Origin of the sequence: Treponema sp., assembly GCF_051883275.1 — a bacterium.
Lineage (GTDB): Bacteria > Spirochaetota > Spirochaetia > Treponematales > Treponemataceae > Treponema_D.
The window spans coordinates 115,344-173,014 of record NZ_JBJETK010000013.1; the positions used below are offsets into that span (position 1 = coordinate 115,344).

The 57,671-nt window shown below is 44.8% G+C and carries 51 protein-coding genes (1 of these 51 only partly in view); 22 read left to right on the forward strand and 29 right to left on the reverse strand.

Annotation, left to right across the window (positions count from 1 at the left end; translation table 11 throughout):
* The first annotated feature begins 103 nt into the window (after positions 1-103).
* Complete coding sequence (gene clpX, locus ACI4L0_RS01655; protein WP_439798429.1) at positions 104-1,366, forward strand: ATP-dependent Clp protease ATP-binding subunit ClpX; 1,263 nt, start codon at positions 104-106, stop codon at positions 1,364-1,366.
* 153 nt (positions 1,367-1,519) lie between these two features.
* Here the strand turns inward: clpX and ACI4L0_RS01660 are convergent, their stop codons facing one another.
* Positions 1,520-2,635, reverse strand: a complete 1,116-nt coding sequence (locus tag ACI4L0_RS01660) for a glycosyltransferase family 4 protein (RefSeq protein WP_439798430.1) — start codon at positions 2,633-2,635, stop codon at positions 1,520-1,522.
* Positions 2,636-2,683: 48 nt separating this feature from the next.
* On the opposite strand from ACI4L0_RS01660, the gene ACI4L0_RS01665 reads away from it, so the two are divergent.
* The 7 genes from ACI4L0_RS01665 to ACI4L0_RS01695 all read left to right on the forward strand — a co-directional run bounded on the left by ACI4L0_RS01665 (position 2,684) and on the right by ACI4L0_RS01695 (position 12,009).
* Positions 2,684-3,844, forward strand: a complete 1,161-nt coding sequence (locus tag ACI4L0_RS01665) for a DEAD/DEAH box helicase (protein WP_439798431.1) — start codon at positions 2,684-2,686, stop codon at positions 3,842-3,844.
* 79 nt (positions 3,845-3,923) lie between these two features.
* Entirely contained in the window at positions 3,924-6,878 is a 2,955-nt protein-coding gene (locus ACI4L0_RS01670; RefSeq protein WP_439798432.1) for a chromosome segregation SMC family protein, read from the forward strand.
* Positions 6,875-7,246: a hypothetical protein gene (locus ACI4L0_RS01675; RefSeq protein WP_439798433.1), complete on the forward strand. Its 372-nt coding sequence runs from the start codon at positions 6,875-6,877 to the stop codon at positions 7,244-7,246. Before ACI4L0_RS01670 ends, ACI4L0_RS01675 begins: the two co-directional genes overlap by 4 nt.
* Complete coding sequence (locus ACI4L0_RS01680) at positions 7,243-8,646, forward strand: hypothetical protein (protein ID WP_439798434.1); 1,404 nt, start codon at positions 7,243-7,245, stop codon at positions 8,644-8,646. Before ACI4L0_RS01675 ends, ACI4L0_RS01680 begins: the two co-directional genes overlap by 4 nt.
* Positions 8,647-8,672: 26 nt before the next feature.
* On the forward strand, positions 8,673-9,374 hold the full coding sequence (locus tag ACI4L0_RS01685; RefSeq protein ID WP_439798435.1) for an SIMPL domain-containing protein: 702 nt from the start codon (positions 8,673-8,675) through the stop codon (positions 9,372-9,374).
* Positions 9,375-9,463: 89 nt separating this feature from the next.
* Positions 9,464-10,801 carry a serine--tRNA ligase gene (gene serS, locus ACI4L0_RS01690; protein ID WP_439798436.1) on the forward strand — a complete coding sequence of 446 codons (1,338 nt, stop codon included), beginning with the start codon at positions 9,464-9,466 and terminating at the stop codon, positions 10,799-10,801.
* Positions 10,802-10,914: 113 nt separating this feature from the next.
* Entirely contained in the window at positions 10,915-12,009 is a 1,095-nt protein-coding gene (locus ACI4L0_RS01695; protein WP_439798437.1) for an AI-2E family transporter, read from the forward strand.
* Between the two features lie 18 nt (positions 12,010-12,027).
* Here the strand turns inward: ACI4L0_RS01695 and ACI4L0_RS01700 are convergent, their stop codons facing one another.
* Positions 12,028-13,032, reverse strand: a complete 1,005-nt coding sequence (locus ACI4L0_RS01700) for a hypothetical protein (RefSeq protein ID WP_439798438.1) — start codon at positions 13,030-13,032, stop codon at positions 12,028-12,030.
* Entirely contained in the window at positions 13,025-13,723 is a 699-nt protein-coding gene (locus tag ACI4L0_RS01705) for a hypothetical protein (protein ID WP_439798439.1), read from the reverse strand. Before ACI4L0_RS01705 ends, ACI4L0_RS01700 begins: the two co-directional genes overlap by 8 nt.
* A 170-nt stretch (positions 13,724-13,893) precedes the next feature.
* Between ACI4L0_RS01705 and ACI4L0_RS01710 the strand changes: the two genes are divergently transcribed.
* On the forward strand, positions 13,894-14,604 hold the full coding sequence (locus ACI4L0_RS01710; RefSeq protein ID WP_439798440.1) for a Bax inhibitor-1/YccA family protein: 711 nt from the start codon (positions 13,894-13,896) through the stop codon (positions 14,602-14,604).
* 63 nt (positions 14,605-14,667) lie between these two features.
* Here ACI4L0_RS01710 and ACI4L0_RS01715 read toward each other — a convergent pair whose 3' ends face one another.
* Entirely contained in the window at positions 14,668-17,130 is a 2,463-nt protein-coding gene (locus ACI4L0_RS01715; RefSeq protein ID WP_439798441.1) for a helicase C-terminal domain-containing protein, read from the reverse strand.
* A gap of 323 nt (positions 17,131-17,453) precedes the next feature.
* On the opposite strand from ACI4L0_RS01715, the gene ACI4L0_RS01720 reads away from it, so the two are divergent.
* Together ACI4L0_RS01720 and fumC are read left to right on the forward strand one after the other, a co-directional pair.
* A complete protein-coding gene (locus ACI4L0_RS01720) occupies positions 17,454-18,395 on the forward strand; it encodes an L-lactate dehydrogenase (RefSeq protein ID WP_439798442.1) in 942 nt (313 codons plus the stop codon).
* Position 18,396: 1 nt separating this feature from the next.
* The gene (gene fumC / locus ACI4L0_RS01725) at positions 18,397-19,782 is read left to right on the forward strand and encodes a class II fumarate hydratase (RefSeq protein ID WP_078933841.1); all 1,386 of its coding nucleotides are present in this window, start codon (positions 18,397-18,399) and stop codon (positions 19,780-19,782) included.
* Between the two features lie 690 nt (positions 19,783-20,472).
* On the opposite strand, the gene ACI4L0_RS01730 is transcribed toward fumC, so the two are convergent.
* The 18 genes from ACI4L0_RS01730 to cysK form a co-directional block, all read right to left on the reverse strand.
* Entirely contained in the window at positions 20,473-20,898 is a 426-nt protein-coding gene (locus ACI4L0_RS01730) for an RrF2 family transcriptional regulator (protein ID WP_439798443.1), read from the reverse strand.
* 92 nt (positions 20,899-20,990) lie between these two features.
* A complete protein-coding gene (locus ACI4L0_RS01735; protein ID WP_439798444.1) occupies positions 20,991-22,163 on the reverse strand; it encodes a MalY/PatB family protein in 1,173 nt (390 codons plus the stop codon).
* A 1-nt stretch (position 22,164) separates the two neighbouring features.
* On the reverse strand, positions 22,165-23,322 hold the full coding sequence (locus ACI4L0_RS01740) for a trans-sulfuration enzyme family protein (protein ID WP_439798445.1): 1,158 nt from the start codon (positions 23,320-23,322) through the stop codon (positions 22,165-22,167).
* A gap of 92 nt (positions 23,323-23,414) precedes the next feature.
* A complete protein-coding gene (locus ACI4L0_RS01745) occupies positions 23,415-24,179 on the reverse strand; it encodes an ABC transporter ATP-binding protein (protein ID WP_439798446.1) in 765 nt (254 codons plus the stop codon).
* Positions 24,173-25,135 (reverse strand): ABC transporter permease, encoded by a 963-nt coding sequence (locus ACI4L0_RS01750; RefSeq protein WP_439798447.1) that lies wholly within the window; start codon positions 25,133-25,135, stop codon positions 24,173-24,175. Before ACI4L0_RS01750 ends, ACI4L0_RS01745 begins: the two co-directional genes overlap by 7 nt.
* Positions 25,136-25,211: 76 nt before the next feature.
* Entirely contained in the window at positions 25,212-26,105 is an 894-nt protein-coding gene (locus ACI4L0_RS01755) for a serine O-acetyltransferase (RefSeq protein ID WP_439798448.1), read from the reverse strand.
* A 21-nt stretch (positions 26,106-26,126) separates the two neighbouring features.
* The gene (locus ACI4L0_RS01760; RefSeq protein WP_439798449.1) at positions 26,127-27,251 is read right to left on the reverse strand and encodes an ABC transporter substrate-binding protein; all 1,125 of its coding nucleotides are present in this window, start codon (positions 27,249-27,251) and stop codon (positions 26,127-26,129) included.
* Positions 27,252-27,325: 74 nt separating this feature from the next.
* Positions 27,326-28,615, reverse strand: a complete 1,290-nt coding sequence (locus ACI4L0_RS01765; protein WP_439798450.1) for a nitrogenase component 1 — start codon at positions 28,613-28,615, stop codon at positions 27,326-27,328.
* Positions 28,615-30,063, reverse strand: coding sequence for a nitrogenase component 1 (locus ACI4L0_RS01770; RefSeq protein WP_439798451.1), 1,449 nt, complete (start codon positions 30,061-30,063; stop codon positions 28,615-28,617). The genes ACI4L0_RS01765 and ACI4L0_RS01770 overlap by 1 nt, the downstream gene beginning before the upstream one ends.
* 95 nt (positions 30,064-30,158) lie before the next feature.
* The gene (locus ACI4L0_RS01775; protein WP_439798452.1) at positions 30,159-31,157 is read right to left on the reverse strand and encodes a PLP-dependent cysteine synthase family protein; all 999 of its coding nucleotides are present in this window, start codon (positions 31,155-31,157) and stop codon (positions 30,159-30,161) included.
* 78 nt (positions 31,158-31,235) lie between these two features.
* Positions 31,236-31,646, reverse strand: a complete 411-nt coding sequence (locus tag ACI4L0_RS01780) for a pyridoxamine 5'-phosphate oxidase family protein (RefSeq protein ID WP_439798453.1) — start codon at positions 31,644-31,646, stop codon at positions 31,236-31,238.
* 14 nt (positions 31,647-31,660) lie between these two features.
* Positions 31,661-32,089, reverse strand: a complete 429-nt coding sequence (locus ACI4L0_RS01785) for a NifB/NifX family molybdenum-iron cluster-binding protein (RefSeq protein WP_439798454.1) — start codon at positions 32,087-32,089, stop codon at positions 31,661-31,663.
* Between the two features lie 22 nt (positions 32,090-32,111).
* Positions 32,112-33,410 carry a nitrogenase component 1 gene (locus ACI4L0_RS01790; RefSeq protein WP_439798455.1) on the reverse strand — a complete coding sequence of 433 codons (1,299 nt, stop codon included), beginning with the start codon at positions 33,408-33,410 and terminating at the stop codon, positions 32,112-32,114.
* 1 nt (position 33,411) lies between these two features.
* A complete protein-coding gene (locus tag ACI4L0_RS01795) occupies positions 33,412-34,878 on the reverse strand; it encodes a nitrogenase component 1 (RefSeq protein ID WP_439798456.1) in 1,467 nt (488 codons plus the stop codon).
* Between the two features lie 89 nt (positions 34,879-34,967).
* Positions 34,968-35,816, reverse strand: a complete 849-nt coding sequence (gene nifH / locus ACI4L0_RS01800) for a nitrogenase iron protein (RefSeq protein WP_439798457.1) — start codon at positions 35,814-35,816, stop codon at positions 34,968-34,970.
* 54 nt (positions 35,817-35,870) lie between these two features.
* Positions 35,871-36,230 carry a NifB/NifX family molybdenum-iron cluster-binding protein gene (locus ACI4L0_RS01805; RefSeq protein ID WP_439798458.1) on the reverse strand — a complete coding sequence of 120 codons (360 nt, stop codon included), beginning with the start codon at positions 36,228-36,230 and terminating at the stop codon, positions 35,871-35,873.
* Positions 36,223-37,095 (reverse strand): radical SAM protein, encoded by an 873-nt coding sequence (locus tag ACI4L0_RS01810; RefSeq protein WP_439798459.1) that lies wholly within the window; start codon positions 37,093-37,095, stop codon positions 36,223-36,225. The genes ACI4L0_RS01805 and ACI4L0_RS01810 overlap by 8 nt, the downstream gene beginning before the upstream one ends.
* Before the next feature lie 250 nt (positions 37,096-37,345).
* Complete coding sequence (gene cysK, locus ACI4L0_RS01815) at positions 37,346-38,284, reverse strand: cysteine synthase A (protein WP_439798460.1); 939 nt, start codon at positions 38,282-38,284, stop codon at positions 37,346-37,348.
* A 327-nt stretch (positions 38,285-38,611) separates the two neighbouring features.
* Between cysK and ACI4L0_RS01820 the strand changes: the two genes are divergently transcribed.
* The 11 genes from ACI4L0_RS01820 to ACI4L0_RS01870 all read left to right on the forward strand — a co-directional run bounded on the left by ACI4L0_RS01820 (position 38,612) and on the right by ACI4L0_RS01870 (position 51,173).
* Positions 38,612-39,427: a CoB--CoM heterodisulfide reductase iron-sulfur subunit B family protein gene (locus tag ACI4L0_RS01820; RefSeq protein ID WP_273313826.1), complete on the forward strand. Its 816-nt coding sequence runs from the start codon at positions 38,612-38,614 to the stop codon at positions 39,425-39,427.
* On the forward strand, positions 39,420-39,815 hold the full coding sequence (locus ACI4L0_RS01825; RefSeq protein WP_439798461.1) for a 4Fe-4S dicluster domain-containing protein: 396 nt from the start codon (positions 39,420-39,422) through the stop codon (positions 39,813-39,815). Before ACI4L0_RS01820 ends, ACI4L0_RS01825 begins: the two co-directional genes overlap by 8 nt.
* Positions 39,816-39,824: 9 nt before the next feature.
* Positions 39,825-41,837, forward strand: a complete 2,013-nt coding sequence (locus tag ACI4L0_RS01830; RefSeq protein ID WP_439798462.1) for a 4Fe-4S binding protein — start codon at positions 39,825-39,827, stop codon at positions 41,835-41,837.
* A gap of 15 nt (positions 41,838-41,852) precedes the next feature.
* On the forward strand, positions 41,853-42,302 hold the full coding sequence (locus ACI4L0_RS01835) for a hydrogenase iron-sulfur subunit (RefSeq protein ID WP_078933805.1): 450 nt from the start codon (positions 41,853-41,855) through the stop codon (positions 42,300-42,302).
* Positions 42,284-43,270, forward strand: coding sequence for a 4Fe-4S dicluster domain-containing protein (locus ACI4L0_RS01840; protein WP_439798463.1), 987 nt, complete (start codon positions 42,284-42,286; stop codon positions 43,268-43,270). Before ACI4L0_RS01835 ends, ACI4L0_RS01840 begins: the two co-directional genes overlap by 19 nt.
* Positions 43,270-44,307: a 4Fe-4S dicluster domain-containing protein gene (locus ACI4L0_RS01845; protein ID WP_439798464.1), complete on the forward strand. Its 1,038-nt coding sequence runs from the start codon at positions 43,270-43,272 to the stop codon at positions 44,305-44,307. The genes ACI4L0_RS01840 and ACI4L0_RS01845 overlap by 1 nt, the downstream gene beginning before the upstream one ends.
* The gene (locus tag ACI4L0_RS01850) at positions 44,307-45,137 is read left to right on the forward strand and encodes an FAD/NAD(P)-binding protein (RefSeq protein ID WP_273313828.1); all 831 of its coding nucleotides are present in this window, start codon (positions 44,307-44,309) and stop codon (positions 45,135-45,137) included. The genes ACI4L0_RS01845 and ACI4L0_RS01850 overlap by 1 nt, the downstream gene beginning before the upstream one ends.
* Before the next feature lie 112 nt (positions 45,138-45,249).
* Entirely contained in the window at positions 45,250-45,930 is a 681-nt protein-coding gene (locus ACI4L0_RS01855) for a 4Fe-4S dicluster domain-containing protein (protein ID WP_273313829.1), read from the forward strand.
* Between the two features lie 11 nt (positions 45,931-45,941).
* Complete coding sequence (locus tag ACI4L0_RS01860) at positions 45,942-47,579, forward strand: FAD-dependent oxidoreductase (RefSeq protein ID WP_439797703.1); 1,638 nt, start codon at positions 45,942-45,944, stop codon at positions 47,577-47,579.
* A gap of 149 nt (positions 47,580-47,728) precedes the next feature.
* The gene (metG, locus tag ACI4L0_RS01865) at positions 47,729-50,056 is read left to right on the forward strand and encodes a methionine--tRNA ligase (protein WP_439798465.1); all 2,328 of its coding nucleotides are present in this window, start codon (positions 47,729-47,731) and stop codon (positions 50,054-50,056) included.
* 1 nt (position 50,057) lies between these two features.
* On the forward strand, positions 50,058-51,173 hold the full coding sequence (locus ACI4L0_RS01870; RefSeq protein ID WP_439798466.1) for a lipid II:glycine glycyltransferase FemX: 1,116 nt from the start codon (positions 50,058-50,060) through the stop codon (positions 51,171-51,173).
* Between the two features lie 41 nt (positions 51,174-51,214).
* Here ACI4L0_RS01870 and ACI4L0_RS01875 read toward each other — a convergent pair whose 3' ends face one another.
* From ACI4L0_RS01875 to ACI4L0_RS01905, 7 genes are all read right to left on the reverse strand, one after another.
* On the reverse strand, positions 51,215-53,182 hold the full coding sequence (locus ACI4L0_RS01875; RefSeq protein ID WP_439798467.1) for an alpha-amylase/4-alpha-glucanotransferase domain-containing protein: 1,968 nt from the start codon (positions 53,180-53,182) through the stop codon (positions 51,215-51,217).
* 9 nt (positions 53,183-53,191) lie between these two features.
* Positions 53,192-53,797, reverse strand: a complete 606-nt coding sequence (locus ACI4L0_RS01880; protein ID WP_439798468.1) for a 4Fe-4S binding protein — start codon at positions 53,795-53,797, stop codon at positions 53,192-53,194.
* A complete protein-coding gene (locus ACI4L0_RS01885) occupies positions 53,791-54,351 on the reverse strand; it encodes a hypothetical protein (RefSeq protein WP_439798469.1) in 561 nt (186 codons plus the stop codon). Before ACI4L0_RS01885 ends, ACI4L0_RS01880 begins: the two co-directional genes overlap by 7 nt.
* A 1-nt stretch (position 54,352) precedes the next feature.
* On the reverse strand, positions 54,353-54,967 hold the full coding sequence (locus tag ACI4L0_RS01890; RefSeq protein WP_439798470.1) for a hypothetical protein: 615 nt from the start codon (positions 54,965-54,967) through the stop codon (positions 54,353-54,355).
* Between the two features lie 81 nt (positions 54,968-55,048).
* The gene (locus ACI4L0_RS01895; protein ID WP_439798471.1) at positions 55,049-55,549 is read right to left on the reverse strand and encodes a hypothetical protein; all 501 of its coding nucleotides are present in this window, start codon (positions 55,547-55,549) and stop codon (positions 55,049-55,051) included.
* On the reverse strand, positions 55,550-56,626 hold the full coding sequence (locus ACI4L0_RS01900) for an RnfABCDGE type electron transport complex subunit D (protein ID WP_439798472.1): 1,077 nt from the start codon (positions 56,624-56,626) through the stop codon (positions 55,550-55,552).
* Positions 56,627-56,701: 75 nt separating this feature from the next.
* Positions 56,702-57,671: the 3' portion of a hypothetical protein gene (locus ACI4L0_RS01905; RefSeq protein WP_439798473.1), read on the reverse strand. The gene runs 356 nt beyond the window's last position; 970 of the gene's 1,326 nt are visible here — the last part of the coding sequence; the start codon falls outside the window, past its right edge; the stop codon is at positions 56,702-56,704.

Here is a 57,671-nt window from a genome sequence, read left to right on the forward strand (position 1 = left end):
ACTTCCGCTGAAAACTGCGCTGCGGAGTTGCTTGAAAAGTCAAATTTAAACTTGCTTATAAGTTTTGCTTTTGATTTTTCTCTGAGTTTATGGGAGTTCAATAATGGCCAGATTAGGCAAAAACAACCAGCCTGTATGTGCGTTTTGCGGGCGTCCTGCTGATGAGCACAGAAGAGTTATAAGCTCTCCTGATGATTCAATTTCTATCTGCGAGCATTGCGTTTCAACATGTCAGACGATTTTAAATAATGAAGCCCATACAATGGCTCCGATTGACATGAGCACTATCCCCTCCCCGAAGGATTTCAAGGCGTATCTTGACCAGTATGTGATCGGGCAGGACTATGCAAAAAAAGTTCTTTCTGTTGCCGTTTACAATCACTATAAGCAGCTTTCGATTTCAAAGGAACAGCAGCTTTCAATGGACGTGAAGATTGAAAAATCAAACATTCTTCTTCTCGGCCCGACCGGCTCTGGAAAAACGCTTCTTGCAAAAACCCTGGCGCAAAAGCTGAATGTTCCGTTTGCGATTGCAGATGCCACCACACTCACTGAAGCTGGATATGTAGGCGAAGATGTTGAGAATGTCCTGCTGAAGCTTATCAATGCGGCGGACGGAGATATAGCGGCGGCAGAGCGCGGAATTATTTTTATTGACGAAATAGACAAGATTGGCAGAAAAAGTGAAAACACTTCGATAACACGTGATGTTTCAGGTGAAGGTGTTCAGCAGGCTCTTTTAAAGATTCTTGAGGGAACTCACGCTTCTGTTCCACCTCAGGGCGGAAGAAAACATCCGAACCAGGAGATGCTTGACATCGACACCACAAATATTCTGTTCATCTGCGGCGGAGCATTTGTTGGCCTTGACAAAATAATTGAGCAGCGTCTTTCCACTGCATCAATCGGCTTTGGAGCAGAGGGAACACACAGAACAAATGAAGAGCGCATGGAGCTTTTGAATCAGGTTACAAGCGATGACCTTGTGAAATTCGGGCTTATTCCTGAGTTGATTGGAAGACTTCCTATGACCTGCGCTTTGAAGGAGCTTAACAAGGAGGATCTGAAGAGAATTCTTGTGGAGCCAAAAAATGCCATTACAAAGCAGTTCCAGGCTATTTTTGCAATCGACGATGTGGAGCTTTCGTTTGAAGATGATGTGATTGACCTGATTGCTGAAATGGCTATAAAAAACAAAACCGGCGCAAGAGGACTTCGTGCGATTGTAGAGAATATCCTTCTTGATCTTATGTATGAAGTGCCAAGCGTAAAGGGAAAAAAGAAGCTTGTCATCACAAAGGATATTGTCAACCGCAAAGTGCTTCCGTCTGCGGAATCCCTTTTGATTGAGCAGAAAACAGCCTGACAGATTAGCACCTCGGTTTTATCTGTCGAGGTGTGCTCAAAGGCATTTCAGATGGCATAAGCGCCGCACAATAAAATGAACACTGAATAGGATCAAGCTGTCTTATTCAGTGTTGCTTAGAATTCTGAACCATCCTTAAAAACTTGCCCTAGCCTATTTTGCCAGAATATCCTTTATTATATCCATTGTTTCAACAACGCATTTTTCCCATGAAAATCTTTTTGTCCATTCAAGTCCGCTTTCGATGATTTTTTTTCTGAATGTCTTGTCAGTCGTTATTTTTTCAATGCACGAAGCAAATTCCGCAGTATTATCGCTGTCAAAAAAGAGCGCATTGCTCCCGGCCACTTCAGGCAGCGCGCCGGCCTTTGCGCAGGCCACAGGAACTCCGGTTGCCATCGCCTCAAGAACAGAAAGCCCCGCTCCTTCATTTATAGACGGAAAAATACACGCATCAGAATTTCTGTAAAGCTCAGGAAAGCTTTCATGGGGAAAATATCCAGTTATAAAAATATCGCTCGCCGCAGAAGATTCAAAGGCCGCCCTGTGGACATCATCGCTGCAAGGACCGTCGCTTCCTGCGATAACCAGGCGGTGCGGAAGTCCAGTCTGCTTCTTGAACAGGGCAAAAGCCTCTATAAGCTCCCTGTGTTTTTTTTCAGGGCCCTGCATGCTGCTTGCATAAATTATGTACGGTTTTTTTATCGCGAACGGCTTTATGTCAGCGATTTCATTTTCAATTCCGAGAGGCTCCACTGGAAAAAAACTGCTGTGGTCTATTCCGTTGTGAACAATCTCAATGCGGCGGCATTTCAGCCCGGAACGCTCGATATTTTTTTTTACAAACATGCTCGGAACAACCACGCAGTCTATTTTTGACAGCCCGGTCTTTATATGCCTCTGGGCAAGCCAGCTTTCCTTTTTTAAGACCGCAGCCGGAATGTCATTTATGATTGCAACGGAGGGAACGCTGAATGAAGAAGGAACAAGCCTTGCTCCTGCGGGAAAAATAACAGCATCATATTTCATTTTTCGTATGAATCGGTCTGCTGAAAAATAATGCCAGAGCCTTGCATCCATGTTCTTTTTGCCGGCCGCGGAAAACGGAACATCCTTTTCCTTGTTGTACGTGTATCTGTCAATTTCCTCCCCGAACAATTCAAAAGAAAACTCCGGCTCATCGGGAAGATTTTTTATAAAGTACATGAGGTATGAGCCAAGGCCGGATTTTCCGTGCTCACAGCCAAATGTGTCGATTCCTATTTTCATATTTTTTCAGTATACCACAAAAATACAAAAATATGCTATATTTTATTCATGAGCAATTTTTCACAGTTAAACATCGACGAATCTATAATCAGAAAACTTGAGGAAAACGGAATAACCGAGCCGACTGAAGTGCAGAAAAAGGTGATTCCCCTCATAGCGGAAGGAAAAAATATTTTTTTTCAGAGTGAAACCGGAACAGGAAAAACTTTTGCCTACCTTCTGCCGCTGCTGACCAGGCTTAATTCGGAGGAAACAAATTCAGTCAGTCTTATGATAGCCTCCCCGACCTACGAGCTTGCATCGCAGATAAAGGTTCAGCTTCAGAAAGTGTGCGGAATAAAATGCGCTCTTCTTATAGGAGGCGCTCCCATTGCGCGGCAAATTGACCTTCTGAAGGAAAAGCCCCGTGTTGTCATAGGCGGACCTGCCAGGCTTCTTGAGCTTATTCATCTGAAAAAACTCAAGGCGGATAAAATCGAAATCCTGGTTCTTGATGAGGCGGACAGGCTTCTCAGCCCGGAAATGCGCGAGGATACAAAGAATCTCATGGAGCGACTTCCCAAGTCAGTGCAGATTATAGGAAATTCAGCCACAGTCAGCGCGCTCACACGTGATATTCTGCAGAAAGAGCGGAGCGGAACAGACGGCGCGCAGGAAAATCAGATTCTTTTTGTTTCCCTGCCGATGGAAGATGTACTTAGAAAGCGGATTTCCCACTGGGCTATTTTTGCGGAGCGGAGGGACAAGATAGATACGCTCAGGAGCTTTATAAATGCAGAAAAGCCTGGAAAGCTGCTTGTGTTCACTTCAAAGTCCGACCAGATTGAAAACATAGCGTCAAAGCTGCGCTTCAAGAAAATCGAGTGCGAAACCCTGTGCGGAAAAACAAACAAAGTCGACCGCAAATCCGCCATAGACCGTTTCAGGAGCGGAAAAATAAAAATTCTAATCACCACAGACCTTGCATCCCGCGGGCTTGACATATCAGGAATAACCCATGTTGTCCAGATGGATTTGCCTGAAAAAGAGGATTTCTTCATTCACCGCGCAGGAAGAACCGCCAGAGCCGGAGCAACAGGAATAAACTGCGTGATTGGAGATGCCTGGGAAATGAACAACTATGCCCGGCTTGAAAAAAAACTGAAGATAACTGTTTTTCCCAAAATGCTCTACAAGGGCAGCCTTGTGGATCCTAATTCGCTTATGTGAAGCTGTAACTTTGAAAATACTTGAGGCTTGTACTTGATTTTGCTATAATGCAAAGACATTTTAAATTGAGGGAATTTCTGTGTTTTTAAAAAGTCTTGAAATTTTCGGCTTTAAGTCATTTGCTGATCGAACTCATATAGATTTTGCTGATGGAATCACGGCTCTGCTTGGTCCCAACGGCTGCGGAAAGAGCAACGTTGTGGATGCAATAAAATGGGTTCTTGCTGAAAACAGGTCAAAGAATCTGCGCGCGGACTCGATGGAGGATGTGATTTTCACCGGAACAGAAACCCGCCCCGCCCTCTCAATGGCTGAGGTTACACTGACAATAGCAAATGAAAACGGGCTTCTTCCCCTTGAAGATTCTGAGATTGCCATAAAGCGCCGCCTGTACCGAAACGGAGAAAACGAGTACTTTATAAATTCCAGCCAGGTCGGAGCTTCCTCAATCCGAAAGCTTTTTATGGACACTGGAGTTGGAAAAGCCGCATATTCCGTTATGGAGCAGGGAAAAATCGACCTGATACTCTCGAGCAAGCCTGAAGACAGGCGTTATCTTTTTGAAGAGGCTGCTGGAATCAGCCGTTCAAAGGCGGAAGTTGCGGATGCCGAAAAGGAGCTTGAAAAAACACGGGCAAATCTTGCGCAGATTGACATAGGACTCGCGGAAACAAAAAGAAACTACGAAACACTAAAAGTCCAGGCTGAAAAAACTGCCAGGTACAGAAAACTTCAGGATGAAAAATTCGAGTGCGAACTTGACATACAGCTTTTAAAACTGAAGGATTTTACGCAGAATAAATCGCGCCATGAACAGAACAGAAAAGAAGCCGAGGAAAAGCGCAATGCCGCCGCGCAGGAAATCGATGAGATTTTAAATACACTTCAGGTGAACACGGACAAGGTAAAGGAGCTTCAGGAGCAGGTAAACTCAAAGCAGCAGCTTGTTATAAAAATCAGCGCGGAGCAGACCGGAAAAAAAGCCATGCTTCGCCAGCTTCATGACCATCAGAGCCAGATAAAGGAAAAAATAGGGCAGATTGAAAACCGCATAAAAAACATAGAAGAGCGCATTGACGAATACAATGAAGAAATAGACAGCCAGAATTCAGAGCTTCATGAAAAGCACAAGCAGCTGTCGGACATAAACAAAAATGTTGAAAGCTTTTCCGAAAGCATCCGGCAGTCATCCGGCCAGATTGAGGAAAACATCAGGCTCATAAATACAAATGCAGGAAAAATCAATAATCTTGACTCCCAGCGTTCAGAATTTCAAAACCGCCTGGCTTCTATAACAGAGGATATTGTAACAGAACTTGACGCCAAGCTTAAAGATGTTGGATATTCAAGCAGCTCAAACAAGAAGGCAAGGGAAAATCTTGACACCTCGCTTGAAAAAATAAAAATTTACACAAACGGCCGCGCAAATATTTTCAAGGATTTTTCTTCCCTTCCCTCTCATTCTGAAAAGGATTCCGCGCAGATGGGACAGGATGCGGTTGCGGCATTTACAGAAATTCTCCGCATGTTGGAGGAAGTTTCGGCTTGTGTATGCGAATATGCAAAGACAACGCCTCAGTTTATTGACGAATTTCTTTCGCCCGAGGGAATCATCACCAAAAAGCGTGAAATCGATTCTTCCATACAGGAAAATCTTGCCGCAATCGAAGTGATAAAGCAAGAAACTTCGGAGCTGAGCGCAAAGAATGTTTCGCTCACCAAAAAGATAGACGAATATAAGGAAACGCTTTCCAAGCTTAGAATAAACCAGGCGCAAATGGCGCAGCAGATAACTTCATGCGAGCAGCAGATTTCAACGCTCAGAAAAACGCTGGCTTCGGAGGAAAATCTCCTGAGGGAACAGCAGAATGAGCTTTTTGAGGAAACCAAGCGGCGCGAGGAAAATGAAGAGCAGCTTCAGGAAACTGACGAGGCGATTGCAGAACTTGAAGCTCAGGGGCAGAAAATCACAGCCGAGCTGAATGAGCTTGACAGGCAGATTGCAGACTGCAACAGCCAGGTAAGCGGAAAACAGAGCGCGCTCCAGAAAAAGCAGGAGGAGCGGAACAAGTACCAGGCGCAGCTTGAAAAATTCAGTGTGGGAATTGCCCAGTACGATACTGAAATCAGAAATGTAAAGCAGAATTTCCAGGAAAATTTTTCGCGCGACCTCATGGAATTTGAAGAGAGAATGTACACTATAACCACTTCTGTTCCGGCACTCCGGGAAAAACTTTCCCAGGTCAAGCAGAAAATTCAGGAAGTGGGAACTCCAAACCTGATGGCGATTGAGCAGTTCGCAGAAGAAAAGGAGCGCTATGAGCGGCAGCAGGCAAGCTACAATGACACTCTGAAAACCCTGGAAAATCTTGTGCGTGTAAGCGAGGAAATCAGGACAAAGTCTTCTGAGATGTTCCTTGACACTTATAACAAGATACGCAAAAATTTCCACAATATGTTCCGCAGGCTCATGAACGGAGGAAGAGCCGAGCTCAGGCTTGTTGACCCTGCGAATGTGCTTTCAAGCGGTGTAGAAATTCTTGCCCAGCCGCCGGGAAAAAAGCTTGTTAATATTTCGCTGCTTTCAGGCGGTGAAAAAACAATGACAGCCGTTGCGCTTCTGTTTGCGACATATCAGGTACGCCCAAGCCCGTTCTGTCTTCTGGACGAAATTGACGCTGCGCTTGATGATAAAAATGTTGCGAGCTTTGTAAGCACCCTGCGCGCCTTTGGAAATGTGAGCCAGTATATTGTCATTACGCACAACCGCAAAACAGTAATGGGCGCTTCGACAATGCTTGGTGTTACAATGGAAGAATCCGGAATTACAAAAGTGCTTCAGGTTCGCCTTGACGAGGACACCATGAATGGAAAAATCACGTTCAATGATCAGTCTGATTTTGTGGAGGAAGATGTTCAGCCGGAAGAAGGCATTGTGATTCCTCCTCGCCCTCCCCGCAGAGAGCATAATCCAGACGGAACACTGAAACAGGATTCGCAGCCTGAAGCCAAGGAAGACGGAAGCCAGCAATGAATTCTCTTCAGGAGATAAAGGAAAATATACACAGTTTTCTCTGTGAGAACACAAAAATCACAGTTGGAATTTCAGTTCTTCTGCTGATTCTTACAGCTGCCGCAGTCTTTTCGGGATTTTTTCAGGAGCGCGGAAAGCCAAAGGAATTTGTTTTTCCTGACGAAATTCCATTTTCAGCAGTGGAGGAATTTTTTCCGCCGGAAAAAGATGCGCTCACAGAGGAATATTATTTTTCAAGGGAGCAAGGCGCATCATGGGACACAGATGAATTCAGCCGGTGGTTCACAGTTCCATCAAAGGAAAATGTTGAAGCCCTTGGAAAAGCAAATGAGAAAACAGCCTCTGAAATTTTAGGAGCAGCCCCATGACAGTAATTTTAGCAGCATTGTTTTTTTCACTTTCATTTTTTTCATGTGCCACAGCTTCAGTCACTGCCCACGCGCCAGCTGTCCAGGAGCAGCCGCAGCCTGACGAAGAAATTGCCCGGGAAGAAGAGGAAAATTCCCTGGAGCAGGATTCTTCAGAAGAACTGACATTGCCTGAGGAAAACAGCAGCGAGCCTGTGCTTGAGCCGATTGAAGATATTGAAGGCTATTACGAAAGCGAGCCGATCCCGGTTTTTGTTGAAGCGCCGCAGATTATTGAGCCGATTGAGGACACCGGGGAAATTCCGATTGAACCGGCGGCTGAGCAAATTCCGCCTGCTCCCCTGCCGTCAGAAACTGAAACAGAAAAATCTCTCCCAGAGCCGAATTCAGAAACGGAAAAATCTGAGATAATTGAAGAGGCAAAAAACACAGAGGTGCCACAGGCAGTTCCGGAAGAAATTGCTTCAGAGCAGAGCATTTCTGTTTCCGCGGAGCCTGAGAAAAAAGCAGAGCCTCTTCCGCCGCCTGAAAAAGAAATCGCTCCCGCTCCAGAAATTCAGATTTCCGCCCCAGAAGAAAAAATTATTCCGCCGCAGAAAGAAGAAGCAGATGAAAAACCTCTGGAAGCGCCCGAGCAGCCGGAAAAGCCTCCTGTTGTTCCATCGCGCTCTGTGAGCATAAAAAATAGCCAGTACCTTGACATTGTGTATCCCGGAAAAGGCTGGATTTATCTTGGCGAGGAAGACGGAAAAAATCTGATGCGCTATTTCGGAAGAAAAATCGGCGAGAAAAACACTTCATTCAGTTTGCGCTCACGCAGCGAAGGAACGACTGTGCTTCATTTTTACAAGAATGACGCGCTTACAGGCTCTCCGATTGACGACTATCTGGAAGTTGAAATAAAGGGCACCGGATTTTCAAATGACAGGGTTACAGCACCGGATTATGCTGAAGCGGTTCCGCCGCATGTGAAGTCTTCCGCACAGGAAATTTTGCCGGCAGTGGCAGCCGCAAAGGAAATCACAAAGGCTCCTGAAACGCGCGAAAAAGAAATTCCTTCCACTGAAGAGCCTGAAATTCCTGACGTGCAGAATGAAAAAGAAGTGGAAAATATTTCTTCAGAGGAAATGCTAAAGAAAGCCCGGCAGTGTTTTTCAGAAGGAAAATACAAAGAGGCTTTGCATTATGCTGATGCCTATATGCAAGAAGCCGGCACTGGAATTGATGAGGCGCTTTTTTTGAAGGCGCAGATTTTTGAGTCCGCTTCAGCAGAGAGAAATATAAAAAGCGCGCTTGACAGCTACGAATCGATTGTCCGCCGCTATCCGCAGAGCCGGCACTGGAAAAAAGCAAGCGAGCGTGCAACATATCTGAAAAAGTTTTATTTTAATATAAGATAATATTTATTAAATTATGGAGAACGAAAATGAAAAAATTACTTGCAGCCGTGCCGTTGATTTTTATCGCATTCACTTCATGCGGTATAAAGCCTGAAAAATGCGCTTCCAGAACAATCACTGTGGCGGGAACAGGAACAGTCGACATTGAAAATCAAAAGGCTGTTATTTCACTTTCTGTCATAACGCGGAGTGCAAATATTCTTTCTGCAACAGAAGAGAATGCAAAAAAAACAGAGGCTGTGCAGAAAGCGGTTGAAGAGCTTGGAATCGGAAAGGAAAATATTACAACTTCGTCTTTCCATATACAGCAGGAAAGTTCCTACTCAAACGGAAGGACAATTCTTGGACAGTATGTTGTTTCAAACAGCCTGAATATCCTTATTCCTTCAATAGAAAAAACAGGCCCTGTTATTGACGGAGCCGTGAGAGCCGGTGCAAATCAGTTCAGGTCGCTGACATTTTCCGCCGGAGAAACAACAGATGCGGAAAAGCAGGCAAGAATTCTTGCGCTGAGGAACGCAGAGCAAAAGGCCGTTACTCTGGCAAGCACAAGCGGATGCTCTGTTGCAAAAATTCTTTCAATAAAGGAAAGCCCGGCTTTTTTGTCAGAAGCTTCGTCTAATCTGATGTATTCTGATATTCAGACTGCCAAGGGATATTCAACTCCTGTTTCAGGCGGAAAAACTTCTGTTTCAGTCAATGTTGAAGTGGTTTACGAAATTCAGTAAACTAAGGAAGTTCTTACAGCGCTTTTCATGCAACTTTGGAATTTTTAAGTTGCGCTTTATTTGCATTTTTTTATATATAGAGGCATAAAATGTTGGACTACAGATTTATAAAGGAAAATCTTGAGGCGGTAAAGAAAAATATCATAGACCGCAACATGGATCCTGCGAAGGCGGATGCTGACCTTGTGGTGAAGCTTTTTGACGAGCGCACTTCTCTTACAACGGAGCTTCAGGCTCTGCAGCAGAGGAGAAATGCAAATGCGGCCGCCATGAAACAAAAACTCGATCCGCAGACCCGCGCAAAATACATCGAGGAAGGAAAATCGATAAAGGATGCCGCCGCCGCAATGGAGGAGAAGCTCGCTGATGTTGAATCCCGCCTTGAGGAGGCAGGAAGACAGATTCCGAACATGGCTCATCCTGAAGTTCCGGTTGGAAAGCTTGATACAGAAAATCTTGAAGTAAAAAAAGTTGGAACGCCGCGCAAATTCGGATTCAAGCCGAAAAGCCATGTTGAGCTTGGTGAGTCGCTTGACCTTATTGACTTTGAGCGTGGAACCAAGGTTTCCGGCGCAAAATTCTACTATCTTAAGAATGAAGCTGTATTCCTTGAGCAGGCTCTTATCATGTACGCTCTTTCCATTCTGCGCAAGCATGGATTTACAACATTTATCACACCGGATATTGCGCGCGAGGAAGTTTTAAAGGGAATCGGCTTCAACCCCCGTGGAAACGAGAGCAATGTTTATGCTATTGAAGATGAAGGAACCTGCCTTGTTGCCACAGCGGAAATAACACTCGGAGGATATCATTCCGGAGAAATACTGGACAAGTCGAAGCTTCCGCTTATGTATTGCGGACTCTCGCATTGTTTCAGGCGCGAAGCAGGAGCAGCCGGGCAGTTCAGCAAGGGGCTTTACAGAGTTCATCAGTTTGACAAGGTTGAAATGTTTGTTTACTGTCTTCCAGAGCAGAGCAACGAGATTCACGAAAAGCTTCGTCTGATTGAAGAAGAAATTTTTGAAGGGCTTGGACTTCCGTTCCGTGTTGTTGATACCTGCACAGGAGACCTTGGAGCACCTGCCTACAGAAAATGGGATCTTGAAGCATGGATGCCGGGACGCGCTGATGAAAGCCATCCAGACGGAGACTACGGCGAAGTGACTTCAACTTCAAACTGCACAGATTACCAGGCCAGAAGACTGAATGTAAAATACCATGACGATGATGGAAAAAACAAGTACGTGCACATGCTGAATGGAACTGCTGTTGCGGTCGGAAGAGCTATGCTTGCGCTTCTTGAAAACTACCAGAATGAAGACGGCTCTGTGTCAATACCTGAAGTTCTTGTCCCCTACTGCGGCTTTGATAAAATCGGGCCAAAAAAGGATGTTTCATCCCCTGTTTACAAGACAATAAAAAAATAGACTTTCTGTCCGGCGGTTTCTGCAAAGCGCGGAATATCGCCGGATAGATTTTCAAAGTTATTCTGGAAATTTCAGTTTTTCGAAATTTCGGTGCAAAAAAGGAAAGAAAATTTATGGAAGAAAAAAATTATTCAAAGGGTATTTTTTATATTTTGCTTTTTGCCTCCATAATTTTGTCGACGGTTATTCTAAAAATCACTTCATCATTTTTCATTCCACTTACGATTGCGCTGCTGCTTTCCTTTGTTTTTTATCCCTTTGTAAAGAATCTCACAAAATTCCACATACCATGGTCTGTGGGAATAATCATAATTGTAATTCTTGCCGCCGCGATTTTTTTCGCGATAGGAAATCTTATTGTCACAAGCTGTAGAACTATCTTGAATGCATATCCAAAGTACGAGGCGAGATTTTCCACTGTTTACAGCATGATTGCGGAGGCGTTTCATATTCCGTTTGATGAAAATTCTTCTCTGATTGTAAATCTGTGGAACTCCCTGGGCGTGCGGACTTTTTTACAGAATCTGGCTTTTACAGCGAGCAACTACATGCTCTATACACTGAAGGTCATTTTTGTAATAGCGCTGTTCATTGTGTTTTTCCTTATTGAAATCCGCGGAATGAAGGAAAAAGTAAAGACCGCATTCCCGGAGGAGCATCTAAGCAGGAAAATAATGTTCATGATAACAAAAACAATCGCAGAAGTTACGCGCTATATTTCCATAAAATTCCTTGTTTCCTTTTTCACGGGGCTTCTGGTGTTTATTTTCTGCTTTGCTATAGGGCTTGACTTTGCAATCATCTGGGGCTTCCTCGCATTCCTTTTGAATTTTATACCGACATTCGGCTCTATTCTTTCGTGGGCGCTCACAACTGGATTTGCGGTTCTTCAGTTTTATCCTTCGCTTGGAAAAATTCTTTATGTGGGAATTGCGGTTCTTGCAGTTAATTTTATTCTTGGAAACATAATAGAGCCGCGTTGGGAAGGTTCAGACCTTGGAATTTCGCCGTTTATTATTCTGGTGACCCTTTCGCTTTGGGGCTGGCTGTGGGGCTTTATAGGAATGATTCTTGCAGTTCCGATTCTTGTGATTTTAAAGATAATCTGCGAAAACATAGGATTTCTTAATTCCATTGGAATTCTTTTGGGCAACAAGACGAAATTCAAAAACAAGAAAAATCCATTCGGCTTTTTAAAGGGAAAATGACACTAAGAACCAACGTGCCTATGCTTGCGGGGTTGTTGATTCAACCTCCTCTTCAAGTAGTTTTCCTGTAATCCTTTCGTACAAAAAGCGCACATCCTCTTCCTTTAAATTTTCGTAGCGGAGCGAAACGCATTTTCTTCCGCTGCGGATTTCAGGCTCATAGATATTTTCAATGGAACATTTCGTCTGGATAGTTCTTTTTAAAAGCTTGTTTCCCGCAAGAGAAAAATAAAGCGAAAGGTTGTATGTCTGCTCCGGGTCAAGCATTTCGGAGCCTTCTTCGCCTGCAAGAACAATTCTCTTGTCATCTGCAAAAATTATATAGAACGGCTTTACCCTGCCCTCCACCGGCTCCTGCACAGAATCCGGCTTGTCGGTAAGATAGCGCACAATGCTCAGAAGCTGCACTCCGTTTCCGATAGAGCCTGTCCGGCCTTCTTTTACTTCCTGCACGAATTTTTCAAGAAGCATTTTTGCCTCGCGCTGGCAGTCTTCAGGAAGATCAGACCACTTTGGCGCGGAAAAAATTCTGTAGCCGTTTTCAGGAAGGCAGTCAAAAGAAACAACGCAGTTTGCCGCTTTGTATGAAATTTTTCCGCTGAAATCATAATCGGTCTTTGATGCTATCTCAGGAATTCGCCTTATGCATTGGGGAATCACAATAGCAAGCCCCTGTGAACATTCCTTCATCTCTGTGATAAAATAAAGCCCCAGATGGTTAAAATAAAACTGAACTTTCACGCGCTTTCCAAGAAACGGCAGAACAGTCCTCGCTGGATTTTTCAGAAGTATCACGCCCTGATTCAAAACCTTTATCTGCTCCGAGGGAATCGCAACGGGAAAAACCGCGCTTGCAGGAACCCGCTTTTCTTTTTCAGGCTCGGGAATTTTTTCTCCGACCATCTCCACATCGGACTTTTCGGGCTTCTGCTCCAGAGTGACTGTCAGAGGAACATTGTCATCAATAAGATACTGTAGCACAAGCTCCCTTTCTATTTTTGTAAGCTCCTTGTTTTCAGTCATCTTCTCCTCCAAAACTGCTGTCTTCTTTTTTATTCCAGCTGAAAATCTGTAGCTGAAAAACAGTCCATTTCTGGCTCTGTTTATTCATGCAGGCATACACATCTATGCTGTCAAAGCCGCCGGTGTTCTTTCCAAGAAAAATGCGAACCGGGCACTGATAGATTCCGTCTGAAAAAAAAGGCTTTCCTGCGATATGATTCAAAGCTGAAGCCTGAATCACTGATAAATCGTGCAGGAAAATTCCCAGGGAATAAAGACTTTCCTTTTCAAAAAAAATCTCAAAATCTCCCCCGGACTCAAAGGCTGAAAAAAATGAATTCAAAGTTTCCAGCGCGCTCCTGTCCATTTCAGAAACATCAAGGCTGAATGAATTTTTCAGGCTCGGAAAAACAGGCACATCAGAAAGGCATGCAAGTGCCGCCGAAGCAGGAGAAAATTCCGCTGGCTCAGAATTTGATTTTTTCTCCGTGGAATCCGAGGAACTTTCTTCCGCCGCGCCTGACCACAAGGCTTCGCTTTCAAATTCCTGTGCAGCTCTTTTTAGTGTTTCAGCATTTTCCGTGTGCTCATCTACCGAAACTGCGCACGAGGCTAGAAAAACGCTGTAAAACAGAATAAAGCACCAGGGGATTTTTTTTAGCTTCCCCTGAAACAGGCAAAAAAAATATCCGGCTGAAAAGAAACTTCTCATAGCTTTTTATTATAATAAGGAATTTTATAAAAGAAAAGGGTTTTGCGGTGTCTTTCCCACGGCCTGAAATATGTTTGCAGTTTTATATTTTTTATAGTATATTCTATGAAAATGCTGAATTTGTCCAAGAGCAGCCAGCATTTTAGCGATTTTTTTTGGAGGATTATTTTATGGAAAGCCAGAATGTTATTTTTGCTCCCACAGCGACAGATGCAAAAAAATTCCTGACAAGAACTTATCTGTGGATGGGACTTGCTCTTCTTGTGAGCGCGGCTGTTGCATTTTTTGGAGCATCCAGCGGTCTGATTCTTTCTTTTCTTGTAAAAACAAGCGGAATGGGAATTTTTATCCTGTGCATAGCAGAGCTTGTCCTTGTGTTCGGGCTTACATCTTCAATACGGAAAATTTCTGTAGGAACCGCAAGCATTATGTTTGTTGTTTATTCCGCCCTGAACGGACTGACTTTTTCTACAATTTTCTTTGTATATGAATTGAATTCTATTGCAATCTGCTTTGTTTCATCTTCACTGCTGTTTTTTGCAATGGCTCTGTATGGCGCGCGCACAAAATCTGATCTTACAAGCGCAGGCCGCTATCTTACAATGGCTCTGATGGGAATACTGATTGCTTCTCTTGTAAACGGGCTGCTGTATCTTTTCGGAGCCGGAAGCTCAATGCTTGACTGGCTTATTTCTATCGTTGCTGTTGTGGTGTTTACAGGTCTTACAGCTTATGATTCGCAGAAAATAATGGCCGCAGCCAGAAAAGCAGACAGTTCAGATGCTTACAAAAAAATTGCTGTCATAGGTGCGCTTGAGCTTTACCTTGACTTTATAAATATTTTCCTTTATCTTCTTAAGCTCTTCGGAAAGCGCAAGTAATCTGAAAATTCGATTTATTCACTTCTGCATGGAAAATGCATTTGTAAACTGGCCCGGGAACTTTCAGTTTTCCGGGTTTTCTTCAACTGCTTTTTCCACAGCGCACAGAATGTTGTCCAATGATGAGTAGAGCCGTTTTGTCATCGGCACGCTCCGTGTGAAAATTTGGCCGTATTTTTTTTCCACAATGCGGCGGTCAAGGACAACAACAGCTCCCCTGTCATCAGCCCTTCTTACAAGCCGCCCAAATCCCTGCCTGAATTTTATAACTGCCTGGGGAAGACTGAGCTGCATAAATGGATTTCCTCCTTTCTTTTCAAGCGATTCGCTTCTTGCTGAAAAAACAGGGTCGTTTGGCACTGCGAACGGAAGCTTTACGATTATGACTTGGCTCAGACTTTTTCCGGGAACATCAACGCCTTCCCAGAAACTGTCGGTTGCGAACAGAACGCTGCCAGTGTCTTTCTTGAATTTGTCAAGAAGCTTGAACCTGTCTTCTTCATTCTGGACAAATGCAGTTATTCCATTTTCAGCCAGAATATGGCGGCAGGCATTGAAAGTGAATTTCAGGCTGTCATAGGATGTAAAAAGAACAAGCGTTCTTCCGTGTGAAGCAAGAATAAGTTTTGAAACAGCATTTTCAACATAGCCTTGAAAATAAGGGGAAGCCGGAAACGGAGCGTCATTTGGCACTGCAAACAAAACAGAATCGCCGTATGGAAACGGAGAGTCAAAAGCGCCCTGTAGTACACGCTCAGGCTCTAAAAATAAAATTCCAACACGGCGCGTCCAGAAATTGAAGTTGCTGTCAATACGCAAAGTTGCGCTTGTGCAGACAACAGTCTTCATCGGCTCAAAAACTCCAGATGACATGAGCGGCGCAATATCCAGCGGTGTCTGGATGAACTGAATGAACACTGTAAAGTCCTCTCCCGGAATTTTCGGGGGAAGCCTGACTTTTTGAAGCCAGAAAACGGTATCCTGCATTCTATCCCAGCGCTCAAAATTTTCACACAGCACGGCCATGGATTCAAGGCGGTGAAGAACGGCTTTTGTTTCCCAGACGGCAGGAAAATCGCTGTCCTTTTCATCTATCTTTTCAAGGATTTCCCTCACAAAATTATTGAATGACAAAAGAGAAATCCTGAGCTGTGACAGCGCATTAAAAGTTCTGCTGAACGCCTCTGAAGTCGAATCGCAGATCCGCGCAGCTGAATCCTCGGAAAGCTCAAGCAATGCCGCCTGGTCAAGAGCAGTAAGCGATTCCTTTATTGCGTCAACAAGCGCAGGCGCGCGCTCCATGCAGTCATCGGCCGAAGAAACCGTAGCAGCCTGAACAAGGAATCCCGCCGCGGAACCTCTGAAAACCCTGAACAAAAGACCAACCTGCTTTAGAACCTTGAAGCGTGTTATTATCTCGCTGAAAAAACTTGTCGCGCTGTCTTCTATGCCGTGGGCTTCGTCAAAGACAATGCGCTTGTAGGGAGGAAGCACGGCGCTGTTGTTGTACCCCGCACCATCCATGCGGCTTTCTATGTCCGCGAACAGAAGATGATGGTTCACAACAATGATATTCGCATCCGCCGCCTCAGCCCTGGTTTTCATAACAAAACATTCTTCCCTGAACGGACATCTTCCGCCCATGCAGGCATCGCTTTCGCTGTTTACTTTTATCCACAGAGATTCAGGCGGAACGAACGTAAGATCGCTTTTGCTTCCTGTGGAGCTTTTTTTTGACCATGCGCTTATTTTGTCAAGAGCTTCTATTTCCTCGTCGAAAAGGCTTCGGTCATTTTCGATTTCAGAAAGACGCCGCCGGCAGATATAGTTCTGCCGACCTTTCAGAAGTACAGCCTTTATTTTTTTTCCTATTAATTTCTGCGCAAACGGAATGTCCTTTTCAAAAAGCTGATGCTGAAGGCTTATTGTTCCTGTTGAAACAACAACACATTCCTTGTTTTTTACAGACCACAGCATGGCAGGAATAAGGTAGGAAAAACTCTTTCCAACTCCTGTTCCAGCTTCAAAAACTCCGATTTTATCTTCGTTGAACGAGCGGGCAATTTCCCTGGAAAGAGAAATTTGAGATGGACGCTCCTCGTAATTTTCGGAAGATTTGGCGAACGGCCCTTCGCCTGAAAGGTAGAAAACAGTTTCGTCAAGGTCAAGAGGCTCATTCTGGCGCGGACGAACCGGCTCAAGCACAACGTAGACGCGCGAAACTTCATTGTCAACGATATAAAATCCACAGGCAGCATCAGAAGCGTCCATTGCGATTTTCTGGTCAGCGTCGCTCGGAGAAAGAATTCCGCTCGGATGATTATGAATCAGCACAGAAGCCCCGTCCGCCGCATCGGAATTCAGCACAACGGAATCCCTGTTTCCCCGGGAGCCTACTTCCACGCAGGATACAAGCCCCTTGCTGTCGAGTTTTCCTGCCCAGAAAACTTCGTTCCCTTCAGCTTCCTGTATGTCCTGGCGCATTTTTTCAGCTGCCTGCCGGGTAAACCTTTCTAAAATGTCCATAATAATGTCCGTATTTTAGTTTGAATGGAAGAAATGCGCAATACCAGTTTTTTTCCGGTAATCCATGTGAAAAATATCACAATATTTTTTTCTAACTGTTACAAATTTCACAATAAAAATGAAAATTTGATAAAATCCGCTTTTTAAATTCATTTTCGTTTTTATCTCTATTAACAGGTGCTTTTTTTTTTATTATAATAAATACTGAATGTCGTTGTCACAGAAAGTTTTTTTCAAGCTATGCGGCGGCTCTTTAGAAGGAAGTTCCGGGAAAATAAAATTTTCCGGGATAACTCCAAAATAATTGCACACAGGAGATATTTATGGCAAACAAAATCACCATTATCGGCGCAGGCCAGGTTGGCTCTTCTATTGCTTATGCTCTTTGTCTTAAAAGCATTGCAACCGAAATCGTCATGATTGATATTGACGCAAACCGCGCTATGGGAGAGGCGCTGGACATACGGCAGGGAACTCCGTATATGAGCCCGGTAAATATTCATGACGGAACATACGAGGATGCACGGAATTCAGATCTCGTTATTTTGACTTCTGGTGTTGCGCGCAAGCCTGGACAGTCACGCCTTGATTTGGCGCAGACAAATGTGAACATCACAAAGTCAATTATTCCGCAGATTACAAAAGTTGCTCCTGATGCAATTTATGTTATTGTCGCAAACCCAGTTGACATTTTGACATACCAGTTTGTAAAAACCTCAGGAATTCCTGCTGACCACATCATCGGAACAGGAACTCTTCTTGACACTGCCCGCCTCCGCACAAAAATTGCCGATGTGTATGGAATCGGACAGCCGAATCTTCATGCCTATGTTTTCGGAGAGCACGGAGATTCTTCGTTTGTTCCATGGTCGCTTGTAAACGTTGCTTCAGTGCCTGTTGATTCATATTACGACAGCCTGAACGGAAAAGGAAAGGCAAAGCCTGATCATGCTGAAATCGAGGATTTTGTTCGCAAGTCAGGCGGAATCATAATTGCCGCAAAGAAATGCACAAACTACGGAATCGGCGCGACAACAGCCCGTCTCTGCGAAATCATCAAGAATTCAAATGATTCAGTTACCATCGCATCATCAATGCTTACAGGTGAATACGGAATCAGCGACGTGTGCATGAGCATCCTTACAGTTGTGGGCGGCAATGGAATCAGCGGCCGTCTTGTTGCTCCTCTTACAGACAGTGAAATTGCGCAGCTCAAACATTCCGCTGACTGCCTCAAAGATGTAATCAAGCAGCTGGAGTTCTAAAATGGAATACAGAATCGAGCACGACTCTATGGGCGAAATGAAAGTTCCGGCAGACAAATACTGGGCTGCTCAGACGGAACGAAGCCACGAAAATTTTAAAATCGGCGTAGGAATAGAAACAATGCCGCGCGAAATTACGCGTGCATTCGGCTATCTTAAAAAGGCTGCCGCGCGCGCAAACAATGCGCTTAAGCCGGAAAAAATGACTTCTGAAAAACTGTCTGCAATCGAACAGGCGTGTGACGAAGTAATTTCAGGAAGCCTGAACGAGCATTTTCCGCTCGTAGTATGGCAGACAGGAAGCGGCACGCAGTCAAATATGAACACAAACGAAGTCATCGCAAACCGCGGAAACGAAATCGCGGGAAAGAAAATCCTTCACCCTAACGATGACATCAATATGAGCCAGTCAAGCAACGATACCTTCCCTACTGCGCTCCACATTTCTGCCGTATGCGAGCTGGAGGACAAGCTTCTTCCTGCAATCGACAAATTGACAGAAACTTTCAAGCGCCTTGAAAAAGAAAACGAAGGCATCGTAAAGTCAGGACGCACTCACCTTCAGGATGCAGTTCCGATTGCGTTTGACCAGGAAATCAGCGGATGGCGCACAAGCATTGAGCGTGACCGCGAGATGATTGTTTCTTCCCTGCCGTACCTTAAACAGCTTGCCCTCGGCGGAACTGCCGTAGGAACAGGACTGAACGCGCCGAAAGGCTTTGACGTAAAAGTTGCAGAAGAAGTTTCAAAACTTACGGGAAAAGACTTTGTTACTGCGCCGAACAAATTTCACGCGCTTACAAGCAAGGACGAGCTTGTTTTTGCACACGGAGCAGTAAAGGCTCTTGCGTGCGATATGATGAAGATTGCAAACGACGTACGCTGGCTTGCATCAGGTCCGCGCGACGGTCTTGGAGAAATTCATATTCCTGAAAACGAACCGGGAAGTTCCATAATGCCTGGCAAAGTAAATCCGACTCAGTGCGAGGCAGTTACAATGGTTGCCGTACAGGTAATGGGTAACGATTCTGCAATTGGTTTTGCCGCAAGCCAGGGTAACTTTGAACTTAACGTATTTATGCCGGTAATCGCATATAACTTCATTCAGTCAGTCCGCCTGCTTGCAGAAGCAATGGTTTCTTTCAACGATAACTGCGCTGTAGGAATTACTGCAAACAAGGAAAAAATGCACCACAACCTGTACAACTCACTGATGCTTGTAACAGCCCTTAATCCGTATATCGGCTACGAAAATGCGGCAAAGACTGCGCACAAGGCATTTGATGAAAACATTTCGCTTAAAGATGCGTGCGTAGGACTCGGCTTCCTTACGGCAGAAAAATTCGATGAAGTATTCAAGCCGGAAAGTATGGCTTATCCGAAATAAAATTCGGAGCAGTCATAAATCAACAGCGGCCTCAGCCTGAATGTGCTGCGGCTGCTTTAGTTTTTGGCTTAGATTAAAACTGAATTTTTTTTAAGATTTTTTTCAGCTGCTCTAAAAGCTTTTTGTTTTTAGGGCAGTTTTTTTTATCAGTTAGCGGAAACTTTATCTGCTTAAACTCAGCATCACAAATAAGTTCATCTGCTGCTTTTTCAAGAGCATACTGATTATTCAAAACAAAATTCGGATACTCAAAAACGAAGTTGCTAAGTTTTTATAATGTGGATTTGTCTGAAAGAATAAAAGTCAGTGATACAATTTTGTACGAAGAAACTTTCGGAAAAATTCCGCAGGCAGCCTAGCGTAAAAGGAGCTTTCGGAAAAATTCCGCAGGCAGCCTAGCGTAAAAGGAGCTTTCGGAAAAATTCCGCAGGCAGCCTAGCGTAAAAGGAGTGTTCGGAAAAATTCCGCGGACAGCCTTGGAGCAAAAGAGGCTTTCGGAAAAATTCCGAGGGGCGAAAATGTGCTGTTATAGATTGTTCCGTAGAGAACTTTTCTTGTAATTCATTGAACGCCATCGCACATAAAACATAGTGCGTTTCTGAAATGTCAAATAAATTGAGGGGATAATTCCATTAATATTTACAAAACGAATCAGGCCGCCGGAACACTTTATAACAGCACATAAATTCCTTAAATGCAGTAAATATAGTTGTCGTTTTTTTTGCTTGTCTGGGAAATTTTTTCCAGGGAAACGGAATCCACATAGTCATTTATAAGCTTGTTGAAATCAGCCCAGAATTCCTCTGTGCCTGGAGATTTTACAGACGGAAGCGCGGGCATTGTTCTTGGCACAAGATCGCCTTCCATAGCGCGCAGAATTTCGCCGACGGTGTAGTCTTGTTTTTTCTTTACAAGCCTATAGCCTCCGTTCTGGCCGCGAAGCCCTTCAATCAGGCCGGATTTGCTCAGGCTGATTAAAATCTGCTCCAGGTATTTTTCAGAAAGATTAAGCTTGTGGCTTAGTTTTTTTAGCGGCGTATAAGATTCAGTATTTTGCTCTGCAAGCGCTTCCATTGTTGCCAACGCATACTGACCTTTTGTGCTGATTTTCAACATGGTTTTCTGCTCCTGTTTCGTGCAGTGGATTTCACCTGACTGCGCTTCTTATGGAAACAACACACCACTGTGCCAGAGTTGAAGTGTGCTGTTCATTTTGAAAATTCTATGCAGATCCTGCGCAATGCTTCTTTTAAAATTTCCCTCGGAGTTGCACAGTTTATTCTCTGAAAGCATTTTCCTTCTGCTCCGAACATTGAGCCTGCATCAAGCCAGACTTTTGCGCTGTTCAGAATGCGCTCATTGATTTCCGAATCCTCAAGGCCAAAACCGGAAAAGTCAAGCCACAAAAGATAAGTTCCCTCAGGAACAAGCACCTTGATTTTGTTGCAGTTTTCTTCGATGTAATTTTTTGCAAAGATAAAATTTTCCCAGATATATTTTTTTACAGCCTCAAACCATTCCGCGCCGTCAGAATAAGCGGCTGTCGCTGCGACAATTCCCATGATTGAAGGCTCGTCGTAGCCGGTTTTATCGACTTCACGCATAAAGAGAATACGAAGATTTTCGTTTGGAATTATAATATTTGAAAACTGCAATCCTGCAAGATTGAATGTCTTGCTCGGCGAAGTGCAGATAACAGAATTCTGCTCAGCTTCCTTGGACAGGCTTGCAAAAACAGTGTGCCTGTTATTTTCAAATGTAAGGTCGGAATGAATTTCATCGCTCACAACAATAACGCCGTGCTTTAAACATATTTCTGAAATTTTCTGAAGCTCCTCTTTTTTCCAGACACGGCCGCCGGGATTATGCGGAGAACACATTAAAAATAATTTTACATTTTCAAGAATAATTTTCCGCTCAAAATCTGCAAAGTCAATTTCGTAGTGATTGTTTTTTAAAACAAGCGGACTGTTTACAACTTTTCTTCCGAGAGATTTTATTTCATTGAAAAACGGATAGTAAACCGGCTTTTGAATCAGAACGCCCTCGCCTTCTTTTGTGTATGCCTTTATCGCAGTTGCCAGGGCAAAGCAGACTCCCGGTGTATTTACAACCCATTCATTTTGAATTGAAAAATTGTGCCGCTCTTTAAACCATTTTTTCAAGGCATCATAATAGCGAAAGTCCGGGCGGCTGTATCCAAAAATTCCATGGGCAACTTTTTCTTCAAGCGCCTTTTGAATGCAGGGCGCCACAGGAAAATCCATGTCGGCAACCCACAGGCTGACTGCATCCCTGGGCTTGCGGCGTTTTTCCGCCAGATCATATTTTATTGCACAGGTATTTTTTCTGTCGGTGATTTTGTCAAAATTAAAATTCATTTTATTTCTCCTGGCAAAAGGACTGCTGTAAATCGTAAATCAAATCTTCAGCATTTTCAATTCCAACTGACAGGCGCAGAGTTGCATTTGTGATTCCGTTCTTCAGCCTTAATTCTTCGGGAACATCCGCATGCGTCTGAGTTGTGGGATAAGTGATGAGTGTTTCTACACCGCCGAGGCTTTCCGCAAACTGAATGAGCTTTACGCTGCCGAGAATTTTTTTTGCAATCTCTTCGCTTTTTAAATCAAACGTTACCATTGCGCCAAAACCGCGTGATTGCTTTTTCATTATTTTGTAGCCGGGATGATTTTCAAGTCCGGGATAAATCACTTTTTCAACTTGGTTTTGCTTTAAAAGCCAGTCCACAATTTTCTGCGCATTTTTCTGTGCCGCTTCCATTCTGACCGCAAGAGTTTTTATTCCGCGAAGAACAAGCCATGAATCGAAAGGCGGAAGTCCAGCCCCGGTTGTTTTTATTAAAAATCTCAGCTTCTCCTGAATTTCATCGCTGCCTGTAACAATAAAGCCTGCCAGTGTATCGTTGTGCCCTGCAAGATATTTTGTTCCGCTGTGAATCACAACATCCGCTCCAAGTGACAGGGGATTTTGAAAATACGGAGAAAGAAATGTATTGTCCACAATCAGAAGGAGCCTGTGTCTTTTTGCGATTTCCGCCATTTTTGAAATATCTGTTACATTCATCATCGGGTTTGTAGGAGTTTCAATGTAAATGGCTTTTGTATTTTCCTGCACAAGGGATTCCACATCATCAACACTACAGTTGGCCCGCGAAAATTTTATTCCGTTCTTTGAAGAAACATTGTCAAAAAGTCTTATCGAGCCGCCGTACAAATCAGAGTCAATTATTATGTGATCGCCGGGTGCAAAAATTTCAAAGAGAAGCGTAATAGCAGCCATGCCGCTTGAAAGAGCAAATGCATCAATTCCACCTTCAAGCTGTGCCACAACTTTTTCAAGCTGAGCGCGCGTGGGATTTTGCAGCCGCGAGTAGTCAAACCCGGTGCTTTGTCCCACACCAGGATGTGCGTAAGTTGCAGTCTGATAAATCGGATAGCTCACCGAACCATAGTGAAGTTTTTTACAGCCATCTTCTGATTTGTCTTCCAGATGAAGGCATTTTGTTTGTAAATCTAACATAGTATTTCCTCTAATAAAACAGCGGACAATCCAATGCGAATTATCCACTGTTAGAATAATTCAAAATAGACAGAAAGTTTTTTTTCTGCTTTCTAAATTGTATATTCAACTTCTGCAACCTTTCCGCCGAAGTTCAGAATTTCAAGAATTTTGTTTCTGTAAATTGCAAAGGTGTCCTGAATTCTTGCGCGGGGCTTGGGCAGGTCAATTTCAATTACCGCCTCCACTTTTGAAGGACGGCTGCTCATTACAACAACCCTGTCGCTCATGTAAATCGCCTCGTCCACATCGTGAGTGACCATAATCATTGTCATGTTGTATTCATTTTTGATGCGGAGAATTTCATCCTGAAGATTCATTCTTGTAAAGGCATCGAGCGCTCCGAGCGGTTCATCTAAAAGAAGAACTTTCGGATGGCCCACAAGCGCACGTGCAAGCGAAGCCCGCTGCTGCATTCCTCCTGAAAGCTGATGCGGAAAAGATTCTTCAAAGCCCTTTAGCCCCACAAGATTTATAATGTCCTTGACATCATTTCTATGCTCTTTATAAAGCCCCCGGGTTTTCAATCCAAACGCAATATTTTTTTCAACCGTAAGCCAGGGAAAAAGATTCGAGCCTTGAAAAGCAAAGCCCCTGTCGCTGCCGGCCTTTTTGATTTCCTCGCCGTCAATAAACGCTCTGCCTTCGTGATTTTTTTCAAGCCCGCCGATTATTCTGAGAAGAGTTGACTTTCCGCAGCCTGAAGGCCCGATTAAACTCACAAAACTTCCCGGCTCAACATTCAGGGAAAAATCATTTAAAACTTTTACATCATCAAAGCTTTTTGTTATGTTCTGAATATTTATGTTTCCTACCATCTGATAACTCCTTTCTGCCACACAAGAATTCTGTCGCGGACTTTAAATAAAAGTGTAAGAATCAGAGAGCACATGAACGCGATGATAATCAGCCCGGCATAAACTCCGTCGTACTGCATTACGGATTTCTGCCAGTTTATGTACCACCCGATTCCGCTGGAATTTCCGTTCATTTCAACAGCCATCAGAGTTGCAAAGGAGGAAACAATTCCGTAGAAAAGCCCCATGAAAATTTGCGGAAGGCTTGCTGGAACTGCAATTCTGAAAATTTTAGAAAAAGTGTTTGCGCCCAGAGTTTCGCTGACCTCAAAGAAAATTTTATTTACGCTCTGCAATCCAGAAGCTGTCATGAGCGTTACCGGAAACCACACTGCAAATGCAATAAGAAAAACATTCGCCGCATGCGTTGTAGGAAAAACACTCAGCGCCAGAGGAATCCATGCGGTTGTTGGAACAGGCCCGAGAAATTTTGTAACAGGATTAAGCCAGTAGCCCACTTTGCGGTTGTAGCCAAGCGCAAGCCCTGTTGCAAAACCTGCTGCGAGTCCAAAAACAAATCCTTCGGAAAGAAGCCCAAGGGAAAACATAAAATTCTTTGCAAGGAAAAATTTCTGCTCCCATAAAAGCCCTGTGATTCTATCGAGTGACGGGAAAAAAAGCACAGGCAGCAATTTTGTTTTTGTAACCACTGTGTTCAGGAGAGCCAAAAATAAAATCAGTCCTGCGTAAAACGGAAGTTTGTAAAACAACTTGCTGTTCATTTTTTTTGAAAAAACAGAAACCGCATAGAAAACTGCAATCACAACAGCGGCAATCACATTGAGAATAAGAAAATACGGATGGGCAGTTTTTTTCTGTTTTCCGCTTTCAGGAATTAAAATATATAAAAGTATTGAAAATGCAACTGCTAAAAATGGCAGCGCATAAGTAAAGATTTTTTTTGCTTTTTGACTCATGGTTCCTCCCGCAAAACACCGCACTGGCGGCAGCTTAAAAAATTCAGAGTTGCCTTAAAAATTTTTCAAGCTGCAATTATTTAATCTGAAGCTCAGGCTTTTTTGAACTTACCCTTTTTCCTTTTTCCACAGACGAAGTGATGAATGTATTTCCGCCGACAATAACGTTTTCTTCAATAATTGTTTGTCCGCCTAAAATTGATGCGCCGGAATAAATCGTTACATTGTCCTTTAGTGTTGGATGCCGCTGCACACCTTTCAGGCTTTGTCCTCCTTTTGTTGAAAGTCCGCCAAGCGTTACTCCCTGGTAAAGCTTTACATGCTCACCGATTATGCAGGTTTCGCCGATTACAATTCCCGTTCCGTGGTCCATAAAAAAATACTTTCCGATTTCAGCGCCGGGATGAATATCAATTCCTGTAACGCTGTGGGCATATTCTGTCATAATCCGAGGCAGAAGCGGAATCTTAAGCAAGTGAAGCTCATGGGCAAGCCTGTAGACTGCGATTGCATAAAAGCCGGGATACGCAAGAATTATCTCGTCATTGCTGTATGCGGCCGGATCTCCTTCAAAAGCGGCCTGAACATCAGTTTCAAGAACTGCTCTGATTTCAGGAATTTTTTTTATGAAGCTCAAAGTCAGTTCCGCTGATTTTCTGTCAACCTCTTCATCTGAAAATTCAGGATAGCAGCTGCAATAATCCAGAATCAGTTTTATCTGCGTCTTCAAATGATAAATCACATCTTCAACAGCAGAAGGGATTTTATTTTTCAGACTGATTTTTTTGTAGAGCTTGTCGCTGTAATATCCCGGGAACAGAATGCGCATAAGCTTTTTTACAATGCCTATGATTTCATCCTTGTCTGTCTGATTGAAAAGCTCAGTCCGGTTTATTGCCTTGCTGTCCTTATAATCCTCCAGAATTAAATTTATAACATTCTGAACGCTTTCATCAGGAAATCCTTCCATAATCTTACCCCAGCCTTGTTTTTAATCGAAGCAGCTGTTCTTATGCTTTATTTCTGCGGACACAAGATTATTTAAATTTTTGTCAGCCTCGTGTCTGCCGAGTTTTTCTACATAAGTTTCTGAAAAAGTTCCATCATCGTTATAAATGTAGGAATCAGGAACGCCTTCAAAGCTTATAAAATGATTTTCAATAAACTCATCTTTATCTTCGATATTCTGCAAAACGCCCATTTCAACAAGCTGATAAATCGCATCGTGCATTGTCTTTTTTGCAAGGTTCACAGAAGGCGTGTAATTGTAAGTGCTCAAAAGATATGCATTCTGATTTACGTCGCCCGACATCTGCTTGTTTTCAATCTGAAGCTCTGCGGAGCGAAGCGGATTTGCCTTGACATACGCAGATGCTTTTAGAATGGCGCGGACAAATGCCGCCGTTGCCTCAGGATATTTTTCTGCAATCACTGAGGAAACAAAAGTCATGCAGCAATATTCCTGGCTGAATTTTTCATCTTCTGTTGTGTCAAGAATTTTCCGAACCTTGTAGTCGCGCTCTGTTATGTATGCCACAGGATCATGAAGTCCGATTGCTTCAACTGCCTTGTTTTCCAGCGCAAGCGGCAGGTCTGTCATTCCGTAAACTGCGATTTTAAATTCCTGATTTGGGCCGAAGGCTGTCAGGCCGTAATCATGGAATTTTCTCTGGAAAGCAATCGTTGAGGAATCCTGCACTGCGCAGAAACCTACAGTCTGTCCTTTCAAGTCGGCAACTGTGTAATAAGGCGAATCCTCGCGGACGTAGAATTTTGTGCAGCCAGTGTGAATGCCTGTCAGAAATTTTACGTCAAGCCCGTTGTCCATCTGGGGAATCAGGCTTCCTGCAAGGCCCAATGTCGCATCAATTTTTCCGGCAACAGCGAGTTCGCTAGCCTTTGCCATTTCAATTTCCACAGGCTCCCACTTTATTCCTGCCTTTGAAAATTCCTCATCAAAATATCCGTTGTCGATTGCAATATGAAGAGGCGCGGCGCAGAGTCCTGAATTTGAAGTTCCGATTTTAAATACGAATTCTTCCTTTGAGCAGCCAGAAAATTCTGTCAGCATTAATAAAACAAGTGCAATATCTGCAATAAGATTTGTTTTTTTCATCTTGTACACTCCTATAATTTTTTTTATCTCCTGCCGCTTAATGCGCCCAGGTTTTGTCTGTTGTTTTTTAAGCCTTACAGATTGTCATATAAATCTTCTGTAAAAGTTAAACTTCCTCTGTAGCCTGCGTAAGTCCGGTTGAACACAAGGCGGTCGTTCAGCGGAAAAGTCGCATTCAAAAACTGAATGTTTTTTTCAAGTGCGATTTCCTTTTCGTTCGTGCTTCCAACCAGAAGTGTAATTTCCTCAGGCTCGTTTAAAATCGCCTGATTGATTTCCCACTGGTCACTCGAAAACACAACTTTGGGAGGCTTGGCGTATTCGAGGCTGTTTATTTCTCCAAGAATTCGCTCCTTGTCTTCCGCGCGGAAAATATTTTCTGTAATCACGACAAGCACCGGCGAAAAACTGTAGTCGTTTGCAAGATACCGGGCAAGTCCGATTGCGCTTGATGCGTCTCCTGCAATGCAGAATCGCTTCCAGCTTAAAGCTCCGATTGACTGTGCAAGGTAGCTGTAAACATAGTCTTCCTCTTCTGAAATCACTTTCTCCGCAATCTCTTTGTCAATGTTCATGGCCTGTGCAACTTCTCGGACAAATCTTGTTGTGTCTGTTGCGCCTGTTGGCACGAACGGAAAACGCAGCGATGGTGTTCCGAATTTTTTTTCAAACTTTTCCGCCGGTCCCTTAAAAAGCCACGGGTTCACAATTATATTCAGGGAAGCTTTTGCGCAGTTTTCAACAACATCAAAATTCTGATGCTTTGTAAAAAAAGTGTTTACCTTAAGTCCGAGCTTGGTTAAAATGTGGTCAATTTCTTCAAGAGTTCCGCTCCAGTACGGATCATGGTAGGGAACAATTCCGAAAACATTTACAAGTTTTTCATCTTTGACGGGCTGAGGTTTTATCACCTTGTCGATAAAAGTGTTCCACACAGTTTCATATCCCAGAAGACTGTCTCCTGCAAAACCGGGAGTATCAATCGGAAAAACCTTGTGCCCTTCAGCTGCAAATTCATCTGTGACACTTGCAATGTCATCGCCGATAATTCCTGCAGTGCACCCTGTCAAGACAAAATATGCATCCGCATCAATCACTTCAAGCGCGCCGGAAATTGTTGTGCGGAGTTTATTTGCGCCGCCGAACACAACTTCCTTTTCCAGCATATTTGTGCTTGGAAGGGAAACTCCGCTTACAAAGCAGGCATGCTTGTGTCCGCTGTTTCCCTGTTCAGCCGCGGTAGTCTGCATGCAGCAGCCCGGGCCTGAATGTAAAACTGGGCACACTCTGTGGATTGCGCTTAAAACGGAGTTTATTCCAGCAAGAACACAACCGCCGCGAGGATTTTCTGTAACAAAAGACATCAGTTTGCTCCCTTTATAAATTTGAATGCGTCGCTTTCATACCAGCTTTCCTTGTATGGAAGTTTTACATGCTCTGCAAGTTTTTTATTGAACCCGGGATTGCTCAGCTGATCTGCGATTTTGTTTCCCAGGTACAAAAGTCCGTCATAACCCATCGTTGGCCTTTTTCCGTCAAGAACATGGGTTGTAGGAATACCAAGTTTTGCCGCCCAGTCAGGAACACCGATAAAGGCATCAGGCTTAAGCTTCTTTACAAGATTCACCTGCTCAAAAGGCTGCATGTTTGCAATGTCAATTACAAAATCCTTGTGGATGCCGTTAAGATATTCAACATCGACCTGCGCATCCTCGTCGTAAGTCGGAGTTTCAAGCCCCACAAGCTTCATTCCAAAATCATCAATCAAGGCAGCAGCGGCAAAAGAGCGTCCTGTTCCTCCGCAGATAAAAACCCGCTTTCCTTCAAGTTTTTCACGAATCTTTGCGACAAGCCCTTCAATTCTCTTGTGCTCCGCAGCAATGATTTTTTCAACCTCTTCTTCTTTTCCAAGAACTTTTGCAATTCCGCGGTACCACTTATCAGTATTGCGGATTCCAATCGGCATGACAGTGTGCGAATAAGGAATGTCGTAGTCTTCCTCCAGTGTCTTCATAAATTCATCCGCGAAAACTTTGCAGATTGAAGTGGAGGCTGCGGCCTGCGGAATCTTCTTTATTTTTTCAAGCGAACTGTAGAACGGAATGTAATTCACTTCGATTCCAATGAGGCTCAGCATGCGCTCCATTTCCTTCTGGTCTGCATAGCTCACTGTTGTCGGCGCAAAAAGATTCACCAGGTTTGGAATAGTCGTTTTTTTTTCTTTTTTCAAAATGTACTTGTTGATTGAAAGAAAAGCCGCATCAAATCCAGAAGCGCAGATTTTTGATTTAAAGCCTTCGCAATGAATCGGAACAAAAGTTGTGTTCGGATATTCGCCTGCAAGATCGCCCGCAATCGCATCAATGTCATCGCCGATAATTCCGCTGGCACAGCTGGCGTAAATAAAAATCAGCTTGGGATTGTAGCGCGCAACAGCTTTCTGAACGGCCTCATGCAATTTTTTTTCACCGCCAAAAACAACGCTTTTCTGGTCGAGGTTTGTAACTATTATGCGCGGATTTTTTATAAGCTTGATTCCCCGGTGAGCCTGTCCGACACGGAACATATCAACAGCCATGATTGTGCAGCCCACACAGCCCTGCGGCGAATGGGAAACAAAAACTGAATCTTCCAGCGACATCAGGGCAGCCATGCTGTTAATCTGCTGACACTGAAGCCCCTGCGCAAAAGTTCTGTCCGCCCTCTTCAGGCAGCCTTTTTTAAAATCATTTTCAATCGCCGAGCTGGAGTTTCCAAGATCATTTAAACGTCCCGGCTTGCTTTCTCTCACACCTGAATATTGAACCGCCATTTTTTCCTCCGTAAAATTTCAGATTGCATTTGAAGCGATTAATCATCACCCGCATTTTGAGTTTTCATAAAAAACTCAGGCTTCAAAAAAAATTTTCAAACTTCAAAATCTTCGTTGTAAAGATTCGTGGAAAGATAGCGAAGCCCAGTGTCAGGCGCGACTGCGACTATTGTCTTTCCTGCATTTTCAGGACGCTGTGCAATATCAATGGCAGCGTACAGGGAAGCTCCGCCTGAAGTTCCAAGAAGAATTCCATCGGACTTTGCAAGCTCGCGGCATGCCTTGTAAGCCTGCTTTGTGTCGATTACATATTTTTCATCGATAAGGCTCACATCAAGAATTTCAGGGAGCATTTCCTTTGGAAGCCCGTCGTACGGATGAACACCTGTTATCTGCTCAGGGTTCGGATTTTCCTTGCTCGGCAAAGACTGCGGCGTAGGTTCAAGAGCCACAACTTTCAAGCCTGAATTTTTCGATTTCAGAAAACGGGAAGTTCCTGTCAGAGTTCCGCCTGTTCCGATATTTGAAACAAAAATGTCAACCTTTCCGTCGGAGTCTTCCCAGATTTCAGGGCCTGTTGTTTCAAAGTGAATTTTCCAGTTTGCTTCGTTTGTTGACTGGTTTGTAAAAAAAACTTTCTCTTCTTTTGAAATCACTTCCCTCTGCAATGCCCTCACAGCAGCCTGAAAATCTCCGTTTGTTTCTTCCAGTGTTTTTTGAATCGCAGGAACGGTGCTGAGCTTTACAGTTTCGCCGCCGAATGCATGAATCACCTTGAAGCGCTCCTCGCTCACATCATCCGCAATGTAAACGCGGAATTTGTATCCCTTGCTCGCCGCAACCGCAGCAAGCCCGATTCCTGTGTTTCCGCTTGTAACTTCAACAATTGTGTAGCCGCTTTTCAGCTTTCCTTCTTTTTCAGCTTTTTCAATCATTGCATAAGCGATTCTGTCCTTTACGCTCTGCGCCGGATTGTAATACTCAAGCTTCAGCAAAATGCGCGCATTGAGATTGTATTTCTTTTCGATATTTTTAGGCTCAAAAAGTGGAGTGTGTCCTACAAGTGAAGTGATTGAATCGTAAATCTTTGCCATTTTTTTTCTCCATTTTATAGTTTCTGAAAATTCCAAGCCGATGCAAATGCGGCTCAGAGGCTCTTGTCTTTTGATTTTCTACACATCAAGAATTTCAGGCTCTTCTGTGAAAGAATAAATTGCAGCCTTTAAATTTTTCATTGCGAAAGTCAAAGTTTTTTTGTCGCCCGCCGTGTACTGTTTTTTCAGATTCGGATAGGCATTAAGCATTGCCTCCTGAACTTCAATTCTGTTGTCTGCCTTAAGCTTGCCTGACACGCGGATCCATCTCTGTTTTGAATCCATCGCTGAAATTTCAAAACGCGGATTTTTTTCAAACTGCTTTGCTACTTTTTTTTCAGATGAAGTCAAAATATAAATTTTATCTTCAAAAAGAAGTGCTGTTCCAAACGGTCGCACACGAGGCTTTTTTCCGTCTGATGAAGCAATGAAATATGTTTTTGCCTCAGTCAGAAAATTATGAAGTTTTTCTAAATCCTTTCCTGCCATTTTAATTTCGCTCCTTATTCCTCTTCCGGAATTCTGATTAGTCTTTCAGTTTTTTCATAATAAGCTGTGATTTTATCCAGTGCCTCTTTTATGGAACATTCCACGTCAAACACAGATATTGCTTTTTTTTCAAACTGCCTTTGAGCATGAAAGCCTATTTTTTTGCAGACTACACAGCGGCAGTCAGACAAAAGAACAACTCTGGAATCCGCTTCAGCCCCTGCGCATCCGTGTCCGTTTCCTCCGCATGAATTTCCGGAGCCGCAGATTTCAGAAGAGCAGCTTTCTGGCTTTTCAGAATCAGCGGATTTTTCCACGGCTCTTTTTTCAAGGAAACTGTATTTTTTTCCTTCCGCTGCATATAGGCTGAACTCCTGCGCTTCGCCGAATTTAAGGTCAACATTTTCACCGCTGGATGTTGCCACTGCAATTTTGTATAACATAAAAATCTCCGGATTACTTTTATCAGTTGAACCGTGACACAGCCACTGTATAAATATTTTCTATAAGCCTGATTCCGCCTGTATACCCTACGTAGGTATCGTCCAGAACTACCTTGTCCTGAACCGGCCATGAAATATTCAGAAAATTTCCCTTCAGTTCTTCTGTGATTTCCTTTTCGTAATAGCCGCCTAAAATCAGCGGGTAGCCATGGTAATCATGATTTTTTATTTCCTCATGAATCCTGTGACCGTCTGTTTCAAATGCAACTTCCGCCTTGATTCCATAATTCAGATTGCTGAATTCCTGTGCAATCTGCGCCTGGAAATTTTTGGGCGTGTCATCTGTCACAAACTGTTTCGCAGGCACAAGGCCCAGATCATTCACCAGAAACTTTGTGATTCCAAGGGCATACTGCGCATCCGACACAACGGTAAACTGCTTGTTGATTACACGGTTTTCAAGAAACAAATCCGCGTACCGCTCAATAAGGTAATAGTAGTAATCCTCATGCTCCCTGATTACACTTTCAATTTTTTGCTTTTCAACACCGGCAAACTCGCCTACAGTTTTCAGAAAGCGGCTTGTTTCTGTTGCTCCGATCGGAAGCGTATTGTAATGGAGAAACGGAATGTCAAGTTTCCGCTCCATTTTTTTCATGTTGTCAAGGCCGACCCAGGGCGAAACAAGAAGATTGAATTCAGCTTCGGGAATTTTTTTTATCTGCTCGATTCCTCTTTTGTAGCCGAAAATTGTATTCGGAGTAAGCCCCAGTTCCTTTACAAGCTTTTCCAGCTCGCGAATATTTCCAAGCCAGAACAAATCCTGATACGGAACATCCGCCCAGATGTTTACAAGCCCCTTCTGTTTTTTGTCAGACTTCTTCAGATACTGCTCGATGATGGCATCCACAACCTGCTCATGGCCTCTGTAGTTGTTGCCCTTGAATCCTGCTGTGTGCGCGTAGAGAACTGGCTTGTCAGAATCCTTAAACCTTGAAACAACTTCTTCAGAATCATCGCCGACAATTTCAGGAATACATCCGGTGAGGACTATGTACAAATCCGCATCAATTACTTTCAGCGCATTTTCGATTGTTGAATTGAGTTTCTTGACTCCTCCGAAAACAACATCCTTTTCATTTATGCTTGTGCAGGGAAAAATATTCGGCGAAAAATATCCAGAGCTTCCTGTTGACTCCGAAAGCTTCTGTGCGCATCCCGGGCCTGAGTGAAGTATCGGCAGCGCCCTGTGAATCGCCTGAACTGACTGCATTGCCGCAAGGGCGCATTTGTATCTCTGCTTGTCTAATAATTTTGCCATTTTATTTCGCCTCCTGAAGGAATGCATCAACTTTCTGGCTGTACCACCAGTCCGTATAAGGCAGCCTGGAACGCTTGGCCAGATTTTCCTCAAAGCTTCTGTTCTTTATTGCGTCAATAATAGTCCTTGCGAATTCCAGAGTATGCCTGTAGCCAAAAATCATGTACTCATCAGCAACATAAATCGCAGGTGTTCCGTTCTTGATTGCCCACACTGTAGAGCCGGGATGGCGCGACAGATACATATCAGGCTTGTACCTGTTGAGGATATTCATGACTTCATAGTTCTGCTGGTCTGCAACGCTTGCCTCAAAGTCAATGTCATTGTCCAGAAGATATTTCATTGAAGGCGGAACATCGCCGTTTTCATATTTCTTGTCGTAGTGCCATGCAAGCGCCCACACAACTTTTATTCCAAGCTCGTCCAGAACTCTCGACACTTCAAATGTATAGCCCGGCCCCATTCCAAGAACCGCTGTAAGCCCCTTCAGTTCCTTCTTTGCTTCCTCGATCTGCGGAAGGTAAAGCGCCCTCTGCTCAGCGATGTATTTTTCAATTTTGTCAGCTCTGCCTGTCACCTTTCCGATTTCACGCAGCCAGGCTTCAAAGCCCTTGATTCCGCATTGGTTTATGCTCCTGACATAGGGAACGCCGTATTTTTCCTCAAGCGCATTGCCAAGATAATTTCCAAGTGTTCCGCAGATACAGGTTGTGGCTATGCTTTCTGAAAGGCGCGACAGTTCTTCGACTGTAGAATTGCAGTAGAGAAAAACCGGCTCCAGATCGAAGTTCCTGAAAATCTCGATAATTTCCGGGCGCGCGCTTTCAAAGAAATTCTTGAAATTTATTTTGTTTGTCCTGACTCCTTCCCGAGGCGGCTTGACGATTGCCTGCATGACCGCGTGATCTGAAATGTCAAATCCTGTGGCCCAGATTCTTGATTTAAATCCTTCGCAGTGAACCGCTGCAATGGGAACGCCCACCTGGCTCCGCACATCGTCCACAATGCTGTCAATGTCCTCGCCGATAATTCCTGTGGCGCACGAGCTTGAAACAAAGATTGCCTTGGGAGAATATCTTTTGTTCACCTCAAGTATGATTTCCTTCAGCTTTCCTGTGGAGCCAAAAATTGTATCGTTCTCATTCATGTCAGTTCCGACATAAATCGTCCTGCTTGCAACTCCTCTTTTTTTTGCCATTACGCGGGACATATAGTAGGAATTTGCGCCCGACACAGAACAGCCCGCAGGACCATGATGAATCACCGCGACATCACGGATAGCCGCAAGCTGGCTCAGACCGCACATTGAAAGGCAAGTGCTGGACTGAGAAAAGCATCTTGAGCAGCCTTTCAGTGTTCCGCACTCGCTTTTTGTCGCAAGGTCTTTTAATGTTCCTACATAGCCTGTGATGGAGCCGATGCGGTTTTCTCTTGTTCCAATATTTGAATTTTCTATATTGATTGCCATACTTATTTCCCGCCTTCAATCGATTTTCCAAGCCAGCTAAAAAGCTGATTTTTCAGGAAAGCCCGGATCTACCGTCCGCATGGATTTTCCTAAATCTTGTAGTCATCAGCCATGTCCATCATTCCGTATTCAAGGAGAATTTCCTCAAGCCGCTCCTGTGTCATCGGAGTTGGAATCACAAAATCCTTGTTGTCGATTACAGCCTGCGCAAGATTTCTGTATTCCTGCGCCTGCTTTGAATCGGGCTTGTATTCAATCACAGTTTTCTTGTTGATTTCCGCATGCTGGACAATGTTGTCCCTGGGCACAAAGTAAAGAAGCTTTGTTCCAAGCTCCTTTGCAAACGCCCTGAGCAAATCCAGCTCCCGGTCAACGTTGCGGCTGTTGCATATAATTCCGCCCAGACGAACGCCTCCCGCCCTTGCATAGCGCTGAATTCCCTTTGAGATATTATTGGCGGCATACAGAGCCATCATTTCTCCGCTGGCAACAATGTAAATTTCCTTTGCTTTTCCTTCGCGGATCGGCATGGCAAAACCGCCGCACACAACATCGCCGAGAACATCGTAAAAAACATAATCAAGGTCATCCGTGTACGCGCCGAGATTTTCTAGCATGTTTATTGAAGTGATGATTCCGCGTCCTGCGCAGCCGACTCCAGGCTCAGGGCCTCCGGATTCCACACAGCGTGTTCCGCCAAAGCCTTCCTTGAGAATTCTGTCAAGCTCAATGTTTTCGCCCTCATCTCGGATTGTGTCCAGAACAGTTTTCTGAGCCAGCCCTCCGAGCAAAAGCCGCGTAGAGTCAGCCTTCGGATCGCAGCCCACAACCATCACTTTTTTTCCGTGCTCTACAAGTCCTGCTGTAAGATTCTGCGTTGTCGTGGACTTTCCAATTCCGCCTTTGCCGTAAATTGCAATCTGCCTTAATTCACCCATTTTTCTGCTCCCAATACTCCATTCATTTTTTAAAGATTTCTTTTCCCGGCTTCTTTAACAAAACAAGCCTTGAATTCTGTTGTATTTCCAAACCTTCAGAATCGCCTCGTCCACAGAACCAGGCAATTCCATTCCGGTGACTCCCTTTTTTGCAAGGCTCGAAGCCGCTCCCGAACCGATTTTTGCCGCCACCACATAGCGGCAGTCTGAAAATTTTTCCGCGCTTTTTTCCATTGCAGAAACCTCATGCTTTCCGCCAAGGCACACAGGCTCTGTTTTCCGCTCCTCAACAAGGTCGTAGTCTTGCTCGCCTACAAAGTAGATGTAAAATTTTTCAGCCCTGCCATAGTGCATGTCCACGCTGTTCCCGTCCGAGCTTGCAAGCGCAACCCTGTATCCTCCGCTTTCATCCATGCGAAAAAGTCTCCTGAACCCTAAAGCTCCTTGAATACAAAAGGTGCGAAATCTCAGACTTGCCGGGAACTCCTGCGGCATCAGCGCGGCAGTGGTTGCAGTGCAAGAACAAGTCGATATACTGCCCTGCGGCTTTTCTTGCGTTTTCAATCTCCACGCATGTAGGCGGCGCAAAATCCCTGAGCTTGGCATTTGGAATCAGCGGAATAATATTGTAGATATCCGCTCCAGCCTCTGCCACAGTCCGCGCGATCTGCTCAATGTGACCGCCGTTGATTTCAGGCACAAGAACTGTATTCACCTTCACCGTAATTCCGGCAGCCGCAATTTTCTTTATCCCCTCAATCTGGTTTTTAATCAGGATTTCAGCTCCCTCAATTCCCCAGATTTTTTTTCCGTGGTAGATAATGTAGTCGTTCAGCCTGGCTTCAATTTCCGGAGAAACCGCATTCACCGTCACAGTCAGAGTGTCAACCCCGGCCCTTATAACCTCATCAGCGCGCTCGCTGAGCAGAAGCCCGTTTGTGCTCATGCATTTAATCAGCTGCGGAAATTTCTGCTCCACCAGCCTGAACGTTTCAAAGGCGCCGTTTCCAGCAAGAGTGTCGCCGGGGCCTGCAATTCCGCAGACCTTGATGTCCGGACTGATTTCCAGAGCCTTGCCCACAATCTCAGCCGCGCTTTCAGGCGACAAAACCTTCGATGCAACCCCGGGCCTGTTTTCCCAGTCATTCAGCGACCTCTCGCAAAACCGGCAGCTGATGTTGCACCCCGGACACACAGGAAGATGAATCCGCCCTGTGCTCGCCCCGTGCCGCCCGAAGCACGGATGATTCTGTTCAATTTCCGAAAAACTCTTTGCCATAACCTTACCCTTGAAAAACCTACCATTTTAATAGGTAATTAGTTTAAATAAAAAAGAAGTTTTCAAGGCGCTCCTAAAAAAACTCAGTCTTCAAGGAAAAACCCCGACCTTCTTTTTCATGGGCTTTTTTGCTCCGCAAAAACCGGGGTGTTCCGCAGTTCGGTAGCCCTCAGCCGCTTCACTCGCTGCGCTCGCTCCAGTGGCCCACCTCCGGCGTCTGCTTCATACCCCTAGCCTTTTTAGATCACTGTCAGTTGCCGCTGAAAAGCGGTGTGCTCAAATATCTGTCCCCTGAGTCCGGCAAAAGAACAACAATATTCTTGCCCTTGTTCTCAGGACGCTCCGCAAGAATGCCGGCAGCCTTCAATGCAGCTCCGCTCGAGATTCCCACAAGAATTCCCTCGCTTGCCGCGAATTTTCTTCCGTTTTCAAAAGCATCCTCGTTTTCAATGGCGATGACTTCATCGTAGATTTTTGTATCAAGAACATCAGGAATAAAGCCCGCGCCGATTCCCTGGATTTTGTGGGGGCCCGCAGTTCCCTTGGAAAGAACAGGAGAGCCTGCCGGCTCAACAGCCACAACTTTTACACCAGGATTCTGCGATTTAAGATACCGGCCCACGCCCGTGATTGTTCCGCCTGTTCCGACTCCGGCCACAAAAATATCAACCTTGCCGTCTGTCTGCTTCCAGATTTCAGGGCCTGTTGTGCGCTCGTGCACGGCAGGATTTTCCGGGTTCACAAACTGGCCAAGAATAACGCTTCCCGGAATAGAAGCCTTCAGCTCTTCAGCCTTTGCAATGGCTCCCTTCATTCCCTTTGCGCCCTCAGTAAGAACAAGCTCAGCTCCGTAAGCCTTCAGAAGATTGCGCCGCTCAACGCTCATCGTGTCGGGCAAAGTAAGAATTGTATGGTAGCCCTTTGCAGCTCCCACCGCGGCAAGTCCGATTCCTGTGTTTCCAGAAGTCGGCTCGATAATAGTCGCTCCGGGCTTTAAAGTTCCGTCTTTTTCTGCTTTTTCAATCATTGCAAGTGCGATTCTGTCCTTTACGCTTCCGGCGGGATTCAGGTACTCAAGCTTTGCAAAAAGATTTGTGTTTGTGATTCCGCTCGCCTTTGAATAGCCGTTCAGCTGTAAAAGCGGTGTGTTTCCAACTAATTCCAATGCGCTCTGTTTAATGTCTGCCATAATTCGCTCCTGATCTATTTAACCTATCTATTCAGTAGGTTTATCTGATGTTTATTTTATACACCCATCAGCCTATTAAGTCAATAGGTAATACAAAAATTATTTCACAAGCCTTTAAATTTCTTCCAGCGGAAATAACAAAGAAAAAAAATGACCGCCGCCCGGTTCAAGAAACGCCTGTCAAATCAGCAAGAATGTACACATTTATTTGCAACTTTCCCCCTGTTATATCTTTGCAAAACAAGAAGTTTGTATTATAATGCCTTCCAAATATATTTGGTATATTTCGGCTTATTGTCGGTTATCTTAGTTTTTTAGGGAGCCAGTATGAATTATTCATATTTTCCTGGATGTACTTTAAAGAACAAAGCGAAGGACTTAGATGCCTATGCACGGGCAAGTGCAGACGTTTTGGGCTTTAAACTAGAGGAAATTCCTGAATGGCAGTGCTGCGGCGGAGTGTATCCGCTTGCAAAGGACGAGATTGCTACAAAGCTGTCTTCTGTCCGCGCGCTTGCTTCTGCAAGGGATTCCGGTACTGATTTAGTTACTCTCTGCTCAGCATGTTATAACGTACTTAAACAAGTAAACAATGACATGATCAATGACGAGAACGTTATTCTCAAGGCGAACACCTATCTTAAGCAAGATGGCGTTGAGTACCACGGAGAAACAAAGGTTCTTCATTTTCTTGAGGTGTTAAGAGATGTTGTTGGTTGGGACAACGTAAAAGCCGCCGTAAAAAATCCGTTCACCGGAAAGAAAATCGGCGCATACTACGGCTGCCTTCTTCTCCGCCCTGGAAAAGTCCTTCAGTTCGATGACCCGGAAAATCCACAGATTATCGAAGACTTCATAAAGGCTATCGGAGGAACTCCTGTCATATATGCACAGAGAAACGAATGCTGCGGCGCATATACGATGTTCGAGGATTCATCCATTCCTGAAAAACGCACAAAGGCAATCCTTAAAAACGCAGAGGAACAGGGCGCTGAATTCCTTGTAACAAGCTGTCCGCTCTGCAAATATAATCTTGTAAAAAACAAGGCGGAAAGTCCGCTTGACGTAATTTACTTTACGGAACTTTTGGCACAGGCTCTTGGTGTAAAGGAAAAAGCACTGAAGGAGGTTTGTAATGCTTAAAAGTGAGGCAGAGCTCTGCAAAGAGCAGATTCTTTCTATAAGCGGTGTAAATCCTAAAAAATGTATGGTCTGCGGAAAATGCTCCGGCACCTGCCCGAACTATGATTCGATGGAATATCATCCTCATCAGTTCGTTCAGATGGTGGAAAACGGCGAAGTTGAAAAGTTTTTGAATTCAAAGTCAATTTACGCCTGTCTTTCCTGTTTTGCGTGCCTTGAGCGCTGTCCGCGCCAGGTAGAGCCGGCAAAGCTTATCGAAGCGGTGCGTATGTATGCTGAACGTCAGCGCGGCGCACAGCATCTGGCAGCCGAGAATGTTCCGGACTATCTTGATGATGATATGCCGCAGCAGGCAATCGTCAGCGCATTCAGAAAATATCGTAAGTAGGAGTGGCAAATGGAAAGAATTGGAGTTTTCGTATGTCACTGCGGTACTAACATTGCCGGAACAGTTGACGTAGAAAAAGTTGCTGAGGAACTGGGAAAGGTAAACGGCGTTGTATATTCAACGCACTACACCTATATGTGTTCCTCTGCCGGTCAGAAAATGATTGAGGATCATATCAAGGACGACAAGCTTACAGGCGTTGTCCTTTGTTCCTGCTCTCCTCGTATGCACGAAAAGACATTCCGTGCGTGCGCAGAACGTGCGGGGCTGAATCCATATAAAGTAGAAGTTGCAAATATCCGCGAGCAGACCTCCTGGGTTCTTAAGGATATGGAACAGGCGACTGAAAAGGCAATCGCGCTTGGAAAAGCTGCCGTTGCAAAAGCAATACTCGACACGCCGCTTACACCGGGCGAAACGCCTGTTACAAAGCGCGCGCTTGTCATCGGAGGCGGTATCGCCGGAATTACTGCTGCGCTTGACATTGCAGACGCAGGATTTCCGGTTGACATCGTTGAAAAAAAGCCTACGGTCGGCGGAAAAATGGCTATGCTCGACAAGACATTCCCTACCCTCGACTGCGCTTCCTGTATCGTTACGCCTAAAATGACGGAAGTAAGCCAGAATCCGAACATCCGCATTCTTTCTTACAGCGAAGTTGTCGGCGTAAAGGGATACATCGGAAATTTCAGCATCGACATCAAGCGCCATGCACGTTATGTTGACGAAACAAAATGTACAGGATGCGGCGAATGTATCGAAAAATGTCCGAACAAGAAAGTTCCGAACGACTTTAACCTTAACCTTAACAACAAAAAGGCTATCTATATTCCGTTCGCACAGGCCGTTCCTAAGGTGGCTACAATCGATTCAACGTACTGCCTTCATATGAAAGGACTTGCAAACGGCAAGGACAACGTCTGCGGTTTCTGCCAGAAAACCTGCGGAGCCGGAGCGATTGACTTTACCCAGAAAGACGAGGTCATCACCGAAAAATACGGCGCAATCATCGTAGCAACCGGCTACAATCCGATTGACCTTAAGAAATTCGATGAGTACGCATATTCCCAGAGTCCTGACGTTGTTTCATCACTCGAATTCGAGCGTCTTTGCAATGCGTCAGGTCCTACAAACGGTCACCTTCTCCGCCCGTCAGACGGAAAAGAGCCTAAGACTATCGTATTTGTACAGTGCGTAGGTTCACGCTGTTCTGCTGATTCTGAAAAAGGACACGAATACTGCTCTAAAGTCTGCTGTATGTATACGGCAAAGCACGCTATCCTTACGCGCGACCACTATCCGGACACAGACTGCTATGTATTCTATATAGACGTTCGTACGCCTGGAAAGAACTTTGATGAATTCTACCGCCGCGCCGTAGAGCAGTATGGCGTTCACTACATCAAGGGTCAGGTAGGAAAAGTAACTCCGCTTTCAGACGGAACGCTTGACGTTCAGGGTTCAGACCTGATTTTGAACAGACAGGTTCACATCAAGGCTGATATGGTCGTTCTTGCAGTCTCTATTGAAGCTGACAAGTCTGCTCGTCCGCTTGCCACTATGCTTACAACGTCAATGGACAACAACGACTTCTTCCTTGAAGCCCACGCAAAGCTCCGTCCTGTAGAAAGTCCTACAGCCGGTATTTTCCTTGCAGGCTGCTGCCAGGGACCGAAAGACATTCCGGAAACTGTTGCACAGTCTTCAGGTGCTGCGGCAAAGGCAATCTGCCTGCTTGTTAAAGACAAGCTCCAGAACAACCCGTGTACCGCTCACCCGGACGAAAATGCCTGCAACGGCTGCGGTCAGTGCGCAAACGTCTGTCCGTACGGTGCAATCACCTATATCGACAAGGATTTCCGCGGTCCTAACCGCACGACTATTACGCGCCACGTTTCCCAGGTTAATACGGCAATGTGCCAGGGATGCGGTGCATGTACGGTCGCTTGTCCTTCCGGAGCTATGGATCTTAACGGATTCAGCAACAAACAGATTCTGGCGGAGGTTGACTCAGTTTTGTAATCTGGGGAATTGATTATGGCAAACAATGAAAACAAATCCTGGACACCTAAAATCGTTGCGTTCTGCTGCAACTGGTGTTCCTACGCAGGTGCAGATCTTGCCGGAAACAACCGTCTTGAATATCCTGCAAACGTAAAGATTATCCGCATTCCGTGTTCCTGCCGCCTGAACCCGCTGTTCATCCTGCGTGCGTTCCAGCGCGGTGCTGACGGCGTTATCCTGTGCGGCTGCCATCCGGGCGACTGCCACTACTCTACCGGCAACTATTTTGCGCGCCGGCGTATGACGCTTCTTTTCAGTATGCTCGACTATCTAGGCATAGAAAAGGCAAGGACACGCGTTGAATGGTGTTCCGCTGCGGAAGGCGTGCGGTTCGCCGGAATTATGAACGATTTTGTGGCGAAAGTTACAGAACTTGGTGAAAATAAGAAGCTGGAGGACGTAAGATGCAAGACAGCAAAATAGCTTCCACACTTTTGGCGCGCGCAAAGGAACTGCTTTCAAACGGAACTGTTCAGCGCGTTGCAGGCTGGAGAAAAGGTCTTTTTGATTACGATGTTACTCCCAGCGTCTTTACGACGGCAGAAGACCTTGACAGGAATTTTGTCTATGACGAAAACTGCGGTGCAAACCTTTCAAAGTACCTTGTAAAGCTTACCAGGGAAATTGAAATAAAGAAAAGCACGACACGTATGAACAATACGATGGCAAAACAGCGCGACCCTAATGCGCTGGAAACGCCAGTTCCGATGGAAAAGGTGCTTGTTTTCCTCAAGCCGTGCGACACATACAGTTTTACAGAGCTTCTTAAGGAAAACCGCATTGCACGCGACGATGTATATGCAGTCGGCATTCCTTGCGACGGAATGAAAGACCCGGAAACAGGTTCTCTTTCCGAGCGGTGCGCAAACTGCAAGAGCAAGAAGCACGTAACCTACGACGAGCTTATCGGCGAGGACGGAGACCTTCTTGATTCAAAGCGCTTTGACGAAGTTGCCAGACTTGAAGCAATGACAGCCGATGAGCGCTATGCATTCTGGCAGAACGAATTTAGCCGCTGTATCCGCTGTAATGCCTGCCGCGACATCTGTCCTGCCTGTACATGCGAAAAATGCGTATTCGACAACAACAAGCTTTACACGTCGCAGAAAGTTGCGCAGACAAGCTTTGAAGAGTCGCTCTACCATATTATCCGCGCCTGGCACGTTGCAGGACGCTGTACAGACTGCGGCGAATGTTCACGCGTATGCCCTGAGCATATTCCACTGCACCTTATCAACAGGAAATTTGCAAAGGACATCAACGAAATCTACGGTCCGTATATTGCCGGAAGCGATTTGGAAACAAAGCCGCCGATGCTCACCTTTACAGAAGGCGATGCAGAGCCGGACATTGTATATGACCGCTCAAAAGAAGAAGGAGGTGACAAATAATGCTTTCTCTTCCAATAGAAAAAATAGATGCATTGTTTGAGGCTATCGCTTCAAAGGAAAATCTGTATATTCCTGTGGACAATTCTTCAGGAAAGGCAAATTTCCAGAAGTGGGAAAAAGGCGCAAAACTTTCAAATGCACTTAAGACAGTCCGCTCTGCAAAAGATTTCTTCTTCCCGAAGACAGAACACCTTGTAAGCTACAAGATGGACGGCAAGCAGATTACAGTAGAAGATCCGCGCAAGGAAGTTGAAGACTTTGTTGTTTTCGGCGTGCGCGCCTGCGATGCAAAGAGCTTTGAGATTATCGACAATGTATACCTGAAAATGACGCCGGTTGATTCTTACTATAAGAACCGCCGCGACCACGGAACGGTAATCACCCTCGCCTGCGCAGAACCGGCACAGACCTGTTTCTGTTCGACATATAAAATCGACGCGGCAAATCCTGCCGGAGACATCAGCTGCTGGCTTGCAGACGGAGCGTTCCATTTCAATGCAAATACAGACAAAGGAAAGAAACTTCTTGATGCAGTAAAAACTCTTCTTTCTGAAAGCGACGGAAAAGCCGTTGACGCTGCAAAAAAAGAAATTGCTGCAAAAATCGAAAAGCTCCCGTTTGCTCACCTTGACCTTTCAAAATTTGTCGGCAAGGATATGCTCAAGCTGTTCAATTCCAAAGTGTGGGACAGAGTTTCGGAAAGCTGCCTTGGCTGCGGAACGTGTACTTACGTCTGCCCTACCTGTATGTGTTTTGACGTGCGCGACTTTGACACCGGAAACGGCATCAAACAGGTGCGCTGCTGGGATTCCTGTATGTATTCTGACTTTACTCAGATGGCAGCGGCAAATCCGCGCCTTACACAGAAAGAACGCAGCCGCCAGCGCTTTATGCACAAGCTTATGTACTATCCGATGGCTCACGACGGAACGTTCAGCTGCGTAGGCTGCGGACGGTGTCTTGAAAGCTGCCCTGTAAATATGAACATCGTAAAAGTAATCAAGGCATTCAACGAAGAAACAACGGAGGAAAAATAATGGAACAGAACGAATCATTTATTCCTTATGTTGGTAAAATTATCGACATTCGCCAGGAAACTCCTGACGTAAAGACATTCCGCGTAGTCGGTCTGGACGGTAAAAAACTGTTCAACCACATTCCGGGTCAGTGCGCTATGCTCATTGTTCCGGGCGTGGGCGAATCAATGATTTCCATTACTTCTTCCCCTACGCTGGAAGAATATATGGAATTCAGCATTAAAAAATGCGGATGCGTTACTGAATTCCTGCACAGTGCGGAAGTCGGACAGGAAATCTGCGTTCGCGGACCGATTGGAAACGGATTCCCGGTAGAAGGCGCACTCAAAGGCAAGGACATTCTTGTAATTGCCGGCGGTATTGGAATTGCTCCTGTTCACTCCGTTGTAAACTATATGATGGACAAGCGCGAGAACTACGGAAGAATTCAGGTTATCTACGGAAGCCGCTCAAAGGCAGACCTTGTGCGCCTTGACGAAATGCAGAATGTATGGATGAAGCAGCCGAACTGTTCCATAAACCTTACAATCGACCGCGAGGAAGAAGGCTGGGACGGACACGTAGGATTTGTTCCGCCGTTCGTTACGGAGTGCAATCCTGATCCGAGTATGACTGTCATTATGTGCGGACCGCCGATTTTAATTCACCTTTCGCTTGATGCCCTTAAAAAGCTCGGCTTCAAGGATTCCCAGGTCTTTACGACTATGGAAATGCGTATGAAGTGCGGAATCGGCAAGTGCGGAAGATGCAATATCGGTGATAAATTCGTCTGCAAGGACGGTCCGGTATTCAGCTTTGACCAGCTTGGAGAGCTGCCGCCGGAATACTAGGCAACCGGGCGGTAAAAACCGCCTGTTCATTACGGAATGTTTGCGTTGCAAAAACCGTATAAATCAGAAAACCAGGATGCGCCCGGCACGGCGCTCTTCTTAGGAGACTTAAATGTCAGAAAAAGAAATGGCAACTATATATCTGTTCGGAAAAAAGTATGAAGTTCCGGCAGAACTTACAATTATGAACGCAATGGAATATGCCGGCTACCAGCTTAAGCGCGGCTGCGGATGCCGTAACGGATTCTGCGGCGCCTGCGCTACAATCTACCGCATTAAAGGTCAGAACCAGCTTCAGACCTGTCTTGCCTGTTCAAAGAAAGTTGAGAACGATATGTATATCGCAACACTTCCGTTCTTCCCTCTTGTAAAGCAGGTTTACGACATCAATTCAATCAAGCCAGAGCAGTCTGTTATGATGCAGCTGTACCCGGAAATTTATGCGTGCGTAGGCTGCAATGCCTGTACGCGTGCCTGTCCGCAGAGCCTGAACACAATGCAGTACATTGCTGCTGCCCAGAGAGGCGACTTTGCAGCGTGCGCAGAACTTTCATTTGACTGCGTAATGTGCGGCTGCTGTTCTTCACGCTGTCCGGCAGGAATAAGCCATCCGCAGGTTGCTGAACTTGCACGCCGCCTGAACGGAAAGTATATCCAGCCGCAGAGCCAGCACCTTATCGACCGCGTTACGGAAATCGATCAGGGAAAATGCGAGGAGCTTATTCAGAAAATGATGCAGAAGCCTCTGGCTGAAATCAAAGAGCTTTACAACAACCGCGATATTGAAAAATAAGGAGAAGCACGATGTACGGAAATTATCTTGACGATGCTGCAAAAATTGTTGCAGAAAAACGCGCGGAAAATCTGAAATTTGAACACGCACGCCTTACGGCAGACGAAAAGGATGATCTGCTTAAAAAATTCCACCCGGACAGAATTGCAGCTCAGTTCACAGAGTTGAAAATCGGTCCGAATAAAGGACAGAAAGCTCCTCTTGAGCTTGCAGAAATGCTTGAGGCAAAACCGCGCATTGAGCCGGAGCACATTGATTTATCTCATATTGACTACGAATCAGACGTTCTTGTAATCGGCGGAGGCGGAGCCGGTACTTCAGCTGCAATTATGGCAAGCGAAGCAGGTGCAAAAGTCCTTCTCGTAACAAAACTCCGCGTAGGCGATGCAAATACAATGATGGCAGAAGGCGGAATTCAGGCTGCTGACAAGCCGAACGATTCTCCTGCCCAGCATTACCTTGACGCATTCGGCGGCGGACACTTCGACGGAAAACCGGAACTTGTATATACTCTGGTAAACAAAGCGCCGTCCGTAATCAAATGGCTGAATGACCTTGGCGTTGAATTTGACAAGGAAGCCGACGGAACTATGGTTACGACACATGGCGGCGGAACAAGCCGTAAACGTATGCACGCCTGCAAGGACTATTCCGGTGCAGAAATTATGCGTACCCTGCGTGACGAAGCATTCAACCGCACGAATGACATTACAATCGTAGACTTTACTTCTGCAATTGAAATCATCAAGAACGAAAAAGGCGAAGCCTGCGGTGCAGTTCTTATGAATATGGAAACTAATGAAATCCGCATTGCAAAGGCAAAAGTCGTAATTATTGCAACAGGCGGTGCAGGACGAATGCACTATCAGGGATTCCCGACTTCCAACCATTACGGTGCAACTGCCGACGGTCTTGTTATGGCTTACCGCGCAGGAGCAAAACTTCTGTATCAGGATTCTTTGCAGTATCACCCGACAGGCGCTGCTTATCCTACACAGATTCTCGGAAAACTCGTAACGGAAAAAGTGCGCTCGCTTGGTGCAAAACTCATCAACAAAGACGGCGAAGTTTACATTCACCCTCTTGAAACACGCGACGTAAACGCTTCGGGCATTATCCGCGAAGTAAAAGAAGGTCGCGGCGTTAAGAATGACGTACAGGATGCAGTATGGCTTGACACTCCGATGATTGAGATGATTCACGGCGAAGGAACGATTTTAAAATCAATTCCTGCAATGTACAATATGTTCATCAAATACGGAATCGACATCAGAAAAGAGCCTATTCTTGTTTATCCGACATTGCACTATCAGAACGGCGGTGTTGAAATTGACAAGACTTGCCACACAAATGTTCCGAACCTGCTTGTTGCAGGAGAAGCTTCCGGCGGTGTTCACGGAACTAACCGCCTGATGGGAAACAGCCTTCTTGACGTAGTTGTATTCGGTCGCGAAGCAGGAATTGAAGCCGGTAAAATGTTCAAGAACATTGAAATGCCGTCAAAGCTTTCTTTGCAGCACGTAAAGGATTTTGAAGCTGAGCGCGAAAAGGCAGGACTAAAGACTGATACAGTATCACCTAAACTGCTTCCGCACTACACTCACGGAAATCCGGAATTTGAAAAAGCAATACCGGGTGCAACAAAATAAAATCCAATAAAAAAGGAGAATCGGTTTTTACCGGTTCTCTTTTTTTTATCCTTGGAAAATCAATATCTGTCCCTTCATTGCATAAAACGGGCACAGTATAAAAAATATCGCTTGTTAACAAACATTCATTTCGTTATAATCTAGGCGTTATGAAAAACATCAAGAATTTAAATAGAAGACTTGTAACTTCAGCGCTTCCTTATGTGAACAATATTCCGCATCTTGGAAATTTAATACAGATGCTTTCTGCGGACGTTTTTGCCCGTTTCTGCAGAAGCCGTGGATATGAAACTCTTTATGTCTGCGGAACAGACGAATACGGAACTGCAACGGAAACCAGAGCTGTTGAAGAAAAGAAAACACCAAGAGAGCTTTGCGATTACTACTACAAGCAGCATGATGAAATCTATAAGTGGTTTGACATCGCATTTGATAAATTCGGGCGCACATCAAACCAGGAGTGCACGGAGATAACCCAAGCCATGTTCCGTGATCTGGACAAGAACGGATACATAAAGGAGCACACAAACAAGCAGCTTTTCTGTCCGTCATGCCAGATGTTTCTTGCCGACCGGTATGTGCACGGAACCTGCCCAAAATGCGGCTTTGAAGATGCAAGAGGCGATCAGTGCGACAAGTGCGGCTCTCTTCTTGATCCTGTTGAGCTTGATTCTCCGCGCTGCGCAACATGCGGCTCCACCCCGGAAATAAGGGAAACCCGGCATCTTTACATAGACCTTCCGTCAATAAGCAAAAATCTTGATGCATGGATGATGCAGGCAAGCAAGGACGGAAAATGGTCAGACAACGCAATCAACATAACAAAAGCATGGCTCAGGGACGGACTGAACGAAAGGGCAATCACCCGCGACTTAAAATGGGGAATTCCAGTTCCAAAGGAAGGCTACGAAAACAAAGTCTTCTACGTCTGGTTCAATGCGCCCATAGGATATATTTCAATCACAAAGCAGCTTGCCGATGAGCTTGCCGCAGATTCAAAGCCGACCTTTGACTGGAAAAGCTGGTGGCTTCCGGAAGAAAGCGAAGAGGCAAAAAACAAGCCTCCTGTTGACCTTTTCCAGTTTATAGGAAAAGACAATATTCCGTTCCACACTGTTATTTTTCCCTGCTCGCAGATTGGAAGCGGACATAACTTCACCAAGCTGTTCCACATGTCATCCACAGAATACCTCAACTATGAAGACGGAAAATTCTCAAAGAGCCGCGGCATAGGAGTTTTCGGAACAGATGCAAAGGAAAGCGGAATAAAGGCAGATGCCTGGCGTTTCTACATTTTCTACAACAGGCCGGAAAAGCAGGACTATCAGTTCACATGGAAGGAATTCCGCGAGCGTTACAACGGCGAGCTGATTGGAAATCTTGGAAACCTTGTAAACCGCACTCTTCTTTTTGTGCAGAAATATTACGACTCAAAAATTCCCGAAGCTGAAATCGACCAGGAAATCTGGAGCCAGGTGAAGGAGCATGAAGCAAAGGCCACAGAATATCTTGAATGGGCAGACCTCAAGGATGCCTTCCATGAAATTTTTGCAATTTCCGACATAGGAAACAAGGCATTTCAGGACACAGAGCCATGGAAAACAAGAAACACAGACCCTGAGCGCGCCGCAAAGCTTATACGGACACTGTGCTACATGATAAAAGACCTCATGATTATGGCGCATCCGTACATGCCTCAGTTCGCAGAAAAAATAATGTCATATCTCGGAAAGAAAATAAGCGAGCCGAGATTCAACGACGAGCAGAAGCCCGAAGGACTTGACTGGTCAGATCTCGGAAACACAGAAGGTCTTGATGAAGTTCAGCCCACAGAAGTTTTCTTTACTCCGCTTGATCAGAAGGCTATGGAAGCTTTCAGGCTGAAATTCTCAGGAACACAAAAAGACAGAAACCAGGCAGCTCCGGAAAAGAAGCAGAAAAAAGAAAAAAAGCAGCAGGAAATTCTTCCGCTTGAAAAACAGGCTGAATGGTTCAACAATAAAATAGAGCTTTTGGTTGCAAAAATTACAAAGGTTGAGCCGAACCCTGAAAGCGACAAGCTTTACATTGAAACCCTTGATGACGGAAGCGGAACCGAGCGCATAATACAAAGCGGACTGCGTGATTTTCTTCAGCCGGAAAATCTGCTTGGAAAACACATAATTCTTGCAGCAAACCTGGCACCCCGTAAAATGCGCGGAATAGAAAGCCGAGGAATGCTTCTTGCCGCTGACTACAAGGATGAAAACCAAAAGGACTGCGTAGAGCCGCTTGAAGCTCCATGGGCAGCCCCCGGAACAAAAATTCTCCTTGAAGGCGCAGAGGAAAATTCCAAGCCAGCGGAAATTCAGGCGGATGACTTTTTTGCAGTGGAAATTCAGATTGCAGAAGGCAGTGTCCATGTGGGAGGAAAAAAACTGACTGCATGCGGACAGTGCATTACAACTTCAAAAGCAAAAAATGGAACTGTCCACTAAAATGCAGAGTCAAAGCAAATATTTTCTTCAGAGCGAATTCTGGGCGGATTTCAAAAGCAGACACGGATGGAAAAAATTTCTTTTTTCATTTAGCGGGGAAGAGGTTTTTCCAGTTGACTCTTTTGAAAAAAACACCAGCGCAGAAAAAACACTTTCTGTTTTAGTGCGCTCATTCAATCTGAAGATAAAAAAAATCAGCATTGCGTATATTCCAATGGCTCCGGAAATTCAGGACTCCAAAGACAAAGCCCGCTCCGCCCTTGAAAATATGGAGCGGATTTCAGAAAAAATTTCCGCCTTTCTGCCAGAAAACACTATCTGCATACGCTTTGATCCTCCGATTGATTTTGAAAGCATTGACGAAAGAAGCAGCTTTATTTCAGCCGCAAAAAAAATCTCATGCGGCGAAAAAAAATTTTCACGCATAAAAAAATCCTCAGCAGATATTCAGCCCCCGGACACGGTTCTGCTTGCACTTGAGGGAACAGAGGAAGAAATTCTTTGCGCAATGAAAAGCAAGTGGAGATACAATATCCGGCTTGCAGACAAAAAGGGCGTTAAAGTCAAAACATACAGGGCTTCGGACAGTGAATTTTCAAAGGCCTTCAATGAATTCTACAGCCTTTTTATGCAGACAAGCCAAAGGGACGGCGTTCAGTTCCACAAAAAGGAATACTACATTGATCTGCTGAATCTGAGCGCGGCTTCTTCTGGCGCGCCGCAAGTGCAGCTGTATCTTGCAGAGCACGAAGGCGATGTGCTTGCAGGAATTATAACGCTGTTTTCTCAAAATGAAGCTGTGTACCTTTACGGCGCATCCGGGAACATAAAGCGGAACCTTATGCCGGCATATCTTCTTCAGTGGACTGCAATCTGCGATGCCAAAACAAAAGGCTGCCTTGTATACGACTTTTACGGCTGTCCTCCGACAGATGACAAGAACCATCCAATGCACGGACTATTTCTTTTTAAAACAGGCTTCGGCGGAAAACTCATCCACAGACCGGGAAGCTTTGATTTTGTCCTGAAAAAAAACTGGTATGCATTTTACACGCTTGCAGAAAAACTGCGCTCATGGTTTTTCAAGAAGCTCAAAAAAAGATTCGCAGGAAGATAAACATCCGCTTTAACCAGCAGCAAAAAGAGGCTTTGGCTTCCCTATTTTTTCATCGGCATTACAGTCAGGTTTATAGTTTTTTCTTTTTCCATGCCGGCAGACAAACTGATGTTCCAGCAGAGCGCAACTTTATATGTAGACGAAGATATTTTCTGCTCGCATCCATCCACAGGTCTTTTAAATGAAATCATAGAGCAGGAAACCCCGGAATCCTCATTCGGCTCTATGACAAAAATACGCTTGTCGGCGGAATCCTTTACCTGCACAATCGAAACTCCGCTTTCCGCAAAAAAAGAATCCGAAAGCGGGCATTTCTCCTCATTCACTATCGCCTCGGCTGAATACTGTGTTCCAAGCTCAAATTTTTTCTCAAACCGCGTCTGCGCAAAATTAAGCTCAACCACAAAAACTCCGTCAAGTTCAAGGGGGCTTTCGTTTTTCAGAATATACTGAACCATTATTCCGCTTGAAGAAAAAATAAAATTTTTTCTTATCCGCACAGGAAGCTCCATCGACGAAAAAACGCCCGCTGCTTCAAGCTGAATTTCCTTTCTCTTGGGATCAAGCTTCTTTTCTGAAAACTGCGAATTTGAAAAAATGCATGCTCCTGCTTCTTTTTCCGCAAGGTAGTTTTCAAAGGCGGATTTTTCAAGCAAGTGGTCGGCAAAAAATCCTCTGGCATATAAATCCTCTCCGCCGTCAAACGCTGAAATCTTTGAAAGGCTTGCTGCGTAGTTTGCGCCGCTCTTTATAAAATTAAGCTCGGAAAGCTGTCCGCCGCGGCGAGAAACAACAGCATTGTATTTTTCCATCTGGCAAACATACTCGAAAATTCCATCGCCGTTATAGTCAAAAGATGTAAGCGACTCTCTGAAAACCTTTGCCGCCTCACGCAAAAGATGCTCGGCTTCGTTCAGCAGCCTGAAAGCCTTCTGCCGTTTTTCCGCCGGAGAAGGAGAACCGAACAGGGGCGAAAGATAATTTGTTCCGTCCTGCGCCCGCCAGAGCAGCTCAGATGAATTTGTCTTTCTGACTTTGTCGCCGCCCTTGCACTGGGAAACAAGCATGCTTATATAAACCATCCGCTCGTAAAGCCTGCGGTTCTGCGAATAAATATTCAGATAATCATGAATCGTAAGCGGAAAGCATGTTTTGTTTTCAGAAGGCTCAAAAGGCACAAGGCTCCACTTTGCAATGTCGCTGTCCATTCCAGCCGGAATATAGGCCTGGAGAAAACAGTCCGCTTTTTTAAGATAAGAATTCGGCGTTGTCAAAACAACATCGCTTGAATTTTCCATGATGAATTCAAAGCAGCCGGATTTCATAAAAGCTCCGAACTGGCTGAAAGAAAAGCACACAGAAAGAATCGGATCAAAAAACTGATTCGCCGCAAAGCAGGAATTGTCAGGCCAGAGCTGCCGGGCAAAATCCTGTATTCTATTAATCCAGTTTTCCCCGGATTCATTTTCCGACGGAACAAGATTTTTAAATGACGGAAAAATCTTTATGCTTCTTCCCTGCTCGCTTGCAATCAGCGGACAGCATTTCAGGTGCTTTTCAGGAATCAACGAGCTGTCCAGAAAAACATAATCCAGACCGCATGACTGAAAGGACGAAACAAGGCACGGATCCCAGATGCTGCCGAACAGCTGCATTCCGCAGGGACGCTTTCCAATCGAAGAGCGCAGAAGGGAGCTAAGCTTTTCAATCTGTCCGCTTCTGTCCATGGGCAAAAGCAAAGGAAAAACAGGCGAATAGTAGCCGCCGCCGATAATTTCAACCTGCCTGCGTCCAGCAAGCTCTTTCAGAAGCTCCATTGACTCAGGATGTTTTTTTGCATAATGGGAAAGCTGCGGCCCTGAAAAACCGACTGAAATAAAAAAGTCCTTGTGAGAATATAAAAATGAAAGCAGCGGTTTAAAAATATTCTGATAGTTCTTTTCAAGCAAAGCGGATTCATCAGAACTTTCTAAATCAGCATTTAGCACAAGACAGAATTTATTTTCCATTAAAACAGCTTACCTTTTGCAGAATATTGTATAGCACTTCTTCCAGAATTTAAAGTCTCTTTTTTCCTCCGCAGCAGGCTCTCTGTCTGAAAGAAAAGCGGAGCAATCAACTTTTTCAAGCACTGGAGCGGCGCAGCGCACAACTTTTTCCTCACGCGCAAAAACAAGCTTTATAAGACCATGCGGACAGGATTCTATGCATTTTCCGCAGCCGTTGCAAAGCTTGTTTACTACGGCAGTTTTGTTCTTTATTGAAATCGCGCCGCGGGAACATGATTTTACACAGTCACCAAAGCCCGCGCACATATACCGGCAGCTGTACTCTGTGTCAAAAACTGAAAAGAAGAGCGCGCAGTTTTTCGAGCCGCTGTAGTTCAGACGGTTTTCGCCGCATTTTTTTTCAGGGGAACACAAGACAACCGCCCGCTTTTCCGATAAATTTTCAGAATCCTTTTCAGACTTTATTTCAGACAGCAGCTCCGTTTCTGAAACAAGAGGACTTTCAAATGGAATATTCTGCTTTTTCAGCGAAGGAGAAAGAATATAAAAAACAAACACACATACAAATGAAACCGAAATGATAAAAAGAATTCCGAACAGAACCGCAGCTACCATTGAAACACTCCTTTGTTGAGCCAGGAAACATTCCAGCATAAAAGAATGAGCATAATAATCGCAATAGAAGAAAGCACAAAAGCATTGCGGGAATTTGCAGTTTTGCCTTCGTAAAGATCAACCTTTCTGCACAGGGAATACATGAGCGGAATAAATCCAAAGAAAGAAAGAACGCTCACAAATGAAATAAAGACACATTCAGACAAGCTCGTGCTTTCTGAAACGGAAAGAAAAACAAACAGCAGGGAAACAGAAAATTCCACCGCGCTGCTTTTTGTTGTAATTCTGATTATCGCCTCCACAAAAACAGAAAGCGGAACAAAAAACAAAAGGACAACCAGCGGATAAAGCTCAGAAAGCTCGGCAGGAACCAAAAGCGATGTTACAAAAAGATATGACAGAGCCGACGCGGAAACTGTTGTTATCAGCATCTTGAACGCCTTCAGCCCCAGCCTCTTTTTTTCGGCGGAAAGAAACACTGTCCGCTCCATTCCTATTCCGTAAACCAAAATTACAGAAGCGTAAAAAACATAATAGAAAAAAACAGAAATCATTTTAGTCCACCCGGGAAGTTTCTATGATTTCAAAAACTGAAACCGCCTTAAAGAAAACTGCGCTGAATAAAAGCAGCAGAACAACAGCACCTGGAATAGAAGCCAGGAACGAAAACAGAAAAAATGAATCTTTCATGCCGAACAGCTGAATTTCAAAAACGCCGCCCGGATAAGGAAAAGAAACCGTTCCATACCCGAATATATCGCGTATAAGAAAAAACACAGCAGCAAAAACAGAAAACATGCTGCACTTTTTAAGCGCGGCGCAAAGTTCCTGCGGCAGAGGCAAAACAGAATCAGAGTACCAGCTTCCCATCACAAACGATGTGAGAGCCGGCATAAAAAAAGCGATTCCCATGACAAATGCAACCAGGGGAGAAAAAAGTATCATAAACTGCCTGAAGAGAATGCACATGGAAACAAGCACAATCATTGTAATCACATTGTGAAGCTCGCGGTTAAAAAATTTGAGTGTCAGCTTTTTAAAAAGAATTTCGCACACACTCATAAGATAAAGCTCAATAATCATAACCAGCCCGAAAGCAAATCTTCCTGGCACCGGCAGAAGAAAAGCAAAAGAAAGCGGAATGTACAAATAAATCTCTTTTTTCTCCATTATAAACCTTCCAAAAAAATAAGAAACTCAAATACAATTTCTAAAAGCAGGACTGACCGCCCAGTGTTTTATAAAAAGCTTTCAGGAATCTCCAATCCCTGCAATCACAGGAACTTTTTTTCTCCAGTACTCAATCTGCGCGTTTTCAGAATTCCCGCAGATTTTTTCAGCCGTTTTTCCTGAAACATCGGCCAGCCCCACAAATTCCGCCCTGCCTTCAGCAGAACACACATAAACAGCGGAAACAGGGCCGTACAAAGTCGGAACTCTCACAAGCACAACAAACATTTCTGTTTTTCCGTCCTCGGCAACCGCCTTGTATGAACAGGCCGAAACGGCAACCGCAGTTTTTGAATTTATCCAGTCGCCGACCTTTATTTTTTCAAGACCGTTTTCAGACAGAACCTGCACAGCTTCCCTTTTCAGCCCGGCCTTCCAGGAATTTCTTCCGAGCATGACAAACAAAATCAGAACTGAAAAAAAAGCCGCAATCAGCCCGCAGAAAATTCCGCACTTTACAAGAATTGTCTTGTAAAAAATCTGCCTTTCTGCGTTTACTGTTTCAATTTCATCCTCGAACATTTAAGCCTCCTGAGATTCCCGTAGCAGCGGAACAAGCTTTTTAGAGGCAGACTCGTACAGTTTTCTATCCTCCAGAAACTGAATCACCGGCGAAATCAAATTCACTGCAAGAACAAGAAAAACAAAGCCGGACGAAGAAGTTCCGCTTCCGATTATAAGAAAGCCCGCAATTCCAGCAGCGGCTCCATACAGAATTTTCCCCTCAAGTGTCATGGGAACTGTTCCGTAATACTGCAAAAGATACAGAGTGCAGAACAGAGTTCCGCTTGTCAAAAGAGCAAGAAGAATGTCCCCCTGAAAAGCGATTCCTCCGACAAGGAACGGCAGAAGCAGGCGCACAAAAATCGAATAGACAAAAAGAAAAACAGCCGGCACCACATAGTCAACCATATCAAGCGAAACCAGCACAATCGAAGAAACTAGAGTAACAAGATTGAACCTGAAGGCCGGAATCGCAGAGCCGTTGTCCCAGAAAAGGCTCACATAACCTTCCGGAATTGAAATTCCAAAAAGCTTGAAAACATAGCTGTTTAAAAAATCCGTGATGACTGAATCAATATTCAAAATAGGAACAGAGCCGCTCTGTATGAGAGCAAGAGCCGCATTGCGCGACTGAAGATCCTGCGCTGAAACAGCAAACGGCGGAAATGCAGATGGATTAAGAAAATATAGAACCGCAACGCAAAGAGCAGAAAGATTCGCCCAGGAGCCTGCAAAATTCCCAAATACAAATTTTCCCAAAAGCAAAGTCAGAAAAACCGCCGCAAAAACAACAGGCAGAGAATACGTGCACGGCAGAAGAAGTCCTATCACAAGCCCCTGCACCACGGAAAATCTCCACGCATGAAAAGCATCCCGCCTAAAAAAACAAAAGAAAGCCTCAGAAGCAACTGAAGCCAGCAGAGCGGAAAGCAGCACCGCAAGCGAAGAATAGCTTCCTGTAATCACAAGCATTGCAGCCTGAACAAGAAGAAGCCCGATAAAAACAAAAGAAACCGTTCCCACTGAATAGGATGCGCATACAAACGGACTCAAAGTTATATTTCCGCAGCATTTTTTCAAGTCTGTATATATCATTTATTTCTCCATCAAAAAGCCTATTATCGCCTCGCAAGAACCAAAGGCTCTGGAAGCTCCCTCAAAATTTCCTGCCTAAATCAGTGCAATCGTCTGGCTGAGCGGAAGCCTTGAAGGGCAGACACAGTTGCACACAGTGCAATGAGAGCACAGAGCGCTTGTAGAGCAAAGCTCCCTCGGCAGCCTGTAATGCTCAACGGCATGCCTGTAAAGCAAGTCAGGCGAAAGTCCCTCAGGGCAAACCGTTCTGCATTTTCCGCAGCGGATACATTTTTTTTCTGTCTGGACAGAAAGCTCCGAGGCAGGCACAAATTCCAGCGACTTTACGGATTTTGTAATCGGTATCTCAAGATTCGGCACAGCGTTTCCTGTAATCATTCCGTTTACAATTATCTTTGCTGGCTGCATCTTGAATCCGCCGCACTGCTCAACAAGACTGAATATCGAATCTCCTATTCTTGCCCGGAACATTCCCACAGAGCGCAGGCAGGTTCCATAGACATGAACGTAACGCTCAATGACAGGAATTCCCCTTACGATTGCTTCAAAAACAGAAAACGCCGTTTCAGGGTCAATAAAAAGACTTGAATTTCCAGCCTTTGCAAAAAGAGCATTGGGAGAATTTTTCAGGGCTTTTCGGACTGACCTGAGCAGATTCTGCGCAAAGCCGCACGGATATTTTTCTGTGTCAGCCTCCACGCACAAAAATGGAACATTTCCTATGATGTCCAATGGAATTTTAATTTCATTCTTTTTGGGCATCGCAAAAATAATTCCTTCCGCGGAACAGGCCTTGCAGCAAATAAGAGCGCCTTCCACAACTTCCGACAAAAATCTCCTTGCCATAAATGCATCTGTGCAGCGGCTCGGATCTTCGTCAAACATCCTGACAACAACAAAGCGGTTTCTGGCAGAACGCACACGCTCTATCTGAATTGAAAGGGCCTCTGTTTTTTTACTGAATGTGTTTACAATCCCCTTCACCTTGAATTCTTCAAGCAGAGTATCTTCATTGAAAAAACTCCAGTCAAGCGAAGGCAGATGC

What these genes read in the sequence shown, in the direction of transcription:
- ACI4L0_RS01795 (WP_439798456.1), bottom strand. Translation starts at nt 34,878, where the DNA reads ATGGCAATCAATATAGAAAATTCAAATATTGGAACAAGAGAAAACCGC.
- ACI4L0_RS01780 (WP_439798453.1), bottom strand. Translation starts at nt 31,646, where the DNA reads ATGGCAGGAAAGGATTTAGAAAAACTTCATAATTTTCTGACTGAGGCA.
- ACI4L0_RS01805 (WP_439798458.1), bottom strand. Translation starts at nt 36,230, where the DNA reads ATGGATGAAAGCGGAGGATACAGGGTTGCGCTTGCAAGCTCGGACGGG.
- ACI4L0_RS01835 (WP_078933805.1), top strand. Translation starts at nt 41,853, where the DNA reads ATGGCAAACAATGAAAACAAATCCTGGACACCTAAAATCGTTGCGTTC.
- ACI4L0_RS01825 (WP_439798461.1), top strand. Translation starts at nt 39,420, where the DNA reads ATGCTTAAAAGTGAGGCAGAGCTCTGCAAAGAGCAGATTCTTTCTATA.
- ACI4L0_RS01895 (WP_439798471.1), bottom strand. Translation starts at nt 55,549, where the DNA reads ATGTTCGAGGATGAAATTGAAACAGTAAACGCAGAAAGGCAGATTTTT.
- ACI4L0_RS01665 (WP_439798431.1), top strand. Translation starts at nt 2,684, where the DNA reads ATGAGCAATTTTTCACAGTTAAACATCGACGAATCTATAATCAGAAAA.
- ACI4L0_RS01860 (WP_439797703.1), top strand. Translation starts at nt 45,942, where the DNA reads ATGTACGGAAATTATCTTGACGATGCTGCAAAAATTGTTGCAGAAAAA.
- ACI4L0_RS01715 (WP_439798441.1), bottom strand. Translation starts at nt 17,130, where the DNA reads ATGGACATTTTAGAAAGGTTTACCCGGCAGGCAGCTGAAAAAATGCGC.
- ACI4L0_RS01710 (WP_439798440.1), top strand. Translation starts at nt 13,894, where the DNA reads ATGGAAAGCCAGAATGTTATTTTTGCTCCCACAGCGACAGATGCAAAA.
- ACI4L0_RS01755 (WP_439798448.1), bottom strand. Translation starts at nt 26,105, where the DNA reads ATGGAAGGATTTCCTGATGAAAGCGTTCAGAATGTTATAAATTTAATT.
- ACI4L0_RS01870 (WP_439798466.1), top strand. Translation starts at nt 50,058, where the DNA reads ATGCAGAGTCAAAGCAAATATTTTCTTCAGAGCGAATTCTGGGCGGAT.
- ACI4L0_RS01760 (WP_439798449.1), bottom strand. Translation starts at nt 27,251, where the DNA reads ATGAAAAAAACAAATCTTATTGCAGATATTGCACTTGTTTTATTAATG.
- ACI4L0_RS01900 (WP_439798472.1), bottom strand. Translation starts at nt 56,626, where the DNA reads ATGATATATACAGACTTGAAAAAATGCTGCGGAAATATAACTTTGAGT.
- fumC (WP_078933841.1), top strand. Translation starts at nt 18,397, where the DNA reads ATGGAATACAGAATCGAGCACGACTCTATGGGCGAAATGAAAGTTCCG.
- ACI4L0_RS01770 (WP_439798451.1), bottom strand. Translation starts at nt 30,063, where the DNA reads ATGGCGGTTCAATATTCAGGTGTGAGAGAAAGCAAGCCGGGACGTTTA.
- ACI4L0_RS01855 (WP_273313829.1), top strand. Translation starts at nt 45,250, where the DNA reads ATGTCAGAAAAAGAAATGGCAACTATATATCTGTTCGGAAAAAAGTAT.
- ACI4L0_RS01745 (WP_439798446.1), bottom strand. Translation starts at nt 24,179, where the DNA reads ATGGTAGGAAACATAAATATTCAGAACATAACAAAAAGCTTTGATGAT.
- ACI4L0_RS01685 (WP_439798435.1), top strand. Translation starts at nt 8,673, where the DNA reads ATGAAAAAATTACTTGCAGCCGTGCCGTTGATTTTTATCGCATTCACT.
- ACI4L0_RS01775 (WP_439798452.1), bottom strand. Translation starts at nt 31,157, where the DNA reads ATGGCAAAGATTTACGATTCAATCACTTCACTTGTAGGACACACTCCA.
- ACI4L0_RS01820 (WP_273313826.1), top strand. Translation starts at nt 38,612, where the DNA reads ATGAATTATTCATATTTTCCTGGATGTACTTTAAAGAACAAAGCGAAG.
- ACI4L0_RS01810 (WP_439798459.1), bottom strand. Translation starts at nt 37,095, where the DNA reads ATGGCAAAGAGTTTTTCGGAAATTGAACAGAATCATCCGTGCTTCGGG.
- ACI4L0_RS01730 (WP_439798443.1), bottom strand. Translation starts at nt 20,898, where the DNA reads ATGTTGAAAATCAGCACAAAAGGTCAGTATGCGTTGGCAACAATGGAA.
- ACI4L0_RS01680 (WP_439798434.1), top strand. Translation starts at nt 7,243, where the DNA reads ATGACAGTAATTTTAGCAGCATTGTTTTTTTCACTTTCATTTTTTTCA.
- ACI4L0_RS01695 (WP_439798437.1), top strand. Translation starts at nt 10,915, where the DNA reads ATGGAAGAAAAAAATTATTCAAAGGGTATTTTTTATATTTTGCTTTTT.
- ACI4L0_RS01750 (WP_439798447.1), bottom strand. Translation starts at nt 25,135, where the DNA reads ATGAGTCAAAAAGCAAAAAAAATCTTTACTTATGCGCTGCCATTTTTA.
- nifH (WP_439798457.1), bottom strand. Translation starts at nt 35,816, where the DNA reads ATGGGTGAATTAAGGCAGATTGCAATTTACGGCAAAGGCGGAATTGGA.
- ACI4L0_RS01885 (WP_439798469.1), bottom strand. Translation starts at nt 54,351, where the DNA reads ATGATTTCTGTTTTTTTCTATTATGTTTTTTACGCTTCTGTAATTTTG.
- ACI4L0_RS01850 (WP_273313828.1), top strand. Translation starts at nt 44,307, where the DNA reads ATGGAACAGAACGAATCATTTATTCCTTATGTTGGTAAAATTATCGAC.
- ACI4L0_RS01675 (WP_439798433.1), top strand. Translation starts at nt 6,875, where the DNA reads ATGAATTCTCTTCAGGAGATAAAGGAAAATATACACAGTTTTCTCTGT.
- serS (WP_439798436.1), top strand. Translation starts at nt 9,464, where the DNA reads ATGTTGGACTACAGATTTATAAAGGAAAATCTTGAGGCGGTAAAGAAA.
- ACI4L0_RS01735 (WP_439798444.1), bottom strand. Translation starts at nt 22,163, where the DNA reads ATGAATTTTAATTTTGACAAAATCACCGACAGAAAAAATACCTGTGCA.
- ACI4L0_RS01845 (WP_439798464.1), top strand. Translation starts at nt 43,270, where the DNA reads ATGCTTTCTCTTCCAATAGAAAAAATAGATGCATTGTTTGAGGCTATC.
- ACI4L0_RS01765 (WP_439798450.1), bottom strand. Translation starts at nt 28,615, where the DNA reads ATGTCTTTTGTTACAGAAAATCCTCGCGGCGGTTGTGTTCTTGCTGGA.
- ACI4L0_RS01880 (WP_439798468.1), bottom strand. Translation starts at nt 53,797, where the DNA reads ATGGTAGCTGCGGTTCTGTTCGGAATTCTTTTTATCATTTCGGTTTCA.
- ACI4L0_RS01785 (WP_439798454.1), bottom strand. Translation starts at nt 32,089, where the DNA reads ATGTTATACAAAATTGCAGTGGCAACATCCAGCGGTGAAAATGTTGAC.
- ACI4L0_RS01720 (WP_439798442.1), top strand. Translation starts at nt 17,454, where the DNA reads ATGGCAAACAAAATCACCATTATCGGCGCAGGCCAGGTTGGCTCTTCT.
- ACI4L0_RS01790 (WP_439798455.1), bottom strand. Translation starts at nt 33,410, where the DNA reads ATGGCAAAATTATTAGACAAGCAGAGATACAAATGCGCCCTTGCGGCA.
- ACI4L0_RS01830 (WP_439798462.1), top strand. Translation starts at nt 39,825, where the DNA reads ATGGAAAGAATTGGAGTTTTCGTATGTCACTGCGGTACTAACATTGCC.
- ACI4L0_RS01890 (WP_439798470.1), bottom strand. Translation starts at nt 54,967, where the DNA reads ATGGAGAAAAAAGAGATTTATTTGTACATTCCGCTTTCTTTTGCTTTT.
- ACI4L0_RS01700 (WP_439798438.1), bottom strand. Translation starts at nt 13,032, where the DNA reads ATGACTGAAAACAAGGAGCTTACAAAAATAGAAAGGGAGCTTGTGCTA.
- clpX (WP_439798429.1), top strand. Translation starts at nt 104, where the DNA reads ATGGCCAGATTAGGCAAAAACAACCAGCCTGTATGTGCGTTTTGCGGG.
- ACI4L0_RS01740 (WP_439798445.1), bottom strand. Translation starts at nt 23,322, where the DNA reads ATGTTAGATTTACAAACAAAATGCCTTCATCTGGAAGACAAATCAGAA.
- ACI4L0_RS01705 (WP_439798439.1), bottom strand. Translation starts at nt 13,723, where the DNA reads ATGAGAAGTTTCTTTTCAGCCGGATATTTTTTTTGCCTGTTTCAGGGG.
- cysK (WP_439798460.1), bottom strand. Translation starts at nt 38,284, where the DNA reads ATGGCAGACATTAAACAGAGCGCATTGGAATTAGTTGGAAACACACCG.
- ACI4L0_RS01875 (WP_439798467.1), bottom strand. Translation starts at nt 53,182, where the DNA reads ATGGAAAATAAATTCTGTCTTGTGCTAAATGCTGATTTAGAAAGTTCT.
- ACI4L0_RS01660 (WP_439798430.1), bottom strand. Translation starts at nt 2,635, where the DNA reads ATGAAAATAGGAATCGACACATTTGGCTGTGAGCACGGAAAATCCGGC.
- ACI4L0_RS01840 (WP_439798463.1), top strand. Translation starts at nt 42,284, where the DNA reads ATGCAAGACAGCAAAATAGCTTCCACACTTTTGGCGCGCGCAAAGGAA.
- metG (WP_439798465.1), top strand. Translation starts at nt 47,729, where the DNA reads ATGAAAAACATCAAGAATTTAAATAGAAGACTTGTAACTTCAGCGCTT.